Source organism: Mesorhizobium sp. Mes31 (assembly GCF_024519675.1).
Classification (GTDB): Bacteria; Pseudomonadota; Alphaproteobacteria; order Rhizobiales; family Rhizobiaceae; genus Mesorhizobium.
The window spans coordinates 458,540-516,210 of record NZ_JALJRL010000001.1; the positions used below are offsets into that span (position 1 = coordinate 458,540).

Here is a 57,671-nt window from a genome sequence, read left to right on the forward strand (position 1 = left end):
CTTTCACCGCAATGATCATCAGCGCCTGATAGGCATCCGCCGCTTCGCGCAGCGCCGCCTGCGACTGCGGTCCGGCCTGCCTGGCGATGCCGTCGCTGGCGTTCGACGTGTCACGCTTGCCGGGCCGGTCATTGTAGGGCGCGACGGTGGTGAAGATCTGCTCGCTGAGACTGTCGGGGAAAAACAACTGGCCGGTCATCACCGAACTGTCATCAGGGACGACCTTGAAGTGGATGTGGGTTGTGCGGCCGCGATACCAGCCGGGATAGATGGTGGCGAAGGAAACGATGCCGCTGGCGTCGGTCCTTTGCCAGCCGCGCAGGAAGGCCTGGCCCGACGTGTCGACATCCCTGCCGTCGCCTTGTCCCGGGTAGCCCGAATAGGCGCCTTGCGCGTCGCAATGCCAGATGTCGACGCGGGCGCCGGCAAGTGGGCGGCAGGCCGCGTCAACGACCTGCAGCCTGACGGTGAGGGCGATGCCCTTCTTGCCTTCGGTAACATCGGCACGTTCGAGCTTCGGATCGAAATAGAACGGTCCCTCGGTCACCTCGGGAGTAATGGTGCAGACGCCGGCGCCGGTTTCGAACAGGGCCAATCCGGCATAGGGCGAGGGCTCCGAAGACTGGGCGGCCATTGCCGCGCCCGGCAGGAAGGCACCACCTCCGGCGGTCACCGCGATCAGGCCAAGCGCCTCGCGCCGGCTCAGCAGGAAAGAGGATGGCTTGCCGGACATATCGTGCCTCTCGAATTGGCTTCGCATTGCCTACGGCGTCGTGATCCAGCTTGTGACAGCGGCTGTCGCCGATGAAAATCAGGCAATGGCGGCAAGCCTGTTTGGCCCATCGGTTTGCCTCGTGCAAAAGAGCGGCACACATCCTATATGGAGCCGACAATCCCTTTTTCGAGGGCCGGATTTTTCGAGGCTCAAATTCTTCGAGGCAGCCATGAGCGACGCACAGACGCAGATCCCCGTAACCGTTCTCACCGGCTATCTCGGCGCCGGCAAGACGACGCTGCTCAACCGTATCCTGTCGGAAAACCACGGCAAGCGCTACGCTGTCATCGTCAACGAATTCGGCGAAATCGGCATCGACAATGACCTGATCGTGGAATCCGACGAGGAAATCTACGAGATGAACAATGGCTGCGTCTGCTGCACGGTGCGCGGCGACCTGATCCGTGTCGTCGAGGGCCTGATGCGCCGGCCAGGCCGCTTCGACGCCATCGTGGTGGAAACGACCGGTCTTGCCGATCCGGTGCCGGTGGCACAGACCTTCTTCATGGACGACGACGTGCGCTCCAAGACCAGGCTCGACGCGGTGGTGGCGCTGGTCGACGCCAAGCACCTGCCGCTGCGGCTCAAGGATTCCAAGGAAGCCGAGGACCAGATCGCCTTCGCCGACGTCGTCGTGCTCAACAAGACCGACCTCGTCACCCCGGAAGAGCTCGCCAAGGTCGAGGCGACGATCCGCGCCATCAACCCGGCGGCGAAGATCCACCGCACCACCCGCGCCGGCGTTGCCCTGTCCGAAGTGCTCGACCGCGGCGCCTTCGACCTGTCCAGGGCGCTGGAAAACGATCCGCATTTCCTCGAAGCGCATGACGACCACGATCATCACGATCACGATCATGATCATGATCACGACCACCATCACCATGATCATGACGGGCATGATCATCACGATCACGCGCATCCTTCCGACATCCATGACGTGACGGTGCAGTCGGTATCGCTGCGCGGCGGCGAGATGGACCCGAAGAAGTTCTTCCCGTGGATCGAGAAGATCACCCAGATGGAAGGCCCGAACATCCTGCGGCTGAAGGGTATCATCGCGCTCAAGGGCGACGATGAGCGCTATGTCATCCAGGGCGTGCACATGATCATCGAGGGCGACCACCAGCGTGCCTGGAAAGACGGCGAGAAACACGAAAGCCGGCTGGTGTTCATCGGACGCGAACTCGACGCCGAGCGGCTGAAGAAGAGTTTCGATGCCTGCCAGGTCGCCTGACCGCAGCCGATGCCGCGTTTGCTCGATCTCTCCGATGATTTTCTGATCATCGGAGACGTTATCCGACTTTCCGACAATTATGATCTCGGGCCGGGCTCCGGCCCGGTCGATCTGCTGATCTTCGATCCCCACGAAGACGATGCCGGGCTCGGTCTCATGGTGACATCCGGCTACAAGGCAGGTCTGGTCTTCGCGGTGCTGCCCGAGGAAAGCCGGTTCGAGAAAAAACCTGGACTTTCGAAAGCCTGGCTGATCGAAAACTGGGACAAATGGTTCGTCTTCACCTATCAAGGCGGCCCGGTTCCGATCGAGGGAACCGTCATCCTGCGCTGGAACGAACGAATGATTGTTGAAACCCGCCATGCCGACCGTCGCCCCGCTTGATCTCGAAGGCCATTGCGTCGCCGCCGTCTTCCTCGGCGACGTGCCGCATTTCGCGCTGGCCGACGGCGCCGTCCATCGGCTCGACCATGGCCACAAGACAGTCCAGGCCAATGACGGGCTGCTCGCCGCCTTCCATGATGCGGCCAATGACCGGCTGATCACCGGCGGCGAGGACGGCAAGGTGTTTGCCGTTACCGCTGGCGGCAATGCCGCCGAGTTGGCAAGCGCCGGCAAGAAGTGGGTCACCAGCGTCGCCGCTGGGCCGCAGGGCGCCATCGCCTATGCGACGGGCAAAACGGCCTTCGTGCGCTTCGCCGACGGCAAGACTCGGGAATTCGTCCATCCGCGCTCGGTCGAGGGCTTGGCCTTCTCGCCCAAGGGCATGCGCTTCGGCGTTGCCCGCTACAATGGCGCGACGCTGCATTTCCCCGCCGCCGAGGGCAAGCCGGTGGAACTCGAATGGGCGGGCGCCCACACCGGCATCACCTTCTCGCCCGACGGCGCCTTCCTCGTCACCACAATGCAGGAAAACGCACTGCATGGCTGGAAGCTCGCCGACGGCAAGCACATGCGCATGACCGGCTATCCCGGCAAGGTCAAAAGCCTGTCGTGGAGCGTGAAAGGCAAGTGGCTGGCGAGTTCCGGTGCGCCGGCGGCGATCGTCTGGCCGTTTTCAGGCAAGGACGGGCCGATGGGCAAGGCGCCGCTGGAACTTGGCACGCGCGGCAACGCCATGGTGACGGCGGTCGCCTGCCACCCGAGCCAGGATGTCGTGGCCGTCGGCTATGACGACGGCATGGTGATGGCGGTGCGTTTTGCCGACGCCAAGGAAGTGCTGTTGCGGCGACCGGGCAAGGGCGCCATCACCTCGATGATGTGGGACAGGCAAGAACGCCGCGTCGCCTTCGGCAGCGCGGCCGGCGACTGCGGCGTCATCGACATTTCGGCCTGAAGCCCCGCGCCATCGGGGTCAAACCCGCCACGATGCTTGCGCGCTGCCCTTCTTGAGCGCATGCTTTTTCCGTTGGACAAGCTTCCGATGGGAGGAGACCTTGCCAAGCACGGTTACGCTTCATGCCTGGGCGACGCCGGCATTTGTCGGCGGCTCGCCGGTCGACCATACCTGGGTCACCACCTACGACAACCAGCAGCATCACTATGCCAATGCAGCCGCTGTCGCCGCCGCCGGCAAGGACTACTGGTTCTGTTGGGGCAGCTATCATCCAACCGGTGGCGTGCCTGGGAATCCGACGGGAACTCTGGGCAAGCAGTCCGGGCATCTGGCGCTGGCGCGATGCCTCGTCCAGTCGAATGCGGATTCGGCGACAGTTCCCGCCGCGCAGGGAACCATATTGATCTACGGCATCGATGGCGTCTGCCACCAGCTTGCCAATCAGGTGCTCTACGCGACCACCGGGACGCGGCTGACGGTGAAGAAAGCGCGTGGTTATGGGGCGAGCAGCTTCCTATATGGGACCTATGGGCTGCGACACGCGGCGTGGGCCAGCAAGATCCAGCATTGCCTGGGAACGAGTGCCCTGGCGGCCGGTGGAGCGGGCGGAGTGACCAAGATGCAAGGATTGCCCGACGATTTCGAGGAGCACGCGCGATCGGTGCTCGGCGACGAGGAACCAGAACTGCTGGCCAAGCTCCTGTCGCTGAAGGGCGAGGTGCAGAATTTCACGGCGCAGCGAATTCCAGGCTTTGCGCCGCCGAGCCCGGAAACGATCAATGCGCGCAACCAGCATTTGATCGATCAGGCAGCCTTGCTGCTTGGCCCCAGGCACTTCGAACGCGTGTTCGGCTTTCCGCCCGGCGAAAAGATCAATCTCGTCGATCCGTCGGTGACCTCCCGGAAATAGCGCGCCGCCGCTGTCATATCGCATTTGCGCGCTGCCGCATCCGACCGATCTACTCGGCGCCGCAGGATACAGTCCCGCTCAGATTTGCGGGTTTGCCGTCGCCGTCCTTGTCAGCCGTGCTGTCGTAGACGGCAAGCTTGTAGTGTCCGTCATAGACGCCTTCGTCGCTGGCCTTGGTCAGGATCGTGAGTTCGACCGAACTGTAGGTGTTTGCGACCTGATGCTCGCGGTAGATGTTGAGCCGCAGTTCCTTGTCGTCGAGCCAGTACTGGGTAAGGCTGGAATCCTCGAACACCGTCTTGCGCAATTCATCGCCGGCGGGCCTTGCCTTGATTTCGAGGTCGCCGCGAAAATTGAAGGTCGGGCCGCCCATGCCCGTGGTGACGCCGGCATCGACCTGGAATTTCACCGCCGCATCGTCGACGGAACACCAGATGCCGCCGGTGGCGAAGGCCGTGCCGGCCGACAGGAACAGCCCCAATCCGCAGATGATCGACCGCATTTTCCCCCACGCCGCCCATTGTCGTCCGCATTGGCGCTGACTTCGCCAACCGGGTCAAGCGGTCGCCGCCAGTGGCTGAGCCAATGCAGGGCGGACGCGCGGCCAATTGCGGTTACGGACCCTCATTGGCTAAGAGTGACCGACCAGAGGGGGTTCCATGCACAGCAGCGACACTTCAAGGACCATCGGCGGCATCGGCCGTGATCGCATTGCCGAATTGCGCGAGACCGAGGGGGCTGCCTTCCGCAAGGCGCGGCCGCAATCGCAAGCGAAGGTCGGCAACGGCCTGCCCGGCTTCTTCGGCGGCGTGCCGATGCACTGGATGAACGACTGGCCGACGCCGTTTCCGATCCTGGTCGACAGCGCCAGGGGTGCAACGATCACCGATATCGACGGTATCAGGCTTGATGATTTCTGCCTTGGCGACACCGGCTCGATGTTCGGCCATTCGCCGCCACCGGTGGCGCGCGCCATCCGCCGCCAGGCCGGGCGCGGCCTGACCTATATGCTGCCTTCGGAAGACGCGCTCGCCATCGGGCCGCTGCTGCAGCAGCGCTTCGGCCTGCCGTTCTGGCAGATCGCGACGACGGCGACCGATGCCAACCGCTTTGCGCTGCGCGTTGCCCGCGCCGTCACCGGCCGCGAAAAGATCCTCGTCTTCAACGGCTGCTATCACGGCTCGGTCGACGAGACGATGGTGCGGCTGATCGATGGCAAGCCGGTCAACCGGCCCGGACTGGCGGGCGAGTTCCGCGACCTGACCCGCACGGCGAAGGTGATCGAGTTCAACGATGTGGCCGCGCTGGAAACCGCCCTGAGGGACAAGGACGTGGCTTGCGTCATCGCCGAGCCGGTGCTGACCAATTCCTGCATGGTGCTGGCCGATCCGGGCTTCCATGATGCGCTGCGCAGACTGACGCGCGCGGCCGGCACGCTGCTGTTGATTGATGAGACGCATACGATCTCGACCGGTCCCGGCGGCTACACGAAGAAGTATGGGCTGGAGCCGGACCTGTTCGTGCTGGGCAAGCCGATCGCAGGCGGTGTGCCGGCGAGCGTGTGGGGCATGAGCGATGACGTTGCCTCACGCTATGCCGCCTACAACAGGAGCAAGGAACCCGGTTATTCCGGCATGGGCACGACCCTGTCAGCCAACCCGCTGCAGTTCGCAGCGATGCGCGCCACGCTCGAAGAGGTGATGACCGTCGAGAATTATGACCGCATGGATCATCTGGCGCGGCGGCTCGATGCCGGGCTGACCGGGGTGATCGACCGCTACCGCTTGCCCTGGCATGTTGCCCGCGTCGGCGCGCGCGTCGAGTTCATCTGCGCACCTGGCCCCTTACGGAATGGCGCCGAGGCGGAAGTGGCGCATGCGCCGGAACTGGAGGCGGCCATCCATGTCGCGCTGGTCAATCGCGGCGTGCTGATCGCCCCCTTCCACAACATGATGCTGATCTCGCCGGCGACCACTGGTGCCCAGGTCAACCGGCTGATCGCCGCCTTCGGCGCGGTTGCGGCAAAGCTTGCGGCGTGAGACAAACGACCATGGATAACCCCAATGCCATCGCGAGCTCACCTTCGGGCTCGACGCCCACCGAGGCGCAAGCCTTTCTCGACGCCCATCCCGAGATCGAAGCCTTCGATATCGTGCTGACCGACGCCAATGGCGTCGGCCGCGGCAAGATCGTGCGCCGGCACGAGCTGAAAAGCATCTTCGAGGGCGGCCGCCATATGCCGATCTCCATCCTCGGCCTCGACATCACCGGCGAGGATGTGCACGAGACCGGACTGATCTGGACGACCGGTGATGGCGACCTGCGCGCTTGGCCGATCCCCGGCACGCTGGTCCCGCTCTACGGCACAAACCCACCGCGCGGCCAGTTGCTGATGGCGATGTACATGCTCGACGGCCGGCCGATGTCGTCGGATCCGCGGCTGGCTCTGGCCCGGCAGGTCGACATATTGGCATCCAAGGGCCTCTATCCCGCCGGCGCCTTCGAGCTCGAATTCTTCCTGCTGGCGAATGAGCGCGACGCCGACGGCAAGGTGCAGCCGGCGCGCGCCGTGCTCGACGGCCGCATCTCGGGCAAGACCGAGGTCTATTCGGTCGATCATCTGCACGGCATGGAGCCGCTGTTTTCCGACATCTATGCCGCGGCCAGGGCACAAGGTATCCCGGCCGAGACCGTCATTTCCGAATATGCGCCCGGCCAGTACGAATTGACGCTGCACTACCGCAAGGATGTGATGCGGGCGGCCGACGATCTCGTCATGCTGAAGCGGCTGGTGCGGGCGCAGGCGCGCCGCCATGGCGTCACCGCCTGTTTCATGGCCAAGCCGATCGAGAAATATGCCGGCTCGGGCATGCATTTCCACGTCTCGTTGCAGGACGGGGCCGGCCGAAACGTCTTTGCCGAATCCGGCGGCGAGAGCTGGTCGTTGCCGCTGCTGCAGGGGCTCGGCGGCCTGATCCAGACGATGGCCGAATCGATGCTGGTGTTTGCCCCGCACGCCAATTCCTGGCGGCGTTTCGTCTCGCAATCCTATGCGCCTGTGGCGCCGACCTGGGGCGTCAACAACCGCTCGGTGGCGCTGCGCGTGCCCGCGGGCGACGCCAAGAACCGGCGTATCGAACACCGGCCGTCCGGCGTCGACGCCAACCCCTATCTGATCGCGGCGACCGTTCTCGCCGGCATCATCAAAGGCCTCGACGAAGGTCTCGATCCCGGCCCGGAAACCACCGGCAATGGTTATGAGGCAGCGGTCACGCGTACGACCATGCCTGTCGACTGGCGCGCCGCGATCGAAGCGGCCAGGGGGTCGGCGTTCCTGAAAGAGGCGCTCGGCGAGGACCTGCACCGCACCTTCGTGGCGATCAAGCAGTCAGAATATCTGCGCGTGGCGCGCACGGTCAGCGAGCTGGACTATCACCTCTATCTGCACGAAGTCTGATGGCTGAACGATCCGGCGGCGATCACTTTTTCGCCGCCCGCATCAAATGAGGTAGCACGGCGGTCGTTTGGAACATATCATGAACGAATGTCCGCACTCACTGTTCACGAAAAGCTGGCGATTCTCTCGGATGCCGCGAAATATGATGCGTCGTGCGCTTCATCGGGTTCGGCCAAGCGCGATTCGCTGAAGTCCGGCGGCATCGGCTCGACCGAAGGCATGGGCATCTGCCATTCCTATGCGCCGGATGGCCGCTGCATTTCGCTGTTGAAAATCCTGCTGACCAATTTCTGCATCTACGACTGCAGCTATTGCATCAACCGCTCGTCCTCCAATGTGCGGCGGGCCCGCTTTACCGTCGACGAAGTGGTGAAGCTGACCATGGATTTCTACCGGCGCAATTACATCGAGGGCCTGTTCCTGTCCTCAGGCGTCATCCGCTCGCCCGACGAGACCATGGGTGAGATGGTCGAGGTGGCGCGGCGGCTGCGGCTGGACGAGAAGTTCGGCGGCTACATTCATCTGAAAACCATCCCAGAAAGCTCGGCTGAACTGGTCGAGAAGGCAGGCCTCTATGCCGACCGGCTGTCGATCAATGTCGAGCTGCCGACCGACGAAGGGGTGAAGAAGCTGGCGCCGGAAAAGAAGCCGGAAACGATCCGGCTTTCCATGGCCCGACTGCGCCAGAAGATGGAAGAAAAGGCCGAGCCAACACTGCGGACCAAGAAACGCGAACGCTTCGCGCCGGGCGGGCAATCGACGCAGATGATCGTCGGCGCCGACAAGACATCCGACGACGGCATCCTGCACACCAGCGCCCGGCTCTACGGCAGCTACCATCTGCGGCGCGTCTACTATTCCGCCTTCAGCCCGATCCCGGATTCGTCGTCGTCCCTGCCCCTGCAGAAGCCGCCGCTGATGCGCGAACACCGGCTCTATCAGGCCGACTGGCTGATGCGGTTCTACGGGTTTTCGCAGCCGGAAATCCTGGCCGGCAGCAGCGACGGGATGCTCGACCTCGCCATCGACCCCAAGCTCGCCTGGGCGCTGCGCAACAGGGGATTGTTCCCCGTCGACATCAACCGCGCCGAACGCGAGGTGCTGTTGCGCGTGCCGGGCCTCGGCACCAAGGTGATCGCCAAAATCCTGGAGACCCGCCGCCACCGACGTCTGCGGCTCGAGGATGTCGGGCGGCTTTGCCAGTCGATCGCCAAATTGCGGCCGTTCATCATCGCCGAAGGCTGGTCTCCGGGCGCGCTCACCGACAAGGCTGGCCTGCGCGACAAGATCGTGCGGTCTTGCGAACAACTATCGCTGTTTTGACCACGCAGCCGGGGGAGTTCGATCTTGCCAGATACAATGTACGGCTCGACAGCGAGACCGATTTCGCCGGCTGGCGCGACGCGGCACGACGGCTGGCACTGAACGAGATCAGGCCCGAGGACATCAGCTGGCATGTCGCGGCCGGTTCAGAACGGCGGCCAAGCGATTTGCCGGGTGTGCCTGCCGGCACGCAACTTGTGGTGCCGCGCGAGTTCATCGGGCATGCGGAGACCGCCTTCTGCCATTCCGACCCTGGCCGTTTCGCCTTTCTCTACCGGTTTCTGTTGCGGCTGCGCAGCGAGCCCAAACTGCTGGCGATAGCATCGGATCCTGACACCCGACGCCTCGAAGCCATGGAGAAGGCGGTGCGGCGCGACAGTCACAAGATGCACGCCTTCGTGCGCTTCCGGAAGATCGGCGCCGGCGGAGATGAGCGCTATGTCGCCTGGTTCGAGCCGGATCACTTCATCGTCGAGCGCAACGCGGATTTCTTCGTCAGGCGCTTCACCGGCATGCGCTGGACGATTCTGACGCCACATGCGTCAGCCGATTGGGATGGCGAAAGACTGGCGATCGGACCGGGCGCCGCCAGGGGCGATGCGCCGGTACAGGACGACACCGAGGCGCTGTGGCGAACCTATTTCGAAAACATCTTCAATCCGGCACGGCTCAAGGTGAAGGCGATGCAGAAGGAGATGCCGAAGAAATATTGGCGGAACCTTCCCGAGGCCTCGCTCATTCCAGAATTGATCGCAGGAGCCGACAAGGCCGCCAAGGACATGATTGCGAAGATGCCGACGACGCCAGCGCCGCACCATGCCAAGGTGCAGGCCAGGCATTGGCCAAAGCGCGAGCCAGCCGTGACGGCGGAAGGCGATGGCGCCAGCACCATTTCCGAATTGCGCGAGGCGGCGAAGGGTTGCCGCCGCTGTCCGCTGTGGCGCGACGCGACACAGACCGTGTTCGGCGAAGGGCCCGATGGTGCGAGGGTAGTCTTCGTCGGCGAACAGCCGGGCGATCAGGAGGATCTTGCCGGCAAACCTTTCGTCGGTCCGGCGGGCAAAGTGTTCGACGCCATACTGGATGACGCAGGCGTCGACCGCCAGAAAGTCTACGTCACCAATGCGGTCAAGCACTTCAAGTTCGAGCCGCGCGGCAAGCGCCGCATCCATTCCAAGCCGAATGCCGGCGAGGTTCAGGCCTGCCGCTGGTGGATCGACAGGGAATTCGAACTGATCAAGCCGGATCTCGCCGTGGCGCTCGGCGCTACGGCGGCACTGTCCTTACTGGGCAAGGCAATCCCAGTGACGAAGATGCGCGGCCAGGTGATCGAGCGCGAGGATGGCTTGCGCGTGTTCGTCACCATCCATCCCTCCTTCATCCTGCGGATCCATGAGCCGGCGGACAAGGACGCCGAACGCGAGCGGTTCCTGAAAGATATGAGAGAGGTGAAGCGGCTTATGGCTGCTTGATCAGGCTGTCGGTTAGCGCCGCCCCTCATTGTCCTGCCGGACATATCTCCCCGTATAGTGACGGGGAGAAAGACGCTGCCATCGGCGCTTTCGCCAAATACCAACGTTGCATTAAGGGCGCCGAGAGGCGGTCAGTCCCCTTCTCCCCGTCACTATACGGGGAGAAGGTGCCGGCAGGCGGATGAGGGGCAGCGCGAACGCTTACGTCAAGAGCGTTGCACAGCCTCTAACGAATGAGCATCGCCCGAAGATCATTCACATTCGTGCCCGTCGGGCCTGGCACGAACAGGTCGCCAACCGCATTAAACGCCGTCCAGGCATTGTTGCCGGCCAGCATGGCCTTGGCGTCCACACCCGCCGTGCGCATGCGCGAAACCGTCGAGCCATCGGCGAAGGCGCCGGCATTGTCTTCCGAACCGTCGATGCCATCCGTGTCGGCGGCCAGCGCATAAACACCTTCAGAGCCATTGATGCCAATGGCGAAGGCGAGAAGGAACTCGGAGTTGCGGCCGCCCTTGCCCTTGGCACGCAAGGTCACCGTGGTTTCGCCGCCGGACAGGATCAGCACCGGCTTTTGAAATGGCCGATTGCGCGTCGCCACTTCGCGCGCGATTGCCGCATGGACGCCGCCGACCTCGCGCGCCTCGCCTTCGATGGCATCCGAGAGGATGACGGCATCGATACCTTGCCGTTTCGCTTCCATTGCCGCCGCTTCCAGCGATACGCCGGCCGAGGCGATCAGGTGCACCTCGTTGCGCGAAAAGCGCTGATCATCCGGACTTGGCGCATCGGCGGCTGGCGAGCTGATATGTGCCATCACCGCGGCCGGGAGCTTCATGCCGTAGGTGGCGATCGAGGCCAGAGCGTCCACGCGGCTGCCGATATCGGGAACGGTCGGGCCGGAGGCGACCAGTGCTGGATTATCGCCGGGGATATCGGAAACGACCAAGGACACCACCTTGGCAGGCCAGGCGACCGCGGCGAGCCGGCCACCCTTGATGGTGGAAACATGTTTGCGGATGGTGTTCATCGCCGCAATCGGCGCACCCGAAGCGAGCAGCGCCTCGTTGACGGCGATCTCGTCGGCCAGCGTCAGGCTTCCAGCCGGTGACGGCAAGAGCGCGGAGCCGCCGCCGGAAATCAGCGCCACTACCAGATCATCCGCAGTCAAGCCTTGAACTTTGGCGAGCAGGCGGCGCGACGCTTCAAGCCCGGCGGCGTCCGGCACCGGATGCGCCGCCTCGATGATCTCGATGCGCTCGCATTTGGCGCCATAGCCATAGCGGGTGACGACCAACCCTTCGATCGGCCCGTCCCAGACCTTCTCGAAAGCCGCCGCCATCTGCGCCGAGCCCTTGCCCGCGCCAATGACGATCGTGCGACCCCTGGGCTTGGCCGGCAAATGATCGCGAATGGTCCGCTCAGGATCGGCAGCAGCGACGGCGGCGTTGAAAATGGACGTGAGGAAGGCCTTGGGGTCGATATCGGTCATTTTGCTTCCGGCGGCAACGCAAGCTCTTGGCGATCGAGGCCCAGATGGGCGCACAGCGCGTCGACCACGACGCCATGATCCTCGCGCTCCGGCAGCCCGGAAACGGCGATCACGCCAATGACACCGGCGCCCTTGACCGTGACCGGAAAGCCGCCGCCGGCCAGTACAAAGTCCGATATGTCGAGGCCTTCACCGACCTTGAAGGTGCGGTCGGGGCGCTGCTGCTCCAGCACCATGCGGTAGGTGCTTCGCAGGAACCGCTTGACGACATTGATCTTGCGCCGCGCCCAGTCGGGATTGGAAGCGTTCGAGCCCGGCATCGCGGCATAGAACAGCGGCCGGTCAAAGGTCCTGATGTCGACGATGATTGGCAGGTTCCCGGCGAGCGCGCGGTCGCGGATGGCCGAACCTATCTCGAAGGCAACCGCCTCATCGAAGGCTGGAAAGACAAGAACCTCTTCCTGTCTCTTGATCAGAGCGATGTCGTCAGCAACGGCCATGTCGTTCCCCTGTCAACTTCGCCGCACGCTTTGGCCGATGGTTGCCGCCGGGTCAAGCGAGGAACTCGTCGCGGTGTTCTAAATCGCGATATCGGCCTTGGCCGGCCGGCCCGCCACATAGACCTCGCGCACGGCGCGGTCGTCGCCGAGCGTCTGCAAGAGAAACAGTTCCTGCGCCAACGTCTCGACCGTTTCCATCCTGAGCCGCATCGCCGGCGTGGCGCTGGCATCCAGCACGACGATGTCGGCGTCGCTGCCTTCGTCCAGCGTGCCGATCCTTTCCGCCACCGACAGCGCCTCGGCATTGCCGCGCGTCATCTGCCAGAAGGACTGGAACGGGTTGAGCTTCTCGCCGTTCTGCGCGATCACCTTGTAGCCCTCGTCCATGGTGCGCAGCATGGAATAGTTGGTGCCGCCGCCGACATCGGTGGCGGCAGCGATTCTGATCGGCTTGTCGCGGCGGCGAAAGCGCTGGTAGTCGAACAGGCCGGAGCCGAGGAACAGGTTGGAGGTCGGGCAGAACACCGCCACCGAGCCGCTGTCCGAAAGCGCATCCGCCTCACGCTCGGACAGATGGATGCAATGGCCGAACAGGCTCTTCTTCCCCAACAGCCCGTAGTGTTCGTAAACGTCGGTGTAGTCGCGCGACCACGGATAGAGCTCCTGCGTGAAGGCGATTTCGGCATGATTTTCCGACAGATGCGTCTGCATGTGCAGGTCGGGATGTTCGCGGCGTAGCGCGCCGGCCATCTCCATCTGCTCGGGCGACGAGGTGATGGCGAAGCGAGGGGTAATAGCATAAAGCTGCCGTCCCTTGCCGTGCCATTGCGCGATCAGCGCCTTGCTGTCGTCATAGCCGGACTGCGGCGTGTCGAGCACGCCGTCGGGCGCATTGCGGTCCATCATCACCTTGCCGGCGATGTTGAGCATGTTGCGGTCGTGCGACTCGGCGAAAAAGGCTTCGGCAGAAGCCTTGTGCACCGAGCAGTAGGCGGCGACCGTCGTGGTGCCGTGGCGCACCATCTCGTCGAGGAAGAGCCGTGCGATGCGGCGGCCGTGCTGCGCGTTGGCGAATTTCGTCTCTTCCGGGAAGGTGTAGGTGTTCAGCCAGTCGAGCAACTCCGCGCCGTAGGAGGCGATGACCTGCATCTGCGGGAAATGCACATGTGCGTCGATGAAGCCCGGCAGCAGCAGATGCGGCCGGTGGTCGATTCTTTTCGCCGCTTCGCCGGCGTGTTTCTCGACTTGCGCATAGGCGCCGGCGGCGATGATTCGGCCATCGCGGATCAGCAGGCCGCCATCCTCCTCGTAGCGCCAGGCGGAATGGTCATCGATGGTCTCGGGCCAGCGTACAAAGGACAGCGTGCGGCCGCGCAGAAGTGTCGAGGTCATGCTTACTTTCCCGCGCCTTCGAACCAGGCCACCAACAGCGCCCGCTCCTTGTCGGTAATCTCCGAGACGTTGGCGGGCGGCATGGCGTGGCTGCGGCCGGCCTGCAGATAGATCTCGCGGGCGTGGTTGGCGATGTTGGCGTCGGTATCGAGCATCACGCCCTTGGGCGCATGGTAGATGCCCTCATAGACCGGCTCCGCCGCGTGGCACATCGAGCAGCGGCCGAGCACGGTGTCGCGCACGGCCGGGAAATGCGCCGAGGCGACATAGACCTGCGACGACGACGATTGCTTGGGTTCGCCGGTCAGCACCTTCGGCACGGTCGACAGCCAGATGATGATGATGAACAGGACGAGGGCGCCCAGCCATGTCCAATGCGGGTTGCCGGCACGCTTGTGCACGGTGTTGAAATAGTGGCGGATCAGCACGCCGATGATGAACACCAGCGAGGCGATGACCCAGTTGAACTCGGTTCCGAACGCCAGCGGATAGTGGTTCGACAGCATCAGGAACAGAACGGGCAGCGTCAGATAATTGTTGTGGAGCGAGCGCTGCTTGGCGATCTTGCCGTATTTCGGGTCGGGCTTGCGGCCGGCGATCAGGTCGGCGACGACGATCTTCTGGTTGGGGATGATGACCATGAAGACATTGGCCGACATGATCGTGGCGGTGATGGCGCCCAGATGCAGGAACGCGGCGCGGCCGGTGAACAGGTGCGTCAGCCCCCAGGCGATGAAAACCAGCACGCAGTAGAGCACCAGCATCAGGCCGGTGTCGCTCTTTCCCAGTGGCGAGCGGCACAACAGATCATAGACCACCCAGCCGACGCCGATCGTTGCCACCGACAGCAGGATGCCAACCGGCACCGACATGGGCAGCACATTGGGATCGATCAGGAACAGATCGGCCCCGGCATAGTAGACGACGCACAGCATGGCGAAGCCGGACAGCCAGGTGGCGTAGGATTCCCATTTGAACCAGGTCAGGTGCTCGGGCATTTCGGCCGGCGCCACCAGATATTTCTGGATGTGATAGAAGCCGCCGCCATGCACCTGCCATTCCTCGCCAAAGGCGCCGACGGGCATGCCCGGACGCTGGCGCAGGCCGAGATCGAGCGCGACGAAATAGAAGGACGAGCCGATCCAGGCGATGCCAGTGACGACGTGCAGCCAGCGCACGGCGAAACTCAGCCATTCCCAGAAAATCGCGAAATCCATCATTGAAGTCGTCCCTGCCGATCACGCGACTTTACGGGCTGGAGCGCAAACGGAAAGAGGCGAGGTGCACGATGACTTTCAAAAAAAAATGGAAAATACTACAGCGCCGCGCGTCCTCTTGGACGCGCAAAGGACGCTGTAGGACTTTTTAGCTGGTGCATGATCCTTTCCGAAAATCGATTCCGATTTTCGGGGTCATGCACTAGGCTGTTCCCACGCAGCCACATGAGAGCCACGAAACAGTATGGCCTATCTCGACAACATCGCCGTCTTCGTTCGCGTCGTCGAACTCGGCAATCTGTCGGCGGCCGGGCGCGACATGCGCATTTCGCCGGCGGTCGCCTCCAACCGCATCAAGGAACTGGAGAAGCATCTTGGGGTCAGGCTGTTCAACCGTACGACACGGCAGTTGATGCCGACCGAGCACGGCACGGTTTTCTACTCTGGCGCCAAGCAGGTGCTGGAAGCGATCACCGAGGCGGAAGCGGCGGTCTCGGCGCTGTCCGGCCAGCCGCGCGGCACCATCCGCGTCACCGCACCGCTTGGCCTCGGCCGGCGGCTGGTGGCCTCGGGCATTCCCGATTTCCACGACAAATATCCTGATATCGAGGTGCGGCTCAGGCTCTCGGACCACAATGTCGACATCATGAAGGAAGGCATCGATGTCGCCTTCCGGCTCGGCATCATCGAGGATTCCAGCCTCAGGATGCGCGGCATCATGGAATGCGAGCGCGTGCTGGTGGCGGCACCGAAATATCTGGAGGCGCGCGGCGAGCCGACGGAACCGCAGGAACTGATCGGCAAGAAGCACGACTGCCTGATGCTGCGCTATTCCGGCGCGCGCGAATATGTGTGGACTCTGCAGACCCCCACCGGTCCGCAGAAATTCGAGGTGCATGGTCCGTATGATACGGACGATGGCGATGTGCTGACCGGCTGGGCGCTGTCCGGGCGCGGCATCATCAACAAGCCGCGCTTCGAGGTGGAGCCGTTCATCCGCGACCAGCGGCTGAAGGTGATCCTGAGCAGCACGCCGCCGACGCCGGTGCAATTTGCCGCCGTCTACCCACACAAAAAGCTACAGGACCCGAAAGTGCGGCTGCTGCTCGACTTCATGGCGGAGCGCTGCCAGCGGCTGATCAACGACCTTCTCGCGGGCAAGTGATGGCTGGCCGGCAAGAGACCGGCGGTTGGCCCAGTGCCGGCGGTTGCCATCCCGGGAAGCGGCGAACATAGTTCCGGACGTATGTCGTCTTGCAGGGACCATCGATGGACAACGGCGCCACAATGCATCTTGCCGTTTCGCTGTTTCCGGGAACCGCCGATCCATCACCCGAGCCGGAATTCGATCGTCTGGCGCGGTTTGCGCAAAAGGCAGAAGCCGCCGGGTTGGACATGGTGCTGCTTGCCGATGCCGCGCCGGCTTCCGGTGGTGAAACGGCGAACCGGCAGGTGACCTTCGAAGCGACGACCTTGCTGGCCGCGCTGGCGACAGTGACAAGCAGGATCGGCCTCGTCGCAATGGCCTCGACGGTCGCCCATCAGCCCTACAACCTAGCCCGCCGTTTCGCGTCGCTCGACATCACCAGCCACGGCCGCGCCGGCTGGCATGCGACGATGGTGCAGGCGCCGCGCGAAGCGGCCAATTTCAGCCGGCCGGAAGGCTTTTCCCGCGACGATTTTCGCCGCCGCACGGAGGAATATATCGGCATCGTTCAAGGCTTGTGGCAGGGCTGGGACGCGGACGCGCTGTTGTTCGACAAAGGCGGCGGTCGCTTCCACGATCCCGACAAGATGCATCTGCTCGACCACCAGGGCGAGTTCTTTTCCGTGCGCGGCCCGCTGAACGTCGCGCGATCGCCGCAGGACATGCCGGTGCTGGTGCTGTCCGGCCTGTCGGTATCAGACATGGATATTGCCGCCCGCACAGCCGATGTCATCCTGCTGGAAGACCGGTCGGCGGAAGACACCAAGGCACGCCGTGACGATCTGAAGACCCGCGCTGCCGCCCGTGGGCGGGACCCGGATGCCGTGAAGGTGCTGATGAACGTCTCGCCCGTCACCGGTGGGAAGCCGGCCGCCTTGGCCGACAAATTGGAAGAACAGTTCCGCTCGACAGGCTGCGACGGGTTCAACATCCTCATGCCGGCACAGTTTTCGGCGCTCGACGATTTCGTCGATCTGGTTTTGCCGGAGTTGCGGCGGCGTGACCTGTTTCGGGAGCACTATCGCGGCGCGACGCTGCGTTCGCATCTCGGACTTGCCGGAGCAGGTGACCAATGACCGCCTCGTCCCGCCAGATGAAGCTCGGCGCCTTCCTATGGGCGACAGGCCATCACATCGCCGCCTGGCGTCACCCCAAGGCACATGTGACGGCCGGCATCGACATCGACCACTACGTCAAGCTGGCGCGCACCGCGGAAGCGGCGAAATTCGACCTGCTGTTCTGCGAGGACGCCGCCGGCCTGCGCGAAGCCAATGTCGGCATCGCCAGCCAGACGTCGCGCTCGATCGGCTTCGAGCCGATCAGCCTGCTGTCGGCGCTGGCGGTCCAGACCAGCCTCATCGGGATCGTCTCCACCGCCTCGACAAGCTACAACGAGCCTTACGGGCTGGCGCGGACCTTTTTGTCGCTCGACCATCTGAGCGGCGGCCGGGCCGGCTGGAACCTGGTGACATCGGCGAGCCAGATCGAAGCCGCCAATTTCGGCTCGACGGGCCTGCGGCCTCACGCCGACCGCTACGAGCGGGCGCGTGAATTCGCCGAGGTGGTGACCGGGCTTTGGCACGGCAAGCTCGACGGGGCTTCTGGATCCGGTCACGATGGCCATAGCTTTTCGGTTCGGGATCCGCTCGACCTGCCGCGTTCGCCCCAGGGCGCGCCGGTCATGGTTCAGGCCGGTGCCTCGGATGTCGGCCGCGACCTTGCCGCCCGCACCGCCGATGTGGTGTTCACGGCGGCGCAGACGTTCGAGGAAGCGAAGGCGTTCTACGACGATCTGAAGGGGCGTCTGGCGGCCTATGGGCGGGAGCCGGACGACATCAAGATCATGCCGGGCGTTGCGCCCGTGGTGGCGGAAACGGAAGCGGAAGCCCGGGAAAAATACGAGGAGTTGCAGGAACTGATCCCCGACGAAGTCGGCGTTGCGCTGCTGTCCAGCTATCTCAGCATCGCCGATCTGTGGCGCTATCCGATCGACGGGCCGCTGCCGGAGTTGCCGGCGACCGAAGGCATGCAGAGCCGGCAAGCGCTGGTCATCGAACAGTCGCGCCGCGACAACCTTTCCATTCGCCAGCTTGCTCGCCATTTCGCCGGCGCGCGCGGCCATTGGCGCATCGTCGGAACAGCCACCCAGGTCGCCGACGAATTGCAGGCGCGGTTCGAGGGAGGCGCGGCCGACGGGTTCAACGTGATGCCCTCTTACTTCCCCGGCGAACTCGATGCCTTTGCCACGCTGGTCGTGCCGGAACTGCAGCGGCGCGGCCTGTTCCGCAAGGACTATGAAGGCCGCACGCTGCGAGAGCATCTCGGATTGAAACGACCGCTATAGCGCAACGAGCGTTCACGACGCCTTGCTGATGACCATGAAGCAATGGACGTAATCCATGGCGTGCCCCTCCGGCGCCCGCGCCACCTCGGCCTGATAGGCGCCATAGAAATCATCGACGATGGCGGCCCGCTCTTCCGCCGGCCGCGACGGATCCAAAGCGCCGGCAAACACCGTTTCCGACCACGAGCGCAAGGTCGGCACATAGGCTTCAGCGAAGCGCGCCGCGTCTCCATGGCGGCGAAAATCGGCTGCGTAGGGGCAGGCCGTCACAGTGGTGGAGACATGGTCGAGCCGCAAGCCGGCCCGCGAGACAGCCGAGTTCGCGTCGGCGAAGGGTGCCGCGAATTCAACCTTGCTCTTGTAGAATTGCTGGAAGGTGGCGTTGCGGTATTCGGGGGCACTGATCCGGCCAGACGCGTGCAGCTCGCGCCAGTGCCTGGCGAAGGTGTCGAACATGTTGACGCCGCCAGTGTTGCCGAGATAGCGGCCTTCCTCGTCGACGCAGAAATTGGCCAGCACCAGCCTGCCGCCGGGCCGCAATTCGCGGGCGCGGTGGAGCAGGATGGTTTCCCAGTCGGCCATGGCCTGGGCGCGGAACTGCGCCTGCTCCCGCGGCGTCGCGCCGACCGCCTGCACATGATCGGCGATCATTGTCGGCCGGCTGCTCAGCCAGTGCATGGCGGTGGCCGAAAAGCCGAGCGACAGCGTGCCACTGGCAAGAATCTGACGATAGAAACTGGTGCCGCTGCCGAAGATGTAGACATCAGGCATGCCCGCCAGCGGCGCATCGGTCGGCGCCCCGAGCAGACCCTGGGTCAGCCGGAACAGAGCAGCGAAATCATTGTGCGGCAGGTCGGTATAGGTGATCGCAATCTCGCGATCCGGTTCCTTCGCACGGACGAGGCCAACGATGCGGCGCATCAGGTCAAGCGATGTGCCGCCGTCGGCGGCGCCGAAGTCGGCCACTGTAAACGGCACTCCTCCGGCAAGCGGCTGCATGGCGGCGATAGCCTCGGCGACAAGATCGCCGGCACGGTCGATCACCGCCTTGGCCCCGACCGTGTTGGACGAGTAGTAGCCCGCCCCGCGCATCGAGATCACCGGCATCGCGGCCTTGACGTTCATGCCCTTGCCCTTTCCGGTCCGGCTGAACTAACCATCATTACGGCGCGCGCGCCGCTCCTCGTCAAGCCTTGTCATTCGTCATCGGTCCTGCTGCCGCCGGCGCCGGTGGCTCGGGAATTGTCCGAAGCCGGCACGTAGGTTCTCGCCGCAATGGCGCCGAGGGCTTCGAAAACCGTGGGATCGATGCTGGCACGTCGGCGCCCATCCGGCTCCCGAACGCCGTCCGGGCCCCTGCTTATCGTGACGCCGGCATCCGGCGCCAGCCAACCGGCGTCGCCGGCTTTCGCGGCGATGGCGCCGCCAGCGACATCCGCGCACGCGCCCTTCCACGACACGCGCACCCGTACATCCCAGAGCGCGGCGAAGCCGACCAGCCACAAGGGATGGGCCACCCGTTCGATCCGCAGCGGATGGCCCGTGAGCATGCCGGGCCTGTCCGCGATCAGCGCCCCGGTCCGGATCGGGCAAAGGCAAGAACCGTCGGTGGGCGCCGAAATCGCCGATACTGCCTCCGCCGGGAACGACAGAGTGGGCGCGGCCAGGGACGGACTATCCCGCGCCAGTGCCAGCAGGGACGGTGCCCAGGGCAGCCCGCCGGCGGCAAGCGCCTTGGCGCATTTGCCGATGTCGTCGCAAAGCCCCCAGCTGAAACCGGCGCCGCGCGCGGTCTTCGCCGCCAGCATCTCGACCTCGTTCAGCGACAGCTCGATCACGATGCCGCCCTGGCTGTCTTCCGCGCGGCAATGTCCTCGGGAAAGGGGGCGCCCGCAAACAATGAAATGCGCAGCCATCGGTCCGAACGCGGATCGAAGCGGCTGGCGCCGAAGAAGGCGAGCTTCGAGCGCAGCAGGTCGATCGGCCGCATCGTCGCATCGATCAGATTGCCGCGGATTTCCGTGTAGGGATTGCCGGCGGCCAGTTGCACCCGGCGCACGACGTGGCGCCATTGCGGCTGCCCTAACAGCAGGTTCGCGACCGGGCTCTCCGACGGCTCGGCCTCCAGCACGGCGGCCAGACGGCGGATGTCGCGGGCCACCGCCAGCGGCTGTTCGCGTTCGGCCCCCGGCTCGCTGTGCCGCTCGCCAAGGCGTGGCTCGAGCTTCTCCTCGGAAACATACCAGAAGCGTGCGTCCGCTTCGGCCGAGCCGAAGTCGTAGGCCAGCGCCCAGCCATAGTGCGTTTCGATCAGCCCGCGCAGCGCGCCGCAGCTCATGGCGCCATCGATCCGGTAGACCGCCGCCTCGTCACAAGCCATGGTGTCGGCGAGTTCGTCGATCAGCGCGCCGTGCGGCTCCAGCATCAGGGCGACCATCGCTTCCTGCCCTTCGAGCGACAGGTTCTGCTCGGCGAAGCGATAGAGAGCGTCCCAGGGCTGGGCTTCGCCAGCCAGAATGCCGCCGGCCTTACTGCCGATTTTATCGCAGTCGGCCGCCAGCCGCAGAAGTGCTGCCCCCTGCTCCGCATCTTCGGTCTTCCAGCGGCGGATGTTGTCCTGCATCGCGGCCAGGGCTGCGAGAAATCCGTCAATGCTGCCGCGGTCGGCTGCCGGCAGTGAGCGGACGCGCGCCAGCGCCGTCTCGCGCGCCAGCATCCAGCGGTGCAGCAGGAAGGGATGGCGCACCAGAAACGGCGCCATGCCGAGGCCGGTGGAATTGCCGACACCGAGTTGGCGACGCAATTCAGGATCGAGCATCGCAGCGCGCGCGGGCGCGCGCCGTCGGGCCATGTGTTCGGCAAGCGCGATGGTGAACGAGCGGATAAGCCAGACGGTCAGCATCTCGGCACGGAACGGTCCGGCAAATTCCGGTCTTTGCGAAATGCGGTCGCGGTCGGCGATGCCGAACTTGCCATTGCCGTAGACCGCCGTGGTGCGCATCAGATAGCCGACATTTTCGATCTGCGCGGCATCGGGCTGACGGCCTTCGGCCAGCCTTTCGACGACATGGGCGAACAGCCTGACGCTCTTGTTGGCGCGCGACAGGATCAGGTCGCGCTCGCTGAACCGGCCAGCTTCCTGAAGCGGCACATTGGCGGCGAGGCGCGCGATCTCGGCCGCGTCGGGCACACCGTCATAGAGCACGTAGCTGGTGTCCCACGCCTCGGCGATGACCCGGTCGGTGCGCATGGCATCGGCCAGCGGCGTCGAAAAGGCGACCAGCGCATAGGATCGCATCGGCATGTCGACCCGGATCACCGCGTGGCCGAAACCGTCGTCATCGATTTCCCACGCAGAAGGCGCGACTTTCCAGGCTTCCCGTTCGGCTTGCCGCATCATTGCCCGCAGGAAGCTCAGCCGCGTCGGATGCGAGGCGCCCATGCGGTCCAGCCGCATGACGACGTCCGGCGGCCGCAGAGCGATGGTGTTCACGGTGAGGCGCCTGAAGATTCTTCGCCGCGAAACACCCGTTGCATCAGCCTTACCCAATTCCCGCCCATGATGCCGTCGGCTTCGGTTGGCGAGAACCCCGCCTGCAGCAGGCCTGCACGAACCCCCGGAAAGTCCCGATTGGACGAAAACCACGCCGGTTGGGCCGGCCGCACCGCCGGCCCGTTCGGATTGTCGGCGGAGGCAAGCGTCCAGCGTCCGTTGCGCATCCATCTGATCACTGAATCGTCATGACCCTGGCAAAGGTCGGAGCCGATGCCGATCCGATCCACGCCGATCTGTCCTGCAAGCCTCGCCGCCATCGCGCAGAAGGCCTCGAGCGTGCAGGCGCTGCCGCCAGCCAGATGGTGCGGATAAAGCGACAGGCCCAGCATGCCGTCATTGGCGGCGAGCGCGTCGATCACCCTGTCGGAGACGTTTCGGGCCGTATCGCGCCACCAGCGCGGATTGGCATGCGTGACCGCGACCGGCGCGTCGGAAGCCTCGATGGCATCGAGTGTGGTGGCTTCGCCGGCATGCGACATGTCGATGACCATGCCGAGGCGGTTCATTTCCCGCACCACTTCCCGGCCCATCCGGGTCAGGCCGCCATCGTAGCTCTCCTGCCAGCCGGTCCCGAGCAGCGACTGGTTGTTGTAGGTCAGCTGCATGAATCGCAGGCCAAGGTCGTAGAGAATGGAAACAAGCCCGAGATCGGCCTCGATCGGCGACGGATTTTGCACGCCTAACAGGATCGCCGTACGTCCGCCTTGCCTGGCCGTAGCGATGTCGGCAAGGCTCGACGCCTTGACGATCAGATCGGCATTGTCGGCAAAGCGCCGGTCCCAGGCAATGATGCGATCGACCGTCTCGCGGAAGGTCTCGTGATAGGCGATCGTCGCATGGACCACATCTACACCGCCGTCGCGCATCTCCTCGAAAATCGCGCGCGACCAGTTGCAGTATTGCAGGCCATCCATGACCAGCGGAGCCTGGGGATCGAAGCCGTCTGCCAAATGCGGACACTCACCGTGGCTAGGGCTGCACTGACGAAAGCAGCCGCTCCCCAGAAGATCGGATCATTGGCCAAGTTGCAATCCGATTGTTCTGAGCCAGCGGTGAAATCGGCTCAGGGATGCATCATCCGGGCGGTGCCCGAGACCCTGATCGAGCTGCCAGGCGTCGGCGGAATGTCGGCATGCAAGCGCGAGCGCATGCCCATGTCCTCGCCCTGCACGATGTCGATCGCACCGCCATGCGGCCAGCCAATGTCGCGCAGATAGCCGGCGAAGGCGGCCGTCGACGCTCCCGTTGCCGGGTCCTCATAGACGCCACCGGAGGCGAACGGATTGCGCGTGTGGAACAGCCGAGGCGTTTCGGCATAGGCCAGCAGGATCGTCACCAGCCCTTCGCGCCGCATCAGGGCTTGTCCTGTTTTCAGATCGTAGCGCATGGCGGCCAGCGCCTCGCGCGACCTGAGCACCAGCACAAGGTGGTCCGCGCCGCCATGAATCAGCGCCGGTGGAATGGCCGGGTCGAGATCGCCTGATGTGTAGCCGAAGAGCGCCAGCGCCTCGGCAATCAGTTCCGGCGGAGCGGGCTTGCTGCGTGTCGGCGGCGACTGCAGGGCGGCGGCGATATTCGCGCCATCACGGAAGCCTTCGACGGTGATGCTCGCCTGGTTGAGGGTCAGCGGGAAAACCCCATCGCCAAATTGCCGGACCAGCGCCGCACCAAGGGCGATGGTGGCATGGCCGCAGAAGGGAACTTCCGATTCCGGCGAGAAATAGCGGACCCGCCAGCCATTGCCGTCCGGTGCGGCAAAAGCGGTTTCCGAGAACCCGACTTCGGCCGCCATGCGCTGCATCGCGACTGCATCGGGCAAGACATCGCCTATCAGGACTCCGGCGGGATTGCCGCCGGTGTCGCCATCCGAAAAGGCCGCGATCTTCAGTACGTCCATCTGCTTCCACCTCGTAGTCCCAAGGCGCGCAGGAAACACCTTCCCAGGTGATTTGAGAACCGAAGAAATCGATGAGCAGCTGTGACCTGACCGATGAGGTTAGCCGGCTGTCACCTTGTCACGTGGCGCCTGATGGTCGGCATTCGACGCGGCTGTGTGAGCGACCAGCGCCGTCATGATCTCGGCGGCCGCGAGCGCCGCAATGACTTGCGGACGCTTGTCCTTGACGGCATCGCCACCGATCGGCGAGACGAGGCGGGCGAACTGCGCTTCGCTGCCATCGGCCGATTTCAGGAACCAGTTCCTGAACGTGGCTTTCTTGGTCTTCGAGCCGATCACGCCGACATAGGCGGTATCGTTGCGTTTCAGCGCCTCGGCGACAATCAGGAAATCCAGCGCGTGGTCGTGGGTGAGGATGGCGAATGCGGAACCGGCAGGAGCGTTTCGCACCTCGGCCTCGGGCATCGGTGTCAACCGCGTCACGATGGTTTCCGGCATGCCTTCCAGTGCCTCGGCACGCGTCTCGATGACGACGCCGTGCACCGGAAGAAGTGCGATGGTGGACGCCAGCGCCTGACCGACATGACCACCGCCGAAGATGTAGACACGCGGCAGATGTGCCTCTTCGGCCTCCGCCGCAGCAATCAGCTCGGCCGCAAGCTCGGTGTCGACGCGGCGGATCAACACTTCGACGCGCCCGCCGCAGCACTGGCCGATCTCGGGGCCGAGCGGCACGTCGAGCGTCGCGCAGACCTCGCCAACCTCGATGTGGCTATCCCGCCCTCTTGGGGAAGAGAGAAGCATCTGCCTGGCCTTGTCGATGGCCATGTATTCGAGCTGGCCGCCGCCGATGGTGCCAAAGATCGCCGCTCGCGAGACGAGCATGAAGGCGCCCTTCTCACGCGGCGTCGAACCCTTGGTGCCCGCCACTTCGACCAAAGCGATGCGGCCTTGACCCGCAAGGAAGGCTTTCAGGCTTTGCACTTTCGAATTCATCATTCGCATTCCCGTGAGGGGAACATAGAGTTTTTCGGCCCAAATTGCACGTTTTGCTGACTCAGGCCTTGGCCTCGCCTTTCAGCCGCTCGATCGTCGTCAGCACGCGTTCTGGCGTCGCGGGGGCATCGAGGCGCGGACAGATCTTGTGGTCGGCGACGCTCGCCACCGCGTCCGACAACGCGTGCAGCACCGACATGCCGAGCGGGAACGGCGGCTCACCGACCGCCTTGGAGCGGTGGATCGTCGGCTCGCTTGCCTCCGGCCAGTCGGCCAAGGTGACGTTGAATATCATCGGCCGGTCGGAGGCGAGCGGTATCTTGTAGGTCGACGGCGCATGCGTGCGCAGCCGGCCGTTGGCGTCCCACCACAATTCCTCCGTCGTCAGCCATCCCATCCCCTGGATGAAGCCGCCTTCGACCTGACCGAGGTCGATGGCGCGGTTCAGCGAGCGGCCGGTCTCGTGCAGGATATCGGTGCGCTCGACCATGTACTCGCCGGTCAGCGTGTCGACCGAGACTTCCGAGCACGAAGCGCCATAGGCGAAATAGTAGAAGGGACGGCCCTCGCCCTTGTCGCGGTTCCAGTGGATTTTCGGCGTCTTGTAGAAGCCCGCCGCCGAAAGCTGGATGCGGGCCATATAGGCCTGCTTGACGAGGTCGGCGAAAGCGATCTCCTGGTTGCCGATGCGCACCCGGTTGGGCAGGAACAGCACCTGATCGCGCGGCACCTGGTATTTTTCAGCGGCGAAATCGGTGAGCCGATCCTTGATCTGGCGGGCGCCATTCTGCGCCGCCATGCCGTTGAGGTCGGTGCCGGACGACGCTGCGGTGGCCGAGGTGTTCGGCACCTTGCCGGTGGTGGTCGCGGTGATCTTCACCTGGTCGAGGTCGATCTGGAATTCTTCCGCCACCACCTGCGCCACCTTGACGTAGAGGCCTTGCCCCATCTCGGTGCCGCCGTGGTTCAGATGCACCGAACCGTCGTTGTAGACATGCACCAGCGCCCCGGCCTGATTGTAGTGCGTGGCCGTGAACGAGATGCCGAACTTGACCGGCGTCAGCGCCAGCCCACGCTTGATGAAGCGGCTGTTGGCGTTGAAGGCCGATATCTCGCGCCGCCGCCGCGCATAGCTGGCGGTTTCCTCCAGTTCGGCGACGATGCGCTGGATGATGTTGTCCTCGACCGTCTGATGGTAGGGCGTGACGTTGCGGTCCGAGGTGCCGTAAAAGTTCTTCTTGCGGATTTCGAGCGGGTCCTTGCCGACGGCAAAGGCCACTTCGTCGATGACGCGTTCGGCACCGACCATGCCTTGCGGGCCGCCGAACCCACGGAAGGCGGTGTTCGACACGGTGTTGGTGTAGAGCGGCGCCGACTGGGCATGCACCGCCGGCCAGAAATAGGTGTTGTCGCAATGGAACAGTGCGCGGTCGGTCACCGGGCCTGACAGATCCGCCGAGAAACCGCAACGCGCGGCGAACATGAAATCGACGCCCAGAATGCCGCCTTCATCGTCGAAGCCGACTTCGTAATCGATGAGGAAATCATGCCGCTTGCCGGTGGCGATCATGTCGTCGTCGCGGTCGGGGCGGATTTTCACGGCGCGATGGTGCTTCTTCGCGGCGATCGCGGCCAATGCGGCAAACTGATTGCCTTGCGTTTCCTTGCCGCCGAAACCGCCGCCCATACGGCGGATTTCCACCGTGATGGCGTTGCTCGGCACGCCGAGCGCATGGCTGACCATGTGCTGGATTTCGCTCGGATGCTGGGTCGAGGAATAGATGGTGACGTCCTGGTCCTCGCCGGGAACGGCCATGGCGATGTGGCCTTCGAGGTAGAAATGCTCCTGGCCACCGACGCGCATTTTTCCCTTCAGCCGGCGCGGCGCCTGGCGGATCGCTGTGGCGGCATCGCCGCGCTTCAGCGTGAGTGGCGGCGTGACGAGCTTGTCCTTCTTCGGATCGAGCGCGCCGATGTCGGTGACGAAGGGCAATTCCTTGTATTCGACCTTGGCCAGCCTGGTGGCGCGGCGCGCCTGCTCGCGCGTTTCGGCAATGACGCAGAAGATCGGCTGGCCAAAGAACTGGACCTTGCCGTCGGCGAGCACCGGCTCGTCGTGGCGGCCGGTCGGCGAAATGTCATTCTCGCCCGGCACGTCCTTTGCCGTCAGCACATCGACAACACCGGAGGCTGTACGCACCGCCGAGAGGTCCATGCGGGTGATGGTGGCGTGCGCGGCAGCCGAAAGACCGAGGCAGCCATGCAGCGTGCCGGCCGGTTCCGGCATGTCATCGATGTAGACGGCGGTGCCGCTGACATGCTTGTGCGCGGAATCATGGCGCTGATCGGTGGCAACGCCGCCGGCGATCTTTTCAGCTTTGAGATTGGGAGTGGTGGCGTGCTTGTTCATCATGCCGCCTCGTGCCTTGCAACCTGGATCGGCGCCCTGGTTCCGCTGGTCTCGGCGAAGAAACGCAGCAAAAGATTACGCGCCGCCAGCGCCCGGTATTCGGCCGAAGCCCGCATGTCGGTCAACGGCGTGAAATCCGTGGCATACTGCGCCATCGCCGCCTCGACCGTCTGTTCGGTCCATGGCTTGCCGAGCAGCGCTTTTTCGACAGAAGACGCCCGCTTCGGCGTCGCCGCCATGCCGCCATAGGCGATGCGGACGTCCGCGACCGTGCCGTCCCTGGCCAGTGACAGGAAGAAAGCCCCGAGTGCTGCCGTGATGTCCTCGTCGCGGCGCTTGGTGATCTTGTAGACGGCAAAGTTCGTTGCCTTGGCCGGCACGGGTACGTGCACGGCCTCGACGAACTCGCCTGGCCGCCGGTCCTGCTTGCCATAGGCGATGAAAAAGGTCTCCAGCGGAATCGTGCGCCGCTTCTTGCCCTTGCGCAGCGTCAGCTGCGCGCCGAGCGCGATCAATGGCGGCGGCGTATCGCCGATCGGCGAACCGTTGGCGATGTTGCCGCCGATGGTGCCCATGTTGCGCACCTGTTCGCCGCCGATGCGGTCGAACAACGGCCCCAGCGCCGGGATGCGCTTGGCCAGCATCGAGAACGCGTCGGTGTAGGTGACGCCGGCGCCGATTGATATGACGCCCTTGTCTTCCGAGATGGTACAAAGCCCGTCGAGATCGCCGATGAAGATCACCGGCGAAATATCGCGCATGTGCTTGGTCACCCACAGGCCGACATCGGTCGAGCCGGCAACAATGGTGGCGCCGGGTTCCTTGTCGAGCACGGCGGCGAAATCGTCGACGTTGGCCGGCACGACCAGGCGCGCCTTGCCGGCGCCGATCTCGACCCGCGCACCGTCGTGCATGGCCTCGAGCCTTGCCGTGATCGCCTTGCGCTCCACCGCCAACGGATCCTTCGCGGCCTTGCCGTAGCTGGAGATGGCATGCGCCGCGCGCATGATCGCCTCGTAGCCGGTGCAACGACAGAGATTGCCCTGCAACGCCTTTTCGATAGCAGCGTTCGATGGGTCGGGCGTTTTCATCCACAGGCCATAGAGCGACATGACGAAGCCCGGCGTGCAGAAGCCGCATTGCGAGCCGTGGCAATCGACCATCGCCTGCTGCACCGGGTGCAGCTTGCCAGCCTCACCGCGCAGGTGCTCGACGGTCACGACATGGGTACCGTCCAGCGAGCCGAGGAAACGGATGCAGGCATTGACACTTTCATAGACCAGCCCGTTGGCCGAAAGCTTGCCGACCAGGACAGTGCAGGCGCCGCAATCGCCTTCGGCGCAGCCTTCCTTGGTGCCGCGCAACGATCGGTTGAGCCGCAGCCAGTCGAGCAAGGTCTCGTCGGGCGCCACCTTTGCGAGCGTGACGTCCTCGCCATTGAGGATGAAGCGGATTTCGTTGCGGATATTGACCTTGGCCACGCCTCAGCTCCCCCTGTAAGTCGAATAGCCGTAGGGCGAGACGAGCAGCGGCACATGGTAGTGCACCGGCTCGGCCATGCCGAAGCGGATCGGCACGCTGTCGAGGAAGGCCGGCTCCGGCAGCTTTGTGCCCTGCCGCCGCAGATAGTCGCCGGCGGCGAACACCAGTTCGTATTCGCCGGTGCGAAATTCCGCGCCCGCCAGCAGCGGCGCGTCGCAACGGCCATCGGCATTGGTGACAACAGTCTTCAGATGTATCCGCGCGTCGCCGTTGAGATGAAAAAGCGCGATCGACAGTCCCGCCGCCGGCTTGCCGGTCGCCGTGTCGAGGACATGGGTCGTCAGACGCCCGCCATCGGCTTTCGACGTTTCTGCCATTGGCCGCCTCCCATTTCCAGTATGAACGAATTGGCCCGATACAATCGAACATAGTGATGAATTGTGCGCCAATTAAAGGCCATGCATAAGTCCCGGTCGAGCGGAGCGCGACAAAAACACTTTCAAAAATTTTCGGGGGAATGCGCAGGCAACCCTTTCGACTATCCTCATCACAATATCCGGCAGGAGTGACAATGCGTTACGAACGGGACATGCGCGGCTACGGAGCCAATCCGCCGGATCCGAAATGGCCCGGCGGTGCGCATGTCGCCGTGCAGTTCGTCGTCAACTACGAGGAAGGCGGCGAGAACTGCGTGCTGCATGGCGACAAGGCTTCGGAAGCCTTCCTGTCGGAAATCGTCGGCGCCGCACCCTGGGTCGGCCAGCGCCACTGGAACATGGAATCGATTTACGAATACGGCGCCCGCGCCGGCTTCTGGCGGCTCTATCGCCTGTTCACCGAGGCCAAGGTGCCCGTAACCTGCTACGGTGTCGCCACCGCGCTCGCCCGGTCGCCCGACCAGGTCACGGCGATGCAGGAAGCCGGCTGGGAGATCGCTTCGCATGGGTTGAAATGGATCGACTACCGCGACCACAGCGCCGAGGACGAGCGCCGCGATCTCGAAGCGGCGATCAAGCTGCATTACGAGGTGACGGGGGCACGCCCAACCGGCTGGTACACCGGCCGCACCTCGGTCAACACGGTGCGGCTGGCGGCGGAAGAAGGCGGCTTCGACTATGTGTCGGACACCTATGACGACGAATTGCCTTACTGGTTCGAGCATCAGGGCGGCAGTCAGCTCATCATTCCTTATACGCTCGACGCCAACGACATGCGCTTCGCCACGCCGCAAGGGTTCAATTCGGGCGACCAGTTCTTCGCCTATCTGAAGGACAGTTTCGACACGCTCTATGCCGAGGGCAAGGAAGGGCGGCCGCGCATGATGAACATCGGCCTGCATTGCCGCCTCGTCGGGCGGCCGGGCCGGGTGGCGGCGCTGAAGCGCTTCGTCGACTATGTGAAGTCGCACGACAAGGTCTGGCTCGCGCGGCGCATCGATATCGCCAGGCACTGGCAAGAGGTCAATCCTTACCAGCCGGCGGCACTGCGTCCGTCGAAGATGGAATTCGAGACCTTCGTTCACACCTTCGGCGGCGTGTTCGAGCATTCGCCATGGATCGCCGAACGGGCCTATGAACTGGAACTGGGCCCGGCGCACGACACCTCGGGCGGCCTGCACAATGCGCTTTGCCGCATCTTCCGCGCCGCAAGCGAGATCGAGCGGCTCGGCGTGCTCAACGCCCATCCCGACCTTGCCGGCAAACTGGCAAAGGCCAAGCGGTTGACGGCGGAATCGACCAGGGAACAAGCCTCGGCGGGCCTCGACGCGCTGACCGACAAGGAGCGCGAACTGTTCTCCAAGCTCAATGCCGCCTACGTCACCACCTTCGGCTTCCCTTTCATCATCGCGGTGAAGGGCAAGACCAAGGAGGAAATCCTGGCGGAGTTCGAAACGCGCATCGGCAACAGCCGCGGCGTCGAATTCGAGACCGCCTGCAAACAGGTCGAGCGCATAGCGCTGCTGCGCCTCAAGGACATGCTTCCACAATAGGTTTGAACCCATGGATACGATCAGGATGCCCGAGCGAACCTATTACGCGCCGCATGGCGGCCATTCCGGCCAGAACGAGCTGCTGACCGGGCGCGCCGTCTTCACCGAGGCCTATGCCGTCATCCCCCGGGGTGTGATGCAGGACATCGTCACCAGCGCCTTGCCGTTCTGGGACAAGACCCGCGTCTGGATCTTGTCGCGACCGCTGTCCGGTTTTGCCGAGACGTTCTCGCAATACATCGTCGAGATCGAGCCCGGCGGCGGCAGCGAGCGGCCGGAACCCGATGCCGGTGCCGAGGGCGCCCTGTTCGTGGTCGAGGGCGAACTGACGGTTCTGCTCGCCGGCAAGAAGCATGGTTTGAGGCCCGGCGGCTTTGCCTTCCTGCCGCCGGCAAGCGGCTGGACGGTTCGCAACGAAAGCAAGGCCGATGTCCGCTTCCACTGGGTTCGCAAGGCCTACGAAGCCGTCGACGGCCTCGATACGCCCGAAGCCTTCTTCATCAATGAACAGGACATCGCGCCGAGCCCGATGCCCGGCACCGAAGGCCGCTGGGCAACGACGCGTTTCGTCGATCCTGCCGATTTGCGCCATGACATGCATATGACCATCGTCACGCTCGAGCCGGGCGCCGTCATTCCCTTCGCCGAGACCCATGTCATGGAACACGGCCTCTATGTGCTGGAGGGCAAGGCGGTCTACCGCCTCAACCAGGACTGGGTCGAGGTCGAGGCCGGTGACTATATGTGGCTGCGCGCCTTCTGCCCGCAGGCCTGCTATGCCGGCGGCCCTGGGAAATTCCGCTACCTGCTCTACAAGGACGTCAACCGGCACGCCAAGCTCGGCGGGGCCGGCCTCGGGGAACGCGCGCGGTGACCCGCATCGTCGCGCGGCCGCTGACCCGTGAGAGCTTTGCCGCGTTCGGCGACGTCATCGACATGAGCGGCGGCAATCACTACCCCATCAATGGCGGTAAGGCCGAACGCTACCACGATCTCGCCACCGCGGAAGCGGCAGGGCCGAACGCCCGCGTGCTGATCTCGATGGTGCGCGGCACGCCTTACGAATTGCCGCTGAAGTTGAGCATGGTCGAGCGCCACCCCCTTGGCAGCCAGGCCTTCATCCCGCTGTCGCCGCGTCCGTTCCTGGTCGTCGTCTGCCATGACGGCGACGAGGGGCCCGGCGAGCCGCACGCGTTCATCACCGCACCCGGACAAGGCATCAACTATTCCCGCAATCTCTGGCACGGCGTGCTGACGCCGATCGGCGAGACGCAGGATTTCCTGATCGTCGACCGCGGCGGCGACGGCTCCAATCTCGAAGAATTCCATTTCTCGCACGCCTACGAGATCCATCTCCCATAATTCTTTGTGCATGTCGTTACCCCAAAGCCGGGGCACTTTTGGGCGACATGCAGCAGGAGACCCGATAATGACCGACATTTCACTGATCGACCGCCTGCTCGACGTCATCGAGCACGACATCGTGCCGAAGACGGCAGAAGGCGTTACCCATGGCAACAAGCTGTTCGGCGCGGCGATACTGCGCAAGGATGACCGTTCGCTGGTGCTGGCCGAGACCAACAACGAGATGGAAAACCCGCTCTGGCATGGCGAGGTGCATTGCCTGAAGCGTTTCTACGAAATACCGAAGGCCGAGCGCGTCGATACCAGGGACGCCATTTTCCTCGCCACGCACGAACCCTGCTCGCTGTGCCTGTCGGCGATCACCTGGACCGGCTTCGACAATTTCTACTATTTGTTCAGCCACGAGGATTCGCGTGACAGCTTTGCCATCCCGCATGATCTCAGGATTCTGAAGGAGGTCTTCACCCTCGACCCCGGCGGCTACAATGCCGAGAATGCCTACTGGAAGAGCTTTTCCATCCGCAAGCTGGTGCGGTCGCTGCCCGACGCCGAGCGCCAGCGTCTGGAAACGCGCATCGGCAGGATTTCCTCCCGCTATGACGAATTGTCGGAGGCCTACCAGGCGAGCAAGGCCGAAAACGACATTCCGCTGAATTGACGCGGATTGACCAGCCGAATTCGTTGGCTGGCCCACGACGCGACCCCACCGGCTCCATCATCTGGCGATCCTGGAGTCCCGCCATGAAAACCGTCATCGAATTTCCCCGCAAGGTCGTCGAATTTCCGGACATGGCGATCGTCATGCCCGACGGCTGCCGGCTGTCGGCACGGGTGTGGATGCCGGAGGATGCGGGCGATGATCCAGTGCCGGCGATCCTCGAGCACCTGCCCTACCGCAAGCGCGACGGCACCATTTTTCGCGATCAGCTGACGCATCCCTATTTTGCCGGCCACGGCTATGCCTCGATCCGCGTCGACATGCGCGGCAATGGCGATTCCGAAGGGTTGATGGACGACGAATATTCCGAGCAGGAATTGCAGGACGCCTGCGACGTCATCGCCTGGGCCGCAAGCCAGCCCTGGTGCAATGGCAATGTCGGCATGATGGGCATTTCCTGGGGCGGCTTCAACTGCCTGCAGGTGGCGGCCAAGCAGCCGCCGGCGCTGAAGGCGGTGATCAGCCTGTGCTCGACCGTCGACCGCTATGCCGACGACATCCACTACAAGGGCGGCTGCCTGCTGATCGAGAATTTCGGCTGGGCCTCGACGATGCTCTCCTATTCGTCGCGGCCGCCGGACCCGCTCTTGGCCGGCGACGTCAGGTGGCGCGATCTGTGGCTGACAAGGCTGGAGAACCAGCCCTTCCTGGCGCCGCTATGGCTGAAGCATCAGCACCGCGACGCCTACTGGAAACGCGGCTCGATCTGCGAAGATTTTTCCACCGTCCACGCGGCGGTGCTGTCGATCGGCGGCTGGCATGACGGCTACCGCAACACCGTCTCGCATCTCGCCACCAACATCGAAGCCCCGGTCAAGGGCATCATTGGCCCCTGGATCCACAAATACCCACACTACGCGGCGCCCAAGCCCGCCATCGGTTTCCTGCAGGAAGCGCTGCGCTGGTGGGACCGCTGGCTGAAGGGTATCGACACCGGTGTCGAAGCCGACCCGGCCTACCGCGCCTATGTGATGGACAGCGTGCGCCCGGCGCGCTGGCACCCAGAGCGGCCGGGCCGCTGGGTTGCGGAGGAGCAATGGCCGTCGCCCACCATCAAGACGCAAGTGATCGCGCTGATCCCCGAGGGCAGCAAGGCGGCGATCGTCGCCTCGCCGCAGAGCTGCGGCCTTGCGGGTGGCGAGTATTTTCCGTTCACCTTCGGTCCGGAACTGCCGGGCGACCAGCGCCCCGACGATGCGCTGTCGGTGAGTTTCGACCAGCCGGAACTCAGTGCGGCGATCGACATCGTCGGCGCGCCCGAAGTCGAGGTGCGGGTATCCTCCGACCGCCCGCAGGCCAACATCGCGATCCGGCTGTGCGACGTGCACCCGGATGGCGCGTCGGAACTGATCTCCTACGGCGTGCTCAACCTGACGCACCGCAACTCGCACGAATTCCCGCAAGCGCTGGTGCCCGGCGAAATCGTGTCGGCGAGCGTGGTGCTCGATCAATGCGCCTACCGCGTGCCGGCTGGCCACCACCTGCGTATTGCCGTGTCGAACGCCTATTGGCCGATGATCTGGCCATCGCCGGAACCGGTTCAGCTCACCATGTCGGCCGCGACGCTGTCCTTGCCATTGCGCCCGTTGGCGACAGGCGACGAAGTGACGTTCGCCGAACCGGAAGGCGCCACCCCCTGGGCAACGGAAACCATCCGCGCCACCAGTTCCGAGCGCCATGTCGACCGCGACGAGAAGACCGGAATTGTCACGCTTTCCATTACGGATGATTTCGGCGAAGTGCGCGATCTCGCTCATGGCCTGGCCAATGGCAGCATTGCCCGCGAGACCTGGACGATCCATCCCGACGATCCGCTGTCGGCCTCGGGAAAGACGCACTGGACGCAAACCCTGTCGCGAAATGGATGGTCGGTGCGCACGGAGACATCGGCGGAGATGCGATCCGACGCGAAAAACTTCATCGTCAGTGCCAGAATCGAAGCCTATGAGGGCGAAACTCTCGTCTTCGAGCGCAATTTCGAGGAAAAGGTGCCGCGCGCACTCCTTTGAGCCTCGATTGCGGCTCGCTGTCATTGGTCCAAATGCGACGTGCGATTTACGCCACGGCATGTCGCATTCCGTCTTGCTTACCGCTTTCCCTTGCGGTCATTATTCTCCTCACAAGAAACAAGAAAATCGGCCGCAGAGTCGAACCAACAGAGTGAGGAACTCAACATGTCTAACGAACTGGAATTCCTGAGCCGGCGTGTCGCGTCGGGCAAACTGAGCCGTCGTGATTTTCTCGGCCGGGCGGCGGCGCTCGGCGTCACCGCGCCCTTCGCCAACTCGCTGCTTTCAAGTGCGGCGCGCGCGGCTGGCCCGGTCAAGGGCGGCACGCTCAAGGCCGGCCTGGTCGGTGGCGAATCCACCAACAGCCTCGACCCGGCCCTGTTCATGACGCAAGTGCCGTTCGCCTTCGGCAAGATGTGGGGTGAAATGATCGTCGAGCTGTCGCCGGAGGGCAAGCTCGAGAACCGCATCGCCGAGGAGATCGGCTCCTCCGACGACGCCAAGGTGTGGACGCTGAAGATCCGCGACGGCGTCGAATTCCACAATGGCAAGACCGTGACCGCCGAGGACGTGGCCGCCACGCTCGAGCGCCATTCGGACGAAAAGTCGAAGTCGGGTGCGCTCGGCTACATGAAGGGCATCGAGACCATCAAGGCCAGCGGCAAGGAAGTCGTGCTGACGCTGAAGGAGCCGAATGCCGATCTTCCCTACCTGCTCAGCGACTATCACCTGATCGTCCAGCCCAATGGCGGCAAGGACAAGGCCGACGCCGGCATCTCGGCTGGCCCCTACAAGGTCACCACCAACGAGCCCGGCGTGCGCCATGGCGGCGAACGCTTCGCCAACTACTGGCAGGGCGACAAGATGGGCCATGCCGACCAGATCGAGATCATCGTCATCAATGATGCGACGGCGCGCACGGCGGCCCTGCAGGGCGGCCAGGTCAACATGATCAACCGCGTCGAGCCGAAGATCGTCGACCTGATCAAGCGGGTGCCGGGCGTGACCATCCGCAACCATTCCGGTCCCGGCCACTACGTCTTCATCATGCATTGCAACACGGCGCCGTTCGACAACAACGATTTGCGCATGGCGCTGAAGCTGGCGATCGACCGCGAGGAGATGCTGAACAAGGTGCTGCGCGGCTACGGCTCGCTCGGCAACGACTTCCCCATCAACGCGGCCTACCCGCTGTTCACCGAGATCGAGCAGCGCAAGTACGATCCCGACAAGGCCAAGTTCCACTACAAGAAGTCGGGGCATGACGGCTCGGTCCTGCTGCGCACCTCGGATGTCGCCTTCCCCGGCGCCGTCGACGCCGCGCAGCTCTTCCAGCAGAGTGCGGCCAAGGCCGGCATCAAGCTCGAGATCAAGCGCGAGCCGGGCGACGGCTACTGGTCGGAAGTCTGGAACAAGCAGCCCTTCTGCGCCTCCTACTGGGGCGGCCGCTCGACGCAGGACCAGATGTATTCGACCGCCTATCTGTCGACGGCCGACTGGAACGACACGCGCTTCAAGCGTCCCGATTTCGACAAGATGGTGCTGGCGGCGCGCGCCGAGCTCGACGAAGCCAAGCGCAAGGCGATGTACCACGACATGGCCGTCATGGTGCGCGACGAAGGTGGTCTGATCCTGCCGATGTTCAACCAGTTCATCGACGCGACCGGCGCCAAGGTCGACGGTTGGGTCGATGATCCGCATCAGGAATTGATGAACGGGTACGCCCTGGCGAAGTGCTGGCTCCAGGCTTGAGCCCGGCTTTGCGGATATGTCTTCACCCATCCTGAAGCTAATTGCCCAGCGCATCGCGCTGGGCATTCTCCTGCTGCTGGCCGTTTCGGTCCTGATTTTCGCCGGCACCCAGATCCTGCCCGGCGACGTCGCGCAAGCCATTCTCGGACAATCGGCGACGCCGGAGTCGCTCGCCAATCTGCGCGAGCAGCTCGGGCTCAACGACCCGGCCTATATCAGGTATTTCCGCTGGCTCGGCGGCGTGGTGACCGGCGATCTCGGCACGGCGATGTCAAGCGGGCAGGATATCGCCACGTCGATCAAGGGACGGTTGTGGAACACGCTGTTCCTTGCCTTCTGGGCGGCGATCGTCGCGGTACCGCTGGCGATCATCCTGGGCCTGATCGCGGTGCGCTACCGCAATGGCTGGGTCGACAAGCTGATCTCCGGACTGGCGCTCGCGTCGACCTCCTTCCCCGAATTCTTCATCGGCTACGTGCTCGTCTATTTCTTTGCCGTGAAATGGCAGATCTTCCCGGGCATCTCGACCGTCTATGACGACATGCCGTTCGGCGAGCGCATGCAGGCGATCGCCTTGCCGGCGACGGCGCTGACGCTGGTGGTGCTCGCCCACATGATGCGCATGACGCGCGCGGCGATCCTCAACGTCATGCAGTCGGCCTATGTCGAGACGGCGGAACTGAAGGGCCTGTCGGCCTTCAACGTCATCCGCAAGCATGCCTTCCCCAACGCGATTGCGCCGATCATCAATGTCGTCATGCTCAACCTCGCCTATCTCATCGTCGGCGTCGTCGTGGTCGAGGTGATCTTCGTCTATCCCGGCATGGGGCAATATCTCGTCGACCACGTCACCAAGCGCGACGTGCCGGTGGTTCAGGCCGTCGGCCTGATCTTCGCCGCCGTCTATATCAGCCTGAACATCATCGCGGACATCGCGGCGATCGTCGCCAATCCGCGCCTTCGGCATCCAAAGTAAGGGAGCGGGTATGCTCGATATCAAACGCATCCCCATCCCGGCGCTGATCGGCATAATCCTGACCGCCTTGTTCGTCCTGGCGGCGATCTTCGCGCCGTGGATCGCGCCGCACGACAATGGCGAGATCGTCGGCGACGTCTGGGAACCGATGTCGGCGACGCATTGGCTGGGCACCGACAATCTCGGCCGCGACCTGCTCTCGCGCATGATCTACGGCGCCCGCATCACCCTGTTCATCGCCGTGCTTGCCACAGCGCTGTCGTTCTCGCTGGGCGCCATCCTCGGCTTCTCGGCGGCGGTGTTCGGCGGCTGGTTCGACACGCTGCTGTCGCGTCTCGTCGACTTGCTGATGTCGATCCCGACGCTGATCATGGGCCTCGTCGTGCTCTCCGTGCTGCCGTCCAACCTGGTGACGCTGATCCTGGTGATGGGGATTCTCGATTCGACCCGTGTCTATCGCCTGTCGCGAGCGGTCGCCGTCGACATCAATGTCATGGACTATGTCGAGGCGGCCAAGCTGCGCGGCGAAGGGAGCGGCTGGATCATCTTCCGCGAGATCCTGCCCAACGCGCTGTCGCCGCTGGTTTCGGAACTCGGCCTGCGCTTCATCTATGCCGTGCTGTTCCTGTCGACGCTGTCCTTCCTCGGCCTTGGCGTGCAGCCGCCGGATGCCGACTGGGGTGGCATGGTCAAGGAAAACAAGGACGGCATCGTTTTCGGCATCGGGGCCGCACTGATCCCGGCGGCGGCGATCGCCATGCTGGCGATTTCGGTCAACCTTGTCGCCGACTGGGTGCTCAACCGTACGACAAGCCTGAAGGGAGGACGCGGGTGATGGCCGACAGCAAAGCGAAGCCTGGCCTGCTGCTCGACATCCGCAATCTGCGCATCGAGGCCACCGTGTACCCGCCCGGCGAGCCGCCGAAGACGATCACCCTCGTCCACGACGTATCGCTGACGCTGGAGAAGGGCAAGGTGCTGGGGCTGATCGGTGAATCAGGCGCCGGCAAGTCGACCATCGGCCTGTCGTCGATGGGCTATGGCCGCGGCGGCGTGCGCATCACCGGCGGCGAGGTCATCCTCAACGGCCGTGACATCCTCAAGGGTGGCAAGGAAGGCTTCCGCAAGCTGCGCGGCCGCGAGGTCTGCTATGTCGCGCAGTCGGCGGCGGCCGCCTTCAACCCGGCGCACAAGCTGATGGACCAGGTGGTGGAGGCCACCCTCCTGCACGGCACGGCGACTCGCGCGGAAGCCGAAAAGCGCGCCGTCGCGCTGTTCAAGAAGCTCAGCCTGCCGAACCCGGAAACCATCGGCGAACGCTTTCCGCACCAGGTCTCGGGCGGCCAGTTGCAGCGCGTGATGACGGCAATGGCGCTGTGCTCCGAGCCGGACCTGATCGTCTTCGACGAGCCGACGACGGCGCTCGACGTGACGACGCAGATCGACGTGCTGGCGGCGATCAAGGACGCCATCCGCGACACCCATGTCGCGGCGCTCTACATCACCCATGACCTTGCCGTCGTCGCCCAGGTCTCCGACGAGATCATGGTGCTGCGCCATGGCCGGCTGGTCGAATGGGGCGGCACCCGCCAGATCATCAAGGAGCCGCGCCAGGAATACACCAACGCGCTGGTGTCGGTGCACGAGATCGAACATGCCGAACAGAAGCCAGGCACGACGCCCTTCCTGTCGGTGAAGAACGTCACCGCCGCTTACGGCGGCGGCCACGTCAAGGTGCTGAAGAACGTCTCGGTCGACATCTATCCAGGCCAGACGCTGGCCGTCGTCGGCGAATCCGGTTCGGGCAAGTCGACGCTGGCGCGCGCCATCACAGGGCTTTTGCCGCCCGAACAGGGCACGGTGACCTTCGACGGGCGCCCGTTGGCCAACCGGCTGGCCGACCGGCCGAAGGAGGATCTGCGCCAATTGCAGATGATCTACCAGATGGCCGATGTGGCAATGAACCCGCGCCAGACCGTCGGCACCATCATCGGCCGGCCGCTGGAGTTCTATTTCGGCATGCGCGGCAAGCAGCGCGACGCGCGCGTCGCCGAGTTGCTCGACAAGATCGAGATGGGCAAGGGTTTCATCGACCGCTATCCGGCCGAGCTGTCGGGCGGGCAGAAGCAGCGCGTCTGCATCGCCCGTTCGCTTGCCGCCAAGCCAAAGCTGATCATCTGCGACGAGGTGACGTCGGCGCTCGATCCGCTGGTGGCGCACGGCATCCTCGAGCTCCTGCTCGAGCTGCAGAAGGAGGAGAACGTCGCCTATCTGTTCATCACCCATGACCTCGCCACGGTGAAGTCGATCGCCGATTCGATCGCGGTGATGTATCGCGGCGAGGTGGTACGCTATGGACCGAAGAGCAAGGTGCTGACGCCGCCCTTCGACGCCTATACCGACCTTCTCTTGTCATCGGTCCCGGAGATGGAGATCGGCTGGCTGGAAAAAGCGATCAAGGGACGGCGCATGGCCAGCGCGGGGAACTAGAACAATTCCAGGAAAAGCGCGTAGCGCTTTGCCTAGGGAATTGCGCCAAAACAAAGGGATGGACCTGATCCGCCGGCCAGGGAAGACGGCCGCCGTCATCCGCATGCAACACTCCAGCGCCACACGTCCTTCTGGGCGGGCGCCGCTCGTGTGAAATTGTTTCAAAGGGGGTAGAAAAATGAAGACTGAACTCGACCATCTCGCTCAACTCGCCGGCCAGGGGCGGATATCGCGCCGCGACTTCCTCGGCCGCACCGCGGCACTGGGCGTATCGGCGGCGCTGGCGACCACGCTGGCGGGAAAAGCCTTCGCGCAGGCGCCGGTCAAGGGCGGCATCCTCAAGGCCGGCCTGCAAGGTGGCGAATCGACCAACAGCCTCGATCCGGCGCTCAACCTCAGCCAGGTCACCTATAGTTTCGGCAAGCAATGGGGCGAATACCTGGTCAGGCTGATGCCGGACAACAGCCTGACAAACATGATCGCCGAAGAGATCGGCGCCGCCAAGGACGCCAAGACCTGGACGATCAAGGTGCGCGACGGCATCGAATTCCACAATGGCAAGACCGTCGCCGCGGAAGACATCGCCGCCACCATCGAACGCCATGCCGACGAGAAATCGAAGTCGGGCGCGCTCGGCATCCTCAAGAACATCAAGGGCGTCAAGGCGAGCGGCAAGGAAGTCATCGTCACGCTTGGCGACGCCGATGCCGACTTCCCCTATCTGATGGCCGACTATCATCTCGTCATCCAGCCGAATGGCGGCAAGGACAATCCGAATGCCGGCATCAGCGCCGGCCCCTACAAGATCGCCGTCAACCAGCCGGGCGTGCGCCATGGCGGCGAGCGCTTCGCCAATTACTGGCAAGGCGACAAGATGGGCCATGCCGACCAGATCGAGATCGTCGTCATCAACGACGCGACCGCAAGGCTGGCCGCCCTGCAGGGCGGCCAGGTGCACATGATCAACCGCGTCGAGCCCAAGGTGGTCGACCTGGTCAAGCGCATTCCCGGCGTCACCATCGAGAACGTGTCGGGCAAGGGCTACTACCCGTTCAACATGTTTTGCGACACCGCCCCCTTCGACAGCAACGACCTGCGGATGGCATTGAAACTCGCCATGGACCGCGACGAGATGCTGGAGAAGATCCTGCGCGGCTATGGCTCGGTCGGCAATGACTTCCCGATCAACGAAGCCTATCCGCTGTTTTCCAGCGACATCGAACAGCGCAAGTTCGATCCGGAAAAGGCAGCAGCGCTCTACAAGAAATCCGGCCATAGCGGCTCGATCGTGCTGCGCACCTCGGATGTCGCCTTCCCTGGCGCCGTCGATGCCGCCCAGCTCTACCAGCAGTCCTGCGCCAAGGCGGGCATCAAGATCGAGATCAAGCGCGAGCCCGGCGACGGCTACTGGTCGGAAGTCTGGAACAAGCAGCCCTTCTCGCTCTCCTACTGGGGTGGGCGCGCCACGCAGGACCAGATGTACTCCACCGGCTACGTTTCGACCGCCGACTGGAACGACACGCGCTTCAAGCGGCCGGAATTCGACAAGATGCTGTTTGCGGCGCGCGGCGAGCTCGACCAGGCCAAGCGCAAGGCGATCTACCACGACATGGCGGTGATGATGCGTGATGAAGGCGGCCTGATCGTGCCCTTCTTCAACCAGTTCATCGACGCCGCCGCCACCAACAAGATCGGCGGCTTCGCCAAGAGCCCGATTGGCGAAATGATGGATGGTTATGCGTTGGCTGAGTGCTGGCTGAACGCCTGACATCAGGGTTATCCTGAAAAACGCCGCGTGTCCGCATGACACGCGGCGCGTTCGTTTCAACCGACAACCGCATGGAGCAGCCCATGGCGCTCAAATCCAAGCTCTTGCTGATCATCCTCGATGGCGTGCCTTACAGGAACTGGCGCCGTCTGATGGGCAATCTCGAGGGTTGGGTGCAATCGGGTGAGGCCAGGGTCTGGAAGATGCGCTCGGTGCTGCCGTCGACCTCGGCTTGCTGCTACGCCTCGATCCACACCGGGGTTTCGCCCCAGGTGCACGGCATCCTGTCCAACGAGAACCGCTTCCGCGTCGGGCAACCCGATATCTTCTCCGAGGTCAGCAAGGCCGGCGGCAAGACCGGCGCCGTCACCCATTCCTATTGGTCGGAATTCTTCCGCGCCTATCCGTTCGACCTGGTCGAGGACATGGAGTTCGACGAGCCTGACGGGCCGATCACGCATGGCCGGTTCCACACCATGACCGGCTACAACGCCCGCAACCAGATGACGCCGAGCGACATCGACCTGTTCGCGACGCTGACCATGCTGACCAGGCGCCACGGCATCGACTATGGCATCCTGCACACCTGCACGCTGGACTCGATGGGCCACCGCTTCGGCCACGACTGCCACGAGATGGACCATGCCGTCTATGCGATGGACGGCATGCTGGCGGCTTTCCTGCCGCGCTGGATCGAAGCCGGCTACGAGGTCATGGTCACCGCCGACCACGGCCAGACCGATCGTGGCCACCATGGCGGCCATGACGACGAGATGCAGGATTTCGCGTTGTACTATTTCGGCCCAGGCCAAGGCCCACAGGCCGACACGCTGCTCGACCAGCTGCAGCTGGCGCCAACCATCTTGAGCCGCCTCGGGGTGCCCGTGCCGGCGACGATGAAGGCGAAGCCGTTTCTGAGCTGAGTGCCCTCTTTCCTTCTCCCCCTTGTGAGGGAAGGTGGATTGTCGCGAAGCGACAAGACGGATGAGGGGTGTTGGAAGAAACTCCAACATGAAAATATTGAGGGATTTGAAGCGCTTATTTCTTCAACGTATCGATCCGTCCAGCACCCCTTATCCGTCTCGGCGCTGCGCGCCGATCCACCTTCTCCCACAGGTGGAGAAGGAAAAAGGCGCAGCTCTGGCAACGTCCGCGCTCTTCGGTTAGCCTCCCCAGAATTCCTTGGCGGAGGATGAACCTTTTTGGGCCGATCAGCGACAGAGCAGACAGGAGCCAGGCGGCTCGACCGGCCATGACGGCAGCGACGGAAACCGATCGCGCGCTTGTCGACCGGGTCGCGAAGGGCGACCGTGCCGCCGTGCGGCTCCTGTTCATGCGTCACCACGCGCGGGTCTACCGCTTCGTGGCGCGCCAGACGGGATCGGAAATGATGGCTGACGATATCGCGAACGAAGTGTTTCTCGAGCTATGGCGCCAGGCGCCAGGCTTCGAGGGACGCTCCGAAGTCTCGACGTGGCTGCTCGGCATCGCCCGTTTCAAGGCGCTGTCCCTGTTGCGCAAGAAGAAGGAAGACTGGATCGACGACGAGGCCGCCGCCGCGGTGCCCGACGGCGCCGACACGCCGGAAGTCGTCACCATGAAGGAGGACAAGGCCGCCGCCTTGCGCCGCTTCGTCGACGCCTTGCCCGAAGAGCATCGCACGGTGATCGACCTTGCCTATTATCACGGGCAGTCGGTGACCGAGATCGGCGAGGTGCTCGGCATCCCGGTCGCGACCGTCAAGACCCGGATGTTCTACGCCCGCAAGAAACTCGGCGAGGCCCTCAAGGCCGCCGGTTACGACAGGGGGTGGCCATGAGCGCCGCTGAGAAGATGTCGCGCCGCGACGAAATGGAAACGCTGCTGCCGTTCTACCTGAACGGCTCGCTGGAAGGTTCGGACCTGGAAGCCGTCGAGGAATGGCTGGCCAGCGATCCGGCCGCGCTTGCCGCCCTTGGCGAGGCGGAAGCCGAATTCTCCGGCACCACGGCCGCCAACGAAGCGATCCGGCCGCCGGCCGATGCGCTCAGCCGCTTCGCCAGGGCGCTCGACGCCGAGGCCGGGCCCGTGCGCAGGCCGGCGGGCTCGTCCTGGCTGGCGCAGGCCTGGGGCCGCTTCATGGCAGTGCCGGCCGGCGTCGCCTGGGCGGCGGCGGCGGTGCTCCTGGCGCTGATCATGGTGCAGTCGCTCCTCAACCCCGGCGGCAAGAGCGGCAATTTCGAGATTGCCGGTGCACAAGACGATCTGGCAAAAATGCCGTTCGCCCTGGTCAAGTTCAAGCCGGACGCGAAGATGTCGGAGATTGCGGGCTTCCTCGGCGGCAACGGGCTGAAGATCGTCGGTGGACCGACCGCCGACGGCGTGTTCCGGCTTGGCATCCCGGCCGCCACCGCAGCCGACTACACCAAGCAACTCGGCCTTATTGCCGCCCAGCCTTTCACTGACACTGTGATCGAGGGAAGGAAACCGGTTGATGGCGGCTGAGGCGGTCATTCGATTTGCGGCAATCCTTGCGGCGGCGATGACAATCGCTGCCGCGCCTGCGTCGGCGCAGACCAACGCCGCCAATCCTGACCCGACGAAAATCGACTGCCGCAACGGGACCAATGCGGCCGGCGCCGACTGCGCCAAGAACGGCAGCGGCGGCAGCGATGGTGCTGGCGGCGGGGGTCCTGCCGCGGCAGGGGCGGTCTTTCTTCCCGCCCTGATCGTCGACCTGTTCCCCAATCCGGGCGCCCCTCCGGCACCGGTGCCGACGCCACGGCCAGACCCGGCGACGCCGCCTGCCGACACGCAGGCCGGTCCGCCAGTGGGCGGCCCGATCGTCTCGCCGACCGATCTCATCGCCGTCCAGCCACCGCGCGCGGTGGTCGGCGATTTCGTGCCCGACGAGGTGCTGGTGACCGTCGACGGCGATGCCGGCGCCGTGCAGCAGATCGCCGCTTCCTTCGGCCTGCAGGTGCGCTCGCAGCGCCAGTCGAGACTGCTTGGCACCACGCTGGTGCGCTTCGGCATTCCCGATGGCCGCCCCGTCGGCGTCGTGCTGGCGCAGCTTGCCGCCGACGGCCGCACCCAGCGGCGTGAGCCCAACCATGTCTATTCGCTGCAGCAGGCCGCCAGCATTGTCAACTATGCCTTCGACCGTATCGCCCTCGACTCCAAACAGGCCAGCGGCGAGAACGTCCGCATCGCGGTGATCGATACCGGCATCGACGAGACCAACCCGGCGCTGGCCGGCGTCATCGCCGGACAGTTCGACGCCATGCCCGACGTGCCGATCGAAAAGCGCGATCACGGCACTTCGGTCGACGGCCTGATAGCCGGGGTAGGCGCGCTGGAAGGCATGGCCCCGGGCGCCAGGATCTACCATGCCCGCGCCTTCGAGGGCGGCAAGTCGACCATGGACGTCATCCTGTCGGCGCTCGACTGGGCGGCTGACCAGGACGTCCGCATCATCAACATGAGCTTCGTCGGCCCGAAGAACGAGTTGTTCGGCACCGCCTGCCGCAATGCGCGGGCGCTCGGCATGGTGCTGGTGGCGGCGGCCGGCAACAACGGGCCGAAAGCGCCCTACGGCTATCCGGCCGCCTTCGACGGCGTCATCGCGGTGACCGCCACCGATGCCAGGGACGGGCTGATGCCGCAGGCCAATCGCGGCGCCTATGTCTTCATCTCGGCGCCCGGCGTCGAGATGGTGGCGCCGAGCGGCGCCGGCTCGGACGTGGTCACCGGCACCTCGTTCGCGGCGGCGATCGTGAGCGGCGCCATCGCCAACCTGCTCCATGCCGCACCCGACCGCTCGGCCGACGACATCGAAAAGGCGCTGGCGGCAACGGCGAAAGATCTCGGCCCCAAGGGGCGCGACAATGACTTCGGCTATGGGCTGCTGGATACGAAGGCGGCCGAGGCGGCCAAAGAGTAGTCTGCGGCGGCTTAGTTCGGGTTCTGCCGGGGACGGACCATAAAATAGAATGCAGCGATGTGCGTGATCATCAGCAGCGGGACGTAGATGATCGGAATCGCGTAGGTGGCGCCCAGTTCACCCGCGCGTGCAGGAAGGCCGACCTGGATGGCGTGGTAATAGTCCACGATGAGGTCGACCGTCCCTACGAGATTGAAGGCGACGACGAACGGCCAGAACAGCTGAGGTACCCTCACCGCGAGCAGCGCCAGCATGGCCAGCACCCCCGTTGCGAAGTCGCCATAGGCGGCGAACACAGCGAAGCCGGCGGGCAGATCGGGGCTTACGACGCCCGGAAGGAGGAAGACGAGGCCGAAGAAGCGGAAGCTGTGCAGAGTGGCGATAGCACGTTGCGTAGCGACCCGGTCCATCGAGCCCAGCCACGGCAGACCGTATGCGCCGAAGCAAAGCAGCCACGCGACATAGCCCAGAACGAGATGGATTTGGAACAACACTTCCGTGGGCATCTGGCCTCCTCTCGGCAGTTGGCTTGCTCTGTCCGCGAGCTTCAAGCGACTACCTAGGCCTGCTTCCATAGTTCGACTATCCGCTGTAATCACAACAACCCATGAAGCAGAACTACACAGTCCGGCATGGTGCACTGGAGGGTGTCGAGGTGTTCCTGGCTGTCGCCAGGCGCCGCAACTTCCGCCGTGCCGCCGCTGATCTCGGCGTGACGCCATCCGCCGTGAGCCAAGCGGTGCGCGCGCTGGAAGCTCGCATTGGCGCGGCGCTGTTCGCCCGCACGACGCGCAGCGTCGGCTTGACCGAGGCTGGCCAGCGGTTCCTCGATCGTGCCGGTCCTGCCTTCGAGGAACTCGTCGCAGCCGGCGAGGCCGCCCGCGACGTCGGCCAACGGCCGACCGGGCTGCTGCGCCTGTCCGTGCCCCGCGCCGTCGTGCCGCTGATCCTGGAGCCGATGATCGCGTCGTTCTGCCGAGCCTATCCCGAGATCGAACTGGAGATCGCCGCCAGCGACGAGATGGTCGATCTCGCGACCGGCGGGTTCGATGCAGGCATCCGCCTCGGCCAGTTCATCGCACCGGACATGATCGCGGTGCGGCTCACGCCGCCGTTCACGTTCGTCGTCGTCGGCAGTCCGGACTATCTCGAGCGCCACGGCTGCCCCGAGCGTGTCGAGGACCTGCGCCACCACGCCTGCCTGCGCTTGCGCCGCTCGAACGGCGCCGTCGCGCCGTGGTCCTTCGTCGACGGCAACGGGGAGATCGAGGCGATGGTCTCGGGCCCGCTGATCGCGCACGACTATCCGACATTGCTCGGGGCCGCGATACAAGGCGTCGGATTGGCGCAGACGCCTCGACCGGTAGCCGAAGGTGCGATAGCCGAAGGAAAGCTCAAGCCGGTGCTGGACGGCGTCGCCGCCACGACGCCGGGCGTCTTCCTCTATCATCCCGGCAAGCGCCAGGTCCTGCCGAAGCTGCGCGCCTTCATCGATCACCTCAAATCCGCGACCTGAGACAATGAATGGATGCCGGAACCCCTTCCTCGCGGAATACGACTTCCGGCAACCAGGACGCATGGCAATCCGCTGGCCAACGCGACACGCCGGCTACGAGCCAAGAGAGGTCGCCGCTGCGGGTTGCCAGCAGCCGCTGATGATCGACCTGCGTCGTTCAGAGTGATCGAGTCTTGACCCCTCAGGCCGGCGCGCCGGCGACCGATCCCCTGACCACCAGGTCGACAGGCCAGACCTCGCCGCGGGCCCCCTCTTCCAGGCCGGAAATCCGTGCCGCCAGCCGTTCGGCGATACGCGCGCCAGCGAGGCGGATGGATGAGCGCGTCGTCGACAGCGGCACGGAAAAGTTCTCAGGCCTCAGCCAGGGAAAGACATCGTCATGGGCGATCAGCGACACGTCGCCGGGGATGGTCAGGCCGAGGTCGCGCACGGCGCGCACGACGCCGAGCGCCATGATCAGACTGGAGCAGGCGATCGCCGTCGGCGCGTCGCCCTCTTCCAGCAGACGCCGGGTGGCGCGATAACCGTTCTCCTCGGTCATGGCCACCGAACAGACATGGCGCTCGCCCAGTTCCAGGCCACTTGCCGCCAGGGCCCGGCGCACGCCGCGCTCGCGATGGATGGCGAAGGTCTCGCGATCGTCGCCATTGATCAGCGCCAGCCGGCGGTGACCAAGCTGGATGAGAAGCCTGGCTGCCTCGTGGAAGGCGCCCTCATTGTCGATGTCGGTGAAAGGATAGTCGAAATCGAAACCTTCGCTGCGGCCGTGCACGATGAAGGGAATGCCAAGCGTGTTGACCAGCGCCACACGCCGGTCGGCGGGCCTTGGCGAGGAGATGTAGACGGCGTCGACCTGCCGGTTGGCGACGATGCGCCGGTAGGTCGTTTCCTGGTCGTCGGCGTCGGCCGGCGACAGCACCAGGTCGAGCTCGTGCGAACGGGCGTAGTCGCCGAGCCCTGACAGGAATTCGACGAAATGCGGATCGATGTCGACGGATGCACCGGTCGGCAGGACATAGCCGATCATGCCGGTCTTGCCCGTCGCCAGCCGGCGCGCGCTCGGGTTGGGGCGGTAGCCGTGGCGCTTGGCGGCGTCCATCACCCGCCGGCGCGTTTCCTCGTTGACCTCGGGATAGCCGTTCAGCGCGCGGCTTACCGTGGTCTGTGAAAGCGCCAGCATATGGGCGAGCTGCTTGAGGTTCACAGCAGGTCTCCGCGCCTCAAAGCGCTTTTAAATTGAATTGGCCAAGACGCCACGGCAGCACGGCGACGCCATGATCAACCATAAGGGTGGTTTGACCAGATTTGAAACAAAAATTGCTGCTGCACCGCCATAAAAGCATGCTGCACCGCACTTTTTGACGTCGAATGGCCGCAAATTAAATCGATTAGCACATCACCCTCTTGACTTCCAAGCGATTCAATGGCGAGATCAAAAAAGCCAAAGCGCTTTGGAAGACTCTCCGAAAGGTTGCGGTTCCTTTCCGAGTGAGTCACAGTCCTTCGGCGTCGGCGGACGGAATGGAGGTTCCGTCCGGTGTGTGTGTGACCCACTGGGAGGAATACCGATGAAGAAAATGCTTTTGCTGGGCGCCGCGTTTGTCACGCTCGCCCTGAACGTGCCCGCGCAGGCCGAACTGAAGTTCAAGCCGGGCGAGGATCCCCGCTTCGACTGGGCGAATTTCGAAGAGCTCAAGAAAGTCGATCTCAAGGGCGAGACGCTGACCATCTTCGGGCCATGGCGCGGCGAGGACGAAGGCCTGGTGCGCGGCGTTCTCGACTATTTCTCGGAAGCCACCGGCGTCGAGATCAAATACTCCTCCTCGGAGAACTACGAACAGCAGATCGTCATCGACACGCAGGCCGGCAGCCCGCCCAACATCGCCGTGCTGCCGCAGCCGGGCCTGATCCAGGACCTGGCGTCGAAGGGCCTGCTGACGCCGCTCGGCGACGATACCGCCAAATGGGTCAAGGACAATTACGGCGCCGGCCAGTCCTGGGTCGATCTCGGCACCTTCAAGGACAAGGACGGCAAGCCGGGCTTCTTCGCTTTCCCCTACAAGGCCGACGTGAAGTCGCTGGTCTGGTACTCGCCGGACAATTTCAAGGAAGCCGGCTACACGGTTCCCAAGACGCAGGAAGAACTCGCCGATCTCGAGAAGAAGATCATCGCCGATGGCGGCAAGCCGTGGTGCATCGGGCTTGGCTCCGGCGGCGCCACCGGCTGGCCGGCGACCGACTGGGTCGAAGACCTGATGCTGCGGACCCAGACGCCCGACGTCTACGACAAGTGGGTGAAGAACGAGATCCCGTTCAACGATCCGGCGGTGGTCAACGCCATCGACATCTTCGGCAAGATCGCGACCGACGACAAGATGGTCGATGGTGGCGCCAAGGCGGTTGCGGCGACCGATTTCCGCGACAGCCCGAAGGGCCTCTTCTCGGTGCCGCCGAAATGCTACCTGCACCATCAGGCATCGTTCATCCCGACCTTCTTCCCGGAAGGCACCAAGGTCGGCCAGGACGCGGACTTCTTCTACTTCCCGCCCTATGCCTCCAAGCCTGACCTGGGCACGCCCGTGCTCGGCGCCGGCACGCTGGCGATGATCACCAAGGACTCCAAGGCCGCGCGCGCCTTCATCGAATTCCTGAAGATGCCGCTCGCGCACGAGATCTGGATGGCCGAGGGCGGTTTCGTGACGCCGTTCAAGGCGGTCAACAAGGCTGCCTATGCCAGCGACGCGCTGCGGAAGCAGGGCGAGATCCTCGCCAATGCCTCGACTTTCCGCTTCGACGGCTCCGACCTGATGCCGGGCAAGATCGGCGCCGGCGCCTTCTGGACCGGCATGATCGACCTGGTCGGCGGCAAGTCGGCGCAGGATGTCGCCACCGACATCCAGAAGAGCTGGGACGCGATCAAGTAGGCAGCCGGCAAGTAGGCGGCCGGTCGGGCTCGGCCACCGAACGTCCGAGCCTTTCATTCTCGCACTGGATCCGGGCCTAGCCGGCCCGGACCCGACTGCGGCCCGCGCCGCGGCCTTTCGTCATGAGCGCATCGACATGAAGCGCGATCCGCACGCGAGAAACGTTCCGCGGCCGATCGCGCTCCACACAACTGAATCGGCGCCTGGTCCCGTCACCAAGGTCATTCAACCTTGGTGGATCATGCGCAGGGGGAGGAACCCATGGCGTCTCAGATTTTCTCGGCCATATTCGTCATCATCGTCGGGGTCGGCGGGTGCGTCGCCTATTTCTGGGGCGCCAACAAGCTGGTCGACCTGATATTCCCGTCGCGCGGCGTCGCCGGTGCCGCCGCCATCGACAATCTGCGCCGGCAGGGGCTGATCAGGCCATGGCTGTTCGTCGGACCGGCAATGATCATCCTGACCATCTATCTGATCTACCCGGTGGTCGAGACGCTGCGGCTGTCGTTCCTCGATCGCGGCGGCGCCAATTTCGTCGGCTTCGCCAACTATGAATGGGCGTTCGGCGATCGCGAGTTCCGCAACTCGATCCTCAACAACATCATCTGGCTGGCGGTGGTGCCGGCCGCCTGCACCTTCCTCGGGCTGATCATCGCCGTGCTCACCGACAAGATCTGGTGGGGCACGATCGCCAAGAGCCTGATCTTCCTGCCGCTGGCGATCTCCTTCGTCGGCGCCAGCGTGATCTGGAAATTCATCTACGAGTATCGCGGCGAGGGCCAGACGCAGATCGGCATCCTCAACGCCATCATCCAGCATTTCGGCGGCCAGCCGCAGGTCTGGATATCGCTGCCGTTCTGGAACAATTTCTTCCTGATGATCATCCTGATCTGGATCCAGACCGGCTTTGCCATGGTCATCCTGTCTTCCGCCTTGCGCGGCATTCCGGAGGAGACGCTGGAAGCCGCCGTCATCGACGGCGCCAACCCGTTCCAGATCTTCTGGAAGATCATGGTGCCGCAGATCTGGGGCACCATCGCCGTCGTCTGGACGACGATCACCATCCTGGTGCTCAAGGTGTTCGACATCGTGCTGACCATGACCAATGGCCAGTGGAACAGCCAGGTGCTGGCCAATCTGATGTTCGACTGGATGTTCCGCGGCGGCGGCGATTTCGGCCGTGGCGCCACCATCGCCATCATCATCATGATCGCGGTCATTCCGATCATGGTCTGGAACATCCGCCAGGCAAACAAAGAGACGGGAGGACATTGAGATGGCCGTCGCGACCGGAAATTCCTTCGCCAGCCGCTTTGGCGTCCACATCGCCGTCCTTGTCTTCGTCGCCATCTGGACCATCCCGACGCTCGGCATCCTGGTCTCGTCGCTGCGCGTCAAGGACCAGATCATCGCCTCGGGCTGGTGGAATTCGTTCTCCAGTTCCACCCAGACGGAAGCCGGCCGCCTGCCGGCCGCCTCGACGCAAGTCCAGAAGGACGGCAAGTTCGTCCTTCAGGGCAACATCTTCGGTGACGGCGCTGCCCGCAACATCAGTGCTTTCGGCGTCAAGTCGGCGGCGCCCACGCAATATCCCGCCGGCAGCGTCGCCGATCTCGGCGACGGCGTGACGTTGCAACTCAATGCCGACGGCAGCTTCGTCATGGCCTCGCCCAAGGCGTTCGAAGGCGATCGCGGTCAGCGCGTCTACTATGCCTCGTCGGCGCCGCCGAAATTCACCACCGACAACTACAAGACCGTGCTGTTTTCCGAAGGCATCGGCCGCTCGTTCATGAACTCGCTGACCGTCACCATCCCGGCGACCGTCATCCCGATCCTGATCGCCGCCTTTGCCGCCTACGCGCTGGCCTGGATGCGCTTTCCCGGCCGTGCGCTGCTGATCGCGGTCATCATCGGCCTGCTGGTGGTGCCGCTGCAGATGTCGCTGATCCCGCTGTTGAAGCTCTACAACGGCGTCGGCTCGTTCTTTGGCGTGCCGTCGAAAACCTATCTTGGCATCTGGCTGGCCCATACCGGCTTTGGCCTGCCCTTCGCGATCTACCTGTTGCGCAGCTACATTGCCGGCCTGCCGCGCGAAATCATGGAATCGGCGCGCATCGACGGCGCCAGCGATTTCGAGATCTTCGTCAAGATCGTGCTGCCGCTGTCATTTCCGGTGCTGGCCTCGTTTGCCATCTTCCAGTTCCTGTGGGTATGGAACGATCTCTTGGTGGCGATGGTTTTCCTGGGTACGGAAGCAGACCAGATCGTGCTGACAGCCAAGCTCAATGCCTTGCTTGGTTCACGCGGCGGCGATTGGGAGATCCTGACGACATCGGCCTTCGTGACCATCATCGTGCCGCTGATCGTGTTCTTCTCGCTGCAGCGCTATTTCGTCCGCGGGCTGCTTGCCGGCTCGGTGAAAGGAGGCTGAGACAATGCAATCCGCTTTGAAAGTCCGTTCGAAACCTGACCTCGCCGTCGATCGCGACTGGTGGCGAGGCGCGGTGATCTACCAGATCTATCCGCGCAGCTACCAGGACTCGAACGGCGACGGCATCGGTGACCTCAGGGGCATCATCGGCCGGCTCCCCTACATCGCGGCACTCGGCGCGGACGCCATCTGGATATCGCCGTTCTTCAAGTCGCCGATGAAGGATTTCGGCTACGACGTCACCGACTACTGCGACGTCGATCCGATGTTTGGCACGCTCGCCGATTTCGATGCACTGACCGCCGAGGCGCACAGGCTGGGCTTGAAGGTCATGATCGACGAGGTGCTGTCGCACACCGCCGACAATCATCCGTGGTTCAAGGAAAGCCGGTCGAGCCGCACCAACCCGAAGGCCGACTGGTATGTCTGGGCGGACGCCAGGCCGGACGGCACGCCGCCCAACAACTGGCTGTCGATCTTCGGCGGATCGGCGTGGCAATGGGACACCAGCCGCCAGCAATATTATCTGCACAACTTCCTGGCCGAGCAGCCCGACCTCAACTTCCACAACCGCCAGGTCCAGGACGCGTTACTCGACGTCACCCGTTTCTGGCTCGAGCGCGGCGTCGACGGCTTCCGGCTCGACACCATCAATTTCTACTTCCACAGCCAGGGTCTGGAAAACAACCCGCCGCTGCCGCCGGAGGAGCGCAACGACCAGACGGCGCCGGCGGTCAATCCCTACAATTACCAGGACCATCTCTACGACAAGAGCCGTCCGGAGAACCTTGGTTTCCTCGAGCGGTTCCGTGCCTTGCTCGACGAATACCCGGCAGCAGCAGCCGTCGGCGAGGTTGGCGATTCGCAGCGCGGGCTGGAAGTGGTGGCGGCCTATACCGCCGGCGGCAAGCGCGTGCAGATGTGCTATTCCTTCGATTTCCTGGCACCCGAAAAGATCAGCGCGGCCAAGGTCCGCTCGGTGCTGGAAGCCTTCGGCAGGGTCGCCAGTGACGGCTGGTCATGCTGGGCCTTTTCCAACCATGACGTGATGCGCCCGGCCTCGCGCTGGGCCGCCAATGAGGCCGACCCGACCGCCTATCTCAAGGTCATCTCGGCGCTGCTGATGTCCCTGCGCGGCTCGGTCTGCATCTATCAGGGCGAGGAACTCGGTCTTGGCGAAGCCGATCTGCGGTTCGAGGATCTGCAGGATCCCTATGGCATCCGCTTCTGGCCGGAATTCAAGGGCCGCGACGGCTGTCGCACGCCGATGGTGTGGGATGCCGCCGCCAAGAATGGAGGCTTCTCGACGGCGAAGCCGTGGCTGCCGGTGCCCGGAAAGCATCTTTCGCAAGCGGTCAATGTCCAGCAGGGCGACGATCACTCCTTGCTCGAGCACTACCGGCGCTTTCTCACCTTCCGGCGCGCCCATCCGGCGCTGGCCAAGGGCGACATCACCTTCATCGAAAGCCAGGGCGACACGGTCGCTTTCACGCGCCGGGCGGGCAATGAGCAGATCGTCTGCGTCTTCAATCTGGGAGCCAAGCCGACCGAGATTGACCTTGGCGACCGATCGCTGCACCCTTTGCCCGGGCACGGATTTTCGGGCCAGACGAGCACCGGTTCCATACAGCTCGGCGGCTACGGCGCCTGGTTCGGGCGCATCGACTGAATTTCAAATCACTGGGAGGAAACCAATGGCCGATGTCACGCTAAGACAAGTGAAGAAGTCCTACGGCAATCTGAACATTCTCCACGGCATCGACCTCGATATAAAGTCGGGCGAGTTCATCGTCTTCGTCGGCCCGTCCGGCTGCGGCAAGTCGACCTTGCTGCGGTCGATCGCCGGGCTCGAGGAAATCACCTCGGGTGAGCTCAAGATCGCCGGCGAGGTGGTGAACGACGTGCCGCCGTCGAAGCGGGGCATCGCCATGGTGTTCCAGTCCTATGCGCTTTATCCACACATGACCGTCTACGACAACATGGCCTTCTCGATGAAGATCGGCAAGGAAAGCAAGGCCGAGATCGATAAGCGGGTGCGGCAGGCAGCGGAAATCCTGCAGCTGACCAAATATCTCGACCGTCTGCCCAAGGCGATGTCGGGCGGCCAGCGCCAGCGCGTCGCCATCGGCCGCGCCATCGTGCGCAATCCGAAAGTGTTCCTGTTCGACGAGCCGCTGTCGAACCTTGACGCGGCGCTGCGTGTCGCCACCCGCATCGAGATCGCCAAGCTCAAGGAATCGATGCCCAACACGACCATGATCTACGTCACCCACGACCAGGTCGAGGCGATGACGCTGGCCGACCGCATCGTGGTGCTCAAGGAAGGCCATATCGAACAGGTCGGCACGCCGATGGACCTCTACAAGAAGCCCGGCAACCTGTTCGTCGCCCAGTTCATCGGCTCGCCGGCCATGAACATCCTGCCGGCGACCATCGACAAGACCGGAAACCCGACCGTCGTCAGCCATGTCGGCGGGCGGAAGGCGACGGTGCCGATCTCGACACCGGCTTCGGCAAAAGGTGCTGCGGTGAGTTTCGGCGTGCGGCCGGAAGACCTGATCATCGCCACCGGCGCGGACTATCTGTTCGAGGGAACGGTCGACTATGTCGAGCAGCTCGGCGAGGTCCAGCTTGTCTATGTCGACATCGGCCGCGCCGACCTGCCGCTGGTGACCAAGCTGCCCGGCAATGTCGAGGTCAAGCGCGGCTCGACATTGCGGCTGAGCGCCAATGCCGAGGACCTGCACATCTTCGACGCGGACGGACATTCCTTCGCGCTGCAAAAGCCGGAAGCAAAGGCGGCCTGAGGCGGTCAGCCTTGCTGGACCCAGGCGACAAAAAAGAGCGGCGGGCAAGGCCCGCCGCTCTGTTTCAGGAATCGGCTTCGGTTGTTAGAGCATGATCCCGAAAAGCGGAATCCGGTTTTCGGGAAAGATCATGCTCAAACGAAGAGATAGAGCCCCATCCCGATTCCATCGGGATGGAACAGGCTCTAGTGGCCGAAGAGGTTCCGGTCGCTGCCCTGGGGGGCTGACTTCTCTACGTCACCCGACGAATTGAGCAGCTTGTAGACGGGCGAGCCGCTGTTGCGGATCGAGCCCGTATGCGAGGTGTCGACGTTGACGGTCGCCTGCTTGTTGATGTCGGTGCCGCCAACGTTGTCGTTGCGGGCATAGGCGCTGCCTGCGGCAATCAGAAGAGCGGCGGCAGTAAGAACAATCTTTTTCATTTTTGATACTCCGGTATTTTCGAGTTCAAGGCGGCGGGCTGTCCCGCCGCCTTGCTTTCGGATGTTAGTTGTTGCCGAACAGGTTGCGGTCGCTGCCCTGGGCAGGCGCCTGGGCAGCCGGCTCCGACTTCGTGATGGAAGCCGTGTACGAGTTGTCGACCGCGGCGGCGGGTTGGTTGGCACCGTTGGAGCCAAAGTTGTCGCTGCCGGCAAAAGCGCTGCCGGAAATGGCAAGCAGGGCGGCGGTGGCAATAAGGATCTTCTTCATTTCAAGTACTCCTGAATTTCTGGATTTCGCCAGGGCGGCGGGCAAGCCGCCGTCACCTGGGGATTCGGCTGTTAGTTGTTGCCGAAGAGGTTACGGTCGCTGCCCTGGGCAGGCGTCTGAGCAGCCGGTTCCGACTTCTTGATCGAAGCGGTGTACGAGCTGTCAACCGAGGTGGCGGCAGGCTGGTTGGCGCCATTGGAGCCAAAGTTGTCGCTGCCGGCGAAGGCGCTGCCGGAGATGGCCAGAACGGCGGCGGCAGCAAGGATGATCTTCTTCATTTCAAGTACTCCTGAATTTCTGGATTTCGCCAGGGCGGCGGGCAAGCCCGCCGTCACCTGGGATTCGGCTGTTAGTTGTTGCCGAAGAGGTTACGGTCGCTGCCCTGGGCAGGCGTCTGAGCAGCCGGTTCCGACTTCTTGATCGAAGCGGTGTACGAGCTGTCGACAGCAGTGGCTGCCGGGGCATTCGAACCGTAGTGATCGCTACCATTAGCGAAGGCGCTGCCGGAGATGGCCAGAAGGGCGGCGGCAGTGAGGACAATCTTTTTCATTTTTTGGTACTCCAGTGTCTTCTTATTTCCGTCCGTCTAGCGGCGTGTCTTGGAAGGAATTCGCGTCGTTCGGACAGCCCCGATGTGGGAAGGCCATCCAGCCATTTCCAATCACGAAGTTGTTTCGCGTGGACCATGAATCTGCCACTTGAAATTGTGCCACGGCCTTCTACACCAGGTATTTTTACATTTTATATCAGTTAGTTAGATGAAACTGGCGTTCCGATCACCAACTGTGTCTAGGGCCCAGCGTTCACACCGTCCTGCACGCACCGTCAACAGAAACGAACCGTTCGGTTCGATTTTAGAGGCAGCTAATAGTCACTTTTCGAAACCGTTAACCGTTTTTGGCCTCCGCCAGCGACCGGATTCGGGAAGATCGCGGCCGGCAAATGGCCGTCGGGCAGATCGGATTTCAGCCCCGCAATCGCCAACCGGGGCGTTTTCGTATGCGTGTCGCGCCGCATGGATGCGATGTCGCTTTCATGCCGATGTCGCAATCGCCGTCGTGATTAGATCATGACATCTCAGGTGCCGTTTCGTGACGACGAGGCGGAGAATTGGGAAGCCGGTCAGAATCCGGCGCTGCCCCCGCAACGGTGGTGGAGTTCAAGTCGCAACGGGAGACCACTGGGCCAAAAGCCTGGGAAGGTGTCGCGATCGTCCGCAAGGACAACTCCAGAGCCCGGAAACCAGCCGGAGATGTCTAGACTCGACTGATCGCGGTGGGCGGTCAAGAGGTGGATAGTGCATGTCCGGCACA

52 protein-coding genes and 1 riboswitch (1 of these 53 cut by a window edge) are annotated in these 57,671 nt (G+C 63.9%); of the genes, 31 read left to right on the top strand and 21 right to left on the bottom strand.

All coding sequences use genetic code 11. The features are described from left to right. Positions 1-733 carry the 5' portion of an intradiol ring-cleavage dioxygenase gene (locus tag NR193_RS02065; protein ID WP_256749215.1) on the bottom strand. The gene continues 8 nt to the left of window position 1, outside the view, so only the first 733 of its 741 coding nucleotides appear in the window; the start codon lies at positions 731-733; the stop codon falls past the left edge of the window. 211 nt (positions 734-944) lie between these two features. On the opposite strand from NR193_RS02065, the gene NR193_RS02070 reads away from it, so the two are divergent. The 4 genes from NR193_RS02070 to NR193_RS02085 all read left to right on the top strand — a co-directional run bounded on the left by NR193_RS02070 (position 945) and on the right by NR193_RS02085 (position 4,255). Then, entirely contained in the window at positions 945-2,009 is a 1,065-nt protein-coding gene (locus NR193_RS02070; RefSeq protein WP_256749216.1) for a GTP-binding protein, read from the top strand. Between the two features lie 9 nt (positions 2,010-2,018). After that, positions 2,019-2,393 (top strand): Imm45 family immunity protein, encoded by a 375-nt coding sequence (imm45, locus tag NR193_RS02075; protein ID WP_256749217.1) that lies wholly within the window; start codon positions 2,019-2,021, stop codon positions 2,391-2,393. Beyond that, the gene (locus NR193_RS02080; RefSeq protein ID WP_256749218.1) at positions 2,371-3,345 is read left to right on the top strand and encodes a WD40 repeat domain-containing protein; all 975 of its coding nucleotides are present in this window, start codon (positions 2,371-2,373) and stop codon (positions 3,343-3,345) included. The genes imm45 and NR193_RS02080 overlap by 23 nt, the downstream gene beginning before the upstream one ends. A 100-nt stretch (positions 3,346-3,445) precedes the next feature. After that, entirely contained in the window at positions 3,446-4,255 is an 810-nt protein-coding gene (locus NR193_RS02085; RefSeq protein WP_256749219.1) for a hypothetical protein, read from the top strand. 49 nt (positions 4,256-4,304) lie between these two features. On the opposite strand, the gene NR193_RS02090 is transcribed toward NR193_RS02085, so the two are convergent. Beyond that, positions 4,305-4,757 (bottom strand): hypothetical protein, encoded by a 453-nt coding sequence (locus NR193_RS02090; protein ID WP_256749220.1) that lies wholly within the window; start codon positions 4,755-4,757, stop codon positions 4,305-4,307. Positions 4,758-4,914: 157 nt separating this feature from the next. Here NR193_RS02090 and NR193_RS02095 point away from each other — a divergent pair, with 157 nt between their 5' ends. The 4 genes from NR193_RS02095 to NR193_RS02110 all read left to right on the top strand — a co-directional run bounded on the left by NR193_RS02095 (position 4,915) and on the right by NR193_RS02110 (position 10,507). Further along, positions 4,915-6,294 carry an aspartate aminotransferase family protein gene (locus NR193_RS02095; RefSeq protein ID WP_256749221.1) on the top strand — a complete coding sequence of 460 codons (1,380 nt, stop codon included), beginning with the start codon at positions 4,915-4,917 and terminating at the stop codon, positions 6,292-6,294. A gap of 11 nt (positions 6,295-6,305) precedes the next feature. After that, positions 6,306-7,712, top strand: a complete 1,407-nt coding sequence (locus NR193_RS02100) for a glutamine synthetase family protein (protein WP_256749222.1) — start codon at positions 6,306-6,308, stop codon at positions 7,710-7,712. Between the two features lie 87 nt (positions 7,713-7,799). Beyond that, positions 7,800-9,035: a putative DNA modification/repair radical SAM protein gene (locus NR193_RS02105; RefSeq protein WP_256749223.1), complete on the top strand. Its 1,236-nt coding sequence runs from the start codon at positions 7,800-7,802 to the stop codon at positions 9,033-9,035. Continuing rightward, positions 9,011-10,507, top strand: coding sequence for a UdgX family uracil-DNA binding protein (locus NR193_RS02110; RefSeq protein WP_256749224.1), 1,497 nt, complete (start codon positions 9,011-9,013; stop codon positions 10,505-10,507). The genes NR193_RS02105 and NR193_RS02110 overlap by 25 nt, the downstream gene beginning before the upstream one ends. A 226-nt stretch (positions 10,508-10,733) precedes the next feature. Here NR193_RS02110 and NR193_RS02115 read toward each other — a convergent pair whose 3' ends face one another. The 4 genes from NR193_RS02115 to NR193_RS02130 form a co-directional block, all read right to left on the bottom strand. Then, the gene (locus NR193_RS02115) at positions 10,734-11,999 is read right to left on the bottom strand and encodes a glycerate kinase (RefSeq protein ID WP_256749225.1); all 1,266 of its coding nucleotides are present in this window, start codon (positions 11,997-11,999) and stop codon (positions 10,734-10,736) included. Beyond that, positions 11,996-12,499: a heme-degrading domain-containing protein gene (locus NR193_RS02120; RefSeq protein WP_256749226.1), complete on the bottom strand. Its 504-nt coding sequence runs from the start codon at positions 12,497-12,499 to the stop codon at positions 11,996-11,998. Before NR193_RS02120 ends, NR193_RS02115 begins: the two co-directional genes overlap by 4 nt. A 78-nt stretch (positions 12,500-12,577) precedes the next feature. Next, complete coding sequence (gene guaD / locus NR193_RS02125) at positions 12,578-13,891, bottom strand: guanine deaminase (RefSeq protein ID WP_256749227.1); 1,314 nt, start codon at positions 13,889-13,891, stop codon at positions 12,578-12,580. Positions 13,892-13,893: 2 nt separating this feature from the next. Then, positions 13,894-15,111: a urate hydroxylase PuuD gene (locus NR193_RS02130; protein ID WP_256749228.1), complete on the bottom strand. Its 1,218-nt coding sequence runs from the start codon at positions 15,109-15,111 to the stop codon at positions 13,894-13,896. 241 nt (positions 15,112-15,352) lie between these two features. Between NR193_RS02130 and NR193_RS02135 the strand changes: the two genes are divergently transcribed. From NR193_RS02135 to NR193_RS02145, 3 genes are all read left to right on the top strand, one after another. After that, on the top strand, positions 15,353-16,273 hold the full coding sequence (locus tag NR193_RS02135; protein WP_091580992.1) for a LysR family transcriptional regulator: 921 nt from the start codon (positions 15,353-15,355) through the stop codon (positions 16,271-16,273). A gap of 104 nt (positions 16,274-16,377) precedes the next feature. Further along, positions 16,378-17,391, top strand: coding sequence for an LLM class flavin-dependent oxidoreductase (locus NR193_RS02140; RefSeq protein ID WP_256749229.1), 1,014 nt, complete (start codon positions 16,378-16,380; stop codon positions 17,389-17,391). Next, complete coding sequence (locus tag NR193_RS02145; RefSeq protein ID WP_256749230.1) at positions 17,388-18,659, top strand: LLM class flavin-dependent oxidoreductase; 1,272 nt, start codon at positions 17,388-17,390, stop codon at positions 18,657-18,659. The genes NR193_RS02140 and NR193_RS02145 overlap by 4 nt, the downstream gene beginning before the upstream one ends. Before the next feature lie 12 nt (positions 18,660-18,671). Here the strand turns inward: NR193_RS02145 and NR193_RS02150 are convergent, their stop codons facing one another. The 9 genes from NR193_RS02150 to uraH all read right to left on the bottom strand — a co-directional run bounded on the left by NR193_RS02150 (position 18,672) and on the right by uraH (position 29,377). Then, positions 18,672-19,784 carry a class I SAM-dependent methyltransferase gene (locus NR193_RS02150; protein WP_256749231.1) on the bottom strand — a complete coding sequence of 371 codons (1,113 nt, stop codon included), beginning with the start codon at positions 19,782-19,784 and terminating at the stop codon, positions 18,672-18,674. Between the two features lie 71 nt (positions 19,785-19,855). Then, positions 19,856-20,497, bottom strand: coding sequence for a DUF3726 domain-containing protein (locus tag NR193_RS02155; protein ID WP_256749232.1), 642 nt, complete (start codon positions 20,495-20,497; stop codon positions 19,856-19,858). Beyond that, entirely contained in the window at positions 20,494-22,152 is a 1,659-nt protein-coding gene (locus tag NR193_RS02160) for a hypothetical protein (protein ID WP_256749233.1), read from the bottom strand. The genes NR193_RS02155 and NR193_RS02160 overlap by 4 nt, the downstream gene beginning before the upstream one ends. Continuing rightward, complete coding sequence (locus NR193_RS02165) at positions 22,149-23,165, bottom strand: membrane dipeptidase (RefSeq protein WP_256749234.1); 1,017 nt, start codon at positions 23,163-23,165, stop codon at positions 22,149-22,151. The genes NR193_RS02160 and NR193_RS02165 overlap by 4 nt, the downstream gene beginning before the upstream one ends. A 113-nt stretch (positions 23,166-23,278) precedes the next feature. After that, a complete protein-coding gene (locus NR193_RS02170; RefSeq protein WP_256749235.1) occupies positions 23,279-24,112 on the bottom strand; it encodes a PhzF family phenazine biosynthesis protein in 834 nt (277 codons plus the stop codon). A gap of 99 nt (positions 24,113-24,211) precedes the next feature. Next, entirely contained in the window at positions 24,212-25,108 is an 897-nt protein-coding gene (xdhC, locus tag NR193_RS02175) for a xanthine dehydrogenase accessory protein XdhC (protein WP_256749339.1), read from the bottom strand. A gap of 61 nt (positions 25,109-25,169) precedes the next feature. Beyond that, entirely contained in the window at positions 25,170-27,518 is a 2,349-nt protein-coding gene (xdhB, locus tag NR193_RS02180; protein ID WP_256749340.1) for a xanthine dehydrogenase molybdopterin binding subunit, read from the bottom strand. After that, a complete protein-coding gene (gene xdhA / locus NR193_RS02185; RefSeq protein ID WP_256749236.1) occupies positions 27,518-28,999 on the bottom strand; it encodes a xanthine dehydrogenase small subunit in 1,482 nt (493 codons plus the stop codon). Before xdhA ends, xdhB begins: the two co-directional genes overlap by 1 nt. A 3-nt stretch (positions 29,000-29,002) precedes the next feature. Further along, positions 29,003-29,377, bottom strand: coding sequence for a hydroxyisourate hydrolase (gene uraH / locus NR193_RS02190; protein WP_256749237.1), 375 nt, complete (start codon positions 29,375-29,377; stop codon positions 29,003-29,005). Positions 29,378-29,571: 194 nt separating this feature from the next. Here uraH and puuE point away from each other — a divergent pair, with 194 nt between their 5' ends. The 14 genes from puuE to NR193_RS02260 all read left to right on the top strand — a co-directional run bounded on the left by puuE (position 29,572) and on the right by NR193_RS02260 (position 45,990). Continuing rightward, entirely contained in the window at positions 29,572-30,990 is a 1,419-nt protein-coding gene (gene puuE, locus NR193_RS02195) for an allantoinase PuuE (protein ID WP_256749238.1), read from the top strand. 10 nt (positions 30,991-31,000) lie between these two features. Next, on the top strand, positions 31,001-31,864 hold the full coding sequence (locus NR193_RS02200; protein WP_256749239.1) for a bifunctional allantoicase/(S)-ureidoglycine aminohydrolase: 864 nt from the start codon (positions 31,001-31,003) through the stop codon (positions 31,862-31,864). Continuing rightward, positions 31,861-32,352, top strand: coding sequence for an ureidoglycolate lyase (locus NR193_RS02205; RefSeq protein WP_256749240.1), 492 nt, complete (start codon positions 31,861-31,863; stop codon positions 32,350-32,352). Before NR193_RS02200 ends, NR193_RS02205 begins: the two co-directional genes overlap by 4 nt. A 67-nt stretch (positions 32,353-32,419) precedes the next feature. After that, positions 32,420-33,013 (top strand): nucleoside deaminase, encoded by a 594-nt coding sequence (locus NR193_RS02210; RefSeq protein WP_256749241.1) that lies wholly within the window; start codon positions 32,420-32,422, stop codon positions 33,011-33,013. Positions 33,014-33,096: 83 nt separating this feature from the next. Next, positions 33,097-35,082, top strand: coding sequence for a CocE/NonD family hydrolase (locus tag NR193_RS02215; RefSeq protein WP_256749242.1), 1,986 nt, complete (start codon positions 33,097-33,099; stop codon positions 35,080-35,082). A 165-nt stretch (positions 35,083-35,247) separates the two neighbouring features. Further along, positions 35,248-36,834: an ABC transporter substrate-binding protein gene (locus NR193_RS02220; protein WP_256749243.1), complete on the top strand. Its 1,587-nt coding sequence runs from the start codon at positions 35,248-35,250 to the stop codon at positions 36,832-36,834. A 16-nt stretch (positions 36,835-36,850) separates the two neighbouring features. Continuing rightward, a complete protein-coding gene (locus NR193_RS02225) occupies positions 36,851-37,810 on the top strand; it encodes an ABC transporter permease (protein WP_256749244.1) in 960 nt (319 codons plus the stop codon). 10 nt (positions 37,811-37,820) lie between these two features. Further along, a complete protein-coding gene (locus NR193_RS02230; protein WP_256749245.1) occupies positions 37,821-38,645 on the top strand; it encodes an ABC transporter permease in 825 nt (274 codons plus the stop codon). Next, positions 38,645-40,300 (top strand): ABC transporter ATP-binding protein, encoded by a 1,656-nt coding sequence (locus NR193_RS02235; protein ID WP_256749246.1) that lies wholly within the window; start codon positions 38,645-38,647, stop codon positions 40,298-40,300. Before NR193_RS02230 ends, NR193_RS02235 begins: the two co-directional genes overlap by 1 nt. Before the next feature lie 178 nt (positions 40,301-40,478). Next, entirely contained in the window at positions 40,479-42,068 is a 1,590-nt protein-coding gene (locus NR193_RS02240; protein WP_256749247.1) for an ABC transporter substrate-binding protein, read from the top strand. An 83-nt stretch (positions 42,069-42,151) separates the two neighbouring features. Then, the gene (locus NR193_RS02245; protein ID WP_256749248.1) at positions 42,152-42,991 is read left to right on the top strand and encodes an alkaline phosphatase family protein; all 840 of its coding nucleotides are present in this window, start codon (positions 42,152-42,154) and stop codon (positions 42,989-42,991) included. Between the two features lie 329 nt (positions 42,992-43,320). Continuing rightward, positions 43,321-43,887, top strand: a complete 567-nt coding sequence (locus tag NR193_RS02250; RefSeq protein WP_256749249.1) for a sigma-70 family RNA polymerase sigma factor — start codon at positions 43,321-43,323, stop codon at positions 43,885-43,887. Beyond that, positions 43,884-44,552 (top strand): anti-sigma factor, encoded by a 669-nt coding sequence (locus NR193_RS02255; protein ID WP_256749250.1) that lies wholly within the window; start codon positions 43,884-43,886, stop codon positions 44,550-44,552. Before NR193_RS02250 ends, NR193_RS02255 begins: the two co-directional genes overlap by 4 nt. Further along, on the top strand, positions 44,542-45,990 hold the full coding sequence (locus tag NR193_RS02260) for a S8 family serine peptidase (RefSeq protein ID WP_256749251.1): 1,449 nt from the start codon (positions 44,542-44,544) through the stop codon (positions 45,988-45,990). The genes NR193_RS02255 and NR193_RS02260 overlap by 11 nt, the downstream gene beginning before the upstream one ends. A gap of 11 nt (positions 45,991-46,001) precedes the next feature. Here the strand turns inward: NR193_RS02260 and NR193_RS02265 are convergent, their stop codons facing one another. Then, complete coding sequence (locus tag NR193_RS02265; protein WP_256749252.1) at positions 46,002-46,496, bottom strand: hypothetical protein; 495 nt, start codon at positions 46,494-46,496, stop codon at positions 46,002-46,004. A 101-nt stretch (positions 46,497-46,597) separates the two neighbouring features. On the opposite strand from NR193_RS02265, the gene NR193_RS02270 reads away from it, so the two are divergent. Next, the gene (locus tag NR193_RS02270; protein WP_256749253.1) at positions 46,598-47,506 is read left to right on the top strand and encodes a LysR substrate-binding domain-containing protein; all 909 of its coding nucleotides are present in this window, start codon (positions 46,598-46,600) and stop codon (positions 47,504-47,506) included. Between the two features lie 181 nt (positions 47,507-47,687). Here the strand turns inward: NR193_RS02270 and NR193_RS02275 are convergent, their stop codons facing one another. Next, entirely contained in the window at positions 47,688-48,710 is a 1,023-nt protein-coding gene (locus tag NR193_RS02275) for a substrate-binding domain-containing protein (protein WP_256749254.1), read from the bottom strand. 364 nt (positions 48,711-49,074) lie between these two features. Here NR193_RS02275 and NR193_RS02280 point away from each other — a divergent pair, with 364 nt between their 5' ends. From NR193_RS02280 to NR193_RS02300, 5 genes are all read left to right on the top strand, one after another. After that, positions 49,075-50,430 carry an ABC transporter substrate-binding protein gene (locus NR193_RS02280; protein WP_256749255.1) on the top strand — a complete coding sequence of 452 codons (1,356 nt, stop codon included), beginning with the start codon at positions 49,075-49,077 and terminating at the stop codon, positions 50,428-50,430. A gap of 261 nt (positions 50,431-50,691) precedes the next feature. Continuing rightward, entirely contained in the window at positions 50,692-51,705 is a 1,014-nt protein-coding gene (locus tag NR193_RS02285) for a carbohydrate ABC transporter permease (RefSeq protein WP_091586522.1), read from the top strand. Between the two features lies 1 nt (position 51,706). Beyond that, on the top strand, positions 51,707-52,861 hold the full coding sequence (locus NR193_RS02290; RefSeq protein WP_256749256.1) for a carbohydrate ABC transporter permease: 1,155 nt from the start codon (positions 51,707-51,709) through the stop codon (positions 52,859-52,861). A gap of 4 nt (positions 52,862-52,865) precedes the next feature. Beyond that, on the top strand, positions 52,866-54,530 hold the full coding sequence (locus NR193_RS02295) for an alpha-glucosidase family protein (RefSeq protein ID WP_256749257.1): 1,665 nt from the start codon (positions 52,866-52,868) through the stop codon (positions 54,528-54,530). A gap of 25 nt (positions 54,531-54,555) precedes the next feature. Next, complete coding sequence (locus NR193_RS02300; protein ID WP_256749258.1) at positions 54,556-55,668, top strand: ABC transporter ATP-binding protein; 1,113 nt, start codon at positions 54,556-54,558, stop codon at positions 55,666-55,668. A 185-nt stretch (positions 55,669-55,853) separates the two neighbouring features. On the opposite strand, the gene NR193_RS02305 is transcribed toward NR193_RS02300, so the two are convergent. The 4 genes from NR193_RS02305 to NR193_RS02320 form a co-directional block, all read right to left on the bottom strand. Continuing rightward, the gene (locus NR193_RS02305; protein ID WP_091586240.1) at positions 55,854-56,090 is read right to left on the bottom strand and encodes a DUF680 domain-containing protein; all 237 of its coding nucleotides are present in this window, start codon (positions 56,088-56,090) and stop codon (positions 55,854-55,856) included. A 64-nt stretch (positions 56,091-56,154) separates the two neighbouring features. Next, on the bottom strand, positions 56,155-56,358 hold the full coding sequence (locus NR193_RS02310; RefSeq protein ID WP_256749259.1) for a DUF680 domain-containing protein: 204 nt from the start codon (positions 56,356-56,358) through the stop codon (positions 56,155-56,157). Positions 56,359-56,429: 71 nt separating this feature from the next. Further along, entirely contained in the window at positions 56,430-56,636 is a 207-nt protein-coding gene (locus NR193_RS02315) for a DUF680 domain-containing protein (RefSeq protein WP_256749260.1), read from the bottom strand. 71 nt (positions 56,637-56,707) lie between these two features. Then, positions 56,708-56,908 (bottom strand): DUF680 domain-containing protein, encoded by a 201-nt coding sequence (locus NR193_RS02320; RefSeq protein ID WP_091586243.1) that lies wholly within the window; start codon positions 56,906-56,908, stop codon positions 56,708-56,710. 512 nt (positions 56,909-57,420) lie between these two features. After that, positions 57,421-57,624, top strand: a riboswitch (cobalamin riboswitch). Positions 57,625-57,671 lie beyond the last annotated feature (47 nt).

What these genes read in the sequence shown, in the direction of transcription:
- NR193_RS02070 (WP_256749216.1), top strand. Translation starts at nt 945, where the DNA reads ATGAGCGACGCACAGACGCAGATCCCCGTAACCGTTCTCACCGGCTAT.
- imm45 (WP_256749217.1), top strand. Translation starts at nt 2,019, where the DNA reads ATGCCGCGTTTGCTCGATCTCTCCGATGATTTTCTGATCATCGGAGAC.
- NR193_RS02080 (WP_256749218.1), top strand. Translation starts at nt 2,371, where the DNA reads ATGCCGACCGTCGCCCCGCTTGATCTCGAAGGCCATTGCGTCGCCGCC.
- NR193_RS02090 (WP_256749220.1), bottom strand. Translation starts at nt 4,757, where the DNA reads ATGCGGTCGATCATCTGCGGATTGGGGCTGTTCCTGTCGGCCGGCACG.
- NR193_RS02095 (WP_256749221.1), top strand. Translation starts at nt 4,915, where the DNA reads ATGCACAGCAGCGACACTTCAAGGACCATCGGCGGCATCGGCCGTGAT.
- NR193_RS02100 (WP_256749222.1), top strand. Translation starts at nt 6,306, where the DNA reads ATGGATAACCCCAATGCCATCGCGAGCTCACCTTCGGGCTCGACGCCC.
- NR193_RS02105 (WP_256749223.1), top strand. Translation starts at nt 7,800, where the DNA reads ATGTCCGCACTCACTGTTCACGAAAAGCTGGCGATTCTCTCGGATGCC.
- NR193_RS02115 (WP_256749225.1), bottom strand. Translation starts at nt 11,999, where the DNA reads ATGACCGATATCGACCCCAAGGCCTTCCTCACGTCCATTTTCAACGCC.
- NR193_RS02120 (WP_256749226.1), bottom strand. Translation starts at nt 12,499, where the DNA reads ATGGCCGTTGCTGACGACATCGCTCTGATCAAGAGACAGGAAGAGGTT.
- guaD (WP_256749227.1), bottom strand. Translation starts at nt 13,891, where the DNA reads ATGACCTCGACACTTCTGCGCGGCCGCACGCTGTCCTTTGTACGCTGG.
- NR193_RS02130 (WP_256749228.1), bottom strand. Translation starts at nt 15,111, where the DNA reads ATGATGGATTTCGCGATTTTCTGGGAATGGCTGAGTTTCGCCGTGCGC.
- NR193_RS02135 (WP_091580992.1), top strand. Translation starts at nt 15,353, where the DNA reads ATGGCCTATCTCGACAACATCGCCGTCTTCGTTCGCGTCGTCGAACTC.
- NR193_RS02140 (WP_256749229.1), top strand. Translation starts at nt 16,378, where the DNA reads ATGGACAACGGCGCCACAATGCATCTTGCCGTTTCGCTGTTTCCGGGA.
- NR193_RS02145 (WP_256749230.1), top strand. Translation starts at nt 17,388, where the DNA reads ATGACCGCCTCGTCCCGCCAGATGAAGCTCGGCGCCTTCCTATGGGCG.
- NR193_RS02150 (WP_256749231.1), bottom strand. Translation starts at nt 19,784, where the DNA reads ATGAACGTCAAGGCCGCGATGCCGGTGATCTCGATGCGCGGGGCGGGC.
- NR193_RS02170 (WP_256749235.1), bottom strand. Translation starts at nt 24,112, where the DNA reads ATGGACGTACTGAAGATCGCGGCCTTTTCGGATGGCGACACCGGCGGC.
- xdhC (WP_256749339.1), bottom strand. Translation starts at nt 25,108, where the DNA reads ATGAATTCGAAAGTGCAAAGCCTGAAAGCCTTCCTTGCGGGTCAAGGC.
- xdhB (WP_256749340.1), bottom strand. Translation starts at nt 27,518, where the DNA reads ATGAACAAGCACGCCACCACTCCCAATCTCAAAGCTGAAAAGATCGCC.
- uraH (WP_256749237.1), bottom strand. Translation starts at nt 29,377, where the DNA reads ATGGCAGAAACGTCGAAAGCCGATGGCGGGCGTCTGACGACCCATGTC.
- puuE (WP_256749238.1), top strand. Translation starts at nt 29,572, where the DNA reads ATGCGTTACGAACGGGACATGCGCGGCTACGGAGCCAATCCGCCGGAT.
- NR193_RS02200 (WP_256749239.1), top strand. Translation starts at nt 31,001, where the DNA reads ATGGATACGATCAGGATGCCCGAGCGAACCTATTACGCGCCGCATGGC.
- NR193_RS02210 (WP_256749241.1), top strand. Translation starts at nt 32,420, where the DNA reads ATGACCGACATTTCACTGATCGACCGCCTGCTCGACGTCATCGAGCAC.
- NR193_RS02215 (WP_256749242.1), top strand. Translation starts at nt 33,097, where the DNA reads ATGAAAACCGTCATCGAATTTCCCCGCAAGGTCGTCGAATTTCCGGAC.
- NR193_RS02220 (WP_256749243.1), top strand. Translation starts at nt 35,248, where the DNA reads ATGTCTAACGAACTGGAATTCCTGAGCCGGCGTGTCGCGTCGGGCAAA.
- NR193_RS02225 (WP_256749244.1), top strand. Translation starts at nt 36,851, where the DNA reads ATGTCTTCACCCATCCTGAAGCTAATTGCCCAGCGCATCGCGCTGGGC.
- NR193_RS02230 (WP_256749245.1), top strand. Translation starts at nt 37,821, where the DNA reads ATGCTCGATATCAAACGCATCCCCATCCCGGCGCTGATCGGCATAATC.
- NR193_RS02235 (WP_256749246.1), top strand. Translation starts at nt 38,645, where the DNA reads ATGGCCGACAGCAAAGCGAAGCCTGGCCTGCTGCTCGACATCCGCAAT.
- NR193_RS02240 (WP_256749247.1), top strand. Translation starts at nt 40,479, where the DNA reads ATGAAGACTGAACTCGACCATCTCGCTCAACTCGCCGGCCAGGGGCGG.
- NR193_RS02245 (WP_256749248.1), top strand. Translation starts at nt 42,152, where the DNA reads ATGGCGCTCAAATCCAAGCTCTTGCTGATCATCCTCGATGGCGTGCCT.
- NR193_RS02250 (WP_256749249.1), top strand. Translation starts at nt 43,321, where the DNA reads ATGACGGCAGCGACGGAAACCGATCGCGCGCTTGTCGACCGGGTCGCG.
- NR193_RS02255 (WP_256749250.1), top strand. Translation starts at nt 43,884, where the DNA reads ATGAGCGCCGCTGAGAAGATGTCGCGCCGCGACGAAATGGAAACGCTG.
- NR193_RS02260 (WP_256749251.1), top strand. Translation starts at nt 44,542, where the DNA reads ATGGCGGCTGAGGCGGTCATTCGATTTGCGGCAATCCTTGCGGCGGCG.
- NR193_RS02265 (WP_256749252.1), bottom strand. Translation starts at nt 46,496, where the DNA reads ATGCCCACGGAAGTGTTGTTCCAAATCCATCTCGTTCTGGGCTATGTC.
- NR193_RS02270 (WP_256749253.1), top strand. Translation starts at nt 46,598, where the DNA reads ATGAAGCAGAACTACACAGTCCGGCATGGTGCACTGGAGGGTGTCGAG.
- NR193_RS02280 (WP_256749255.1), top strand. Translation starts at nt 49,075, where the DNA reads ATGAAGAAAATGCTTTTGCTGGGCGCCGCGTTTGTCACGCTCGCCCTG.
- NR193_RS02285 (WP_091586522.1), top strand. Translation starts at nt 50,692, where the DNA reads ATGGCGTCTCAGATTTTCTCGGCCATATTCGTCATCATCGTCGGGGTC.
- NR193_RS02290 (WP_256749256.1), top strand. Translation starts at nt 51,707, where the DNA reads ATGGCCGTCGCGACCGGAAATTCCTTCGCCAGCCGCTTTGGCGTCCAC.
- NR193_RS02295 (WP_256749257.1), top strand. Translation starts at nt 52,866, where the DNA reads ATGCAATCCGCTTTGAAAGTCCGTTCGAAACCTGACCTCGCCGTCGAT.
- NR193_RS02300 (WP_256749258.1), top strand. Translation starts at nt 54,556, where the DNA reads ATGGCCGATGTCACGCTAAGACAAGTGAAGAAGTCCTACGGCAATCTG.
- NR193_RS02305 (WP_091586240.1), bottom strand. Translation starts at nt 56,090, where the DNA reads ATGAAAAAGATTGTTCTTACTGCCGCCGCTCTTCTGATTGCCGCAGGC.
- NR193_RS02310 (WP_256749259.1), bottom strand. Translation starts at nt 56,358, where the DNA reads ATGAAGAAGATCCTTATTGCCACCGCCGCCCTGCTTGCCATTTCCGGC.
- NR193_RS02315 (WP_256749260.1), bottom strand. Translation starts at nt 56,636, where the DNA reads ATGAAGAAGATCATCCTTGCTGCCGCCGCCGTTCTGGCCATCTCCGGC.
- NR193_RS02320 (WP_091586243.1), bottom strand. Translation starts at nt 56,908, where the DNA reads ATGAAAAAGATTGTCCTCACTGCCGCCGCCCTTCTGGCCATCTCCGGC.